The 57,671-nt window shown below is 71.2% G+C and carries 47 protein-coding genes and 1 riboswitch (1 of these 48 only partly in view); of the genes, 23 read left to right on the plus strand and 24 right to left on the minus strand.

Annotation, left to right across the window (positions count from 1 at the left end; all coding sequences use genetic code 11):
- Positions 1–23: 23 nt before the first annotated feature.
- Complete coding sequence (locus tag ABD259_RS15555) at positions 24–632, plus strand: hypothetical protein (RefSeq protein WP_344104668.1); 609 nt, start codon at positions 24–26, stop codon at positions 630–632.
- Between the two features lie 122 nt (positions 633–754).
- On the plus strand, positions 755–2,737 hold the full coding sequence (locus tag ABD259_RS15560) for an acyl-CoA dehydrogenase family protein (RefSeq protein WP_344163272.1): 1,983 nt from the start codon (positions 755–757) through the stop codon (positions 2,735–2,737).
- A gap of 42 nt (positions 2,738–2,779) precedes the next feature.
- Here the strand turns inward: ABD259_RS15560 and ABD259_RS15565 are convergent, their stop codons facing one another.
- The 7 genes from ABD259_RS15565 to ABD259_RS15595 all read right to left on the minus strand — a co-directional run bounded on the left by ABD259_RS15565 (position 2,780) and on the right by ABD259_RS15595 (position 13,837).
- Positions 2,780–5,158, minus strand: coding sequence for a phosphoketolase family protein (locus ABD259_RS15565; RefSeq protein WP_344104672.1), 2,379 nt, complete (start codon positions 5,156–5,158; stop codon positions 2,780–2,782).
- Between the two features lie 199 nt (positions 5,159–5,357).
- Entirely contained in the window at positions 5,358–6,008 is a 651-nt protein-coding gene (locus tag ABD259_RS15570; RefSeq protein WP_344163496.1) for a TetR/AcrR family transcriptional regulator, read from the minus strand.
- A 163-nt stretch (positions 6,009–6,171) separates the two neighbouring features.
- The gene (locus tag ABD259_RS15575) at positions 6,172–7,329 is read right to left on the minus strand and encodes an acyl-CoA dehydrogenase family protein (protein WP_344163275.1); all 1,158 of its coding nucleotides are present in this window, start codon (positions 7,327–7,329) and stop codon (positions 6,172–6,174) included.
- 76 nt (positions 7,330–7,405) lie between these two features.
- Positions 7,406–9,415 (minus strand): acetyl/propionyl/methylcrotonyl-CoA carboxylase subunit alpha, encoded by a 2,010-nt coding sequence (locus tag ABD259_RS15580; protein WP_344163278.1) that lies wholly within the window; start codon positions 9,413–9,415, stop codon positions 7,406–7,408.
- Between the two features lie 26 nt (positions 9,416–9,441).
- The gene (locus ABD259_RS15585; protein ID WP_344163281.1) at positions 9,442–11,037 is read right to left on the minus strand and encodes an acyl-CoA carboxylase subunit beta; all 1,596 of its coding nucleotides are present in this window, start codon (positions 11,035–11,037) and stop codon (positions 9,442–9,444) included.
- Positions 11,034–12,806 (minus strand): acyclic terpene utilization AtuA family protein, encoded by a 1,773-nt coding sequence (locus tag ABD259_RS15590; RefSeq protein WP_344163284.1) that lies wholly within the window; start codon positions 12,804–12,806, stop codon positions 11,034–11,036. Before ABD259_RS15590 ends, ABD259_RS15585 begins: the two co-directional genes overlap by 4 nt.
- Before the next feature lie 530 nt (positions 12,807–13,336).
- Entirely contained in the window at positions 13,337–13,837 is a 501-nt protein-coding gene (locus ABD259_RS15595; RefSeq protein ID WP_344104683.1) for an Lrp/AsnC family transcriptional regulator, read from the minus strand.
- Between the two features lie 244 nt (positions 13,838–14,081).
- Here ABD259_RS15595 and ABD259_RS15600 point away from each other — a divergent pair, with 244 nt between their 5' ends.
- The 11 genes from ABD259_RS15600 to ABD259_RS15650 all read left to right on the plus strand — a co-directional run bounded on the left by ABD259_RS15600 (position 14,082) and on the right by ABD259_RS15650 (position 25,799).
- The gene (locus ABD259_RS15600; protein WP_344163287.1) at positions 14,082–14,441 is read left to right on the plus strand and encodes a hypothetical protein; all 360 of its coding nucleotides are present in this window, start codon (positions 14,082–14,084) and stop codon (positions 14,439–14,441) included.
- Positions 14,442–14,673: 232 nt separating this feature from the next.
- Positions 14,674–15,720, plus strand: a complete 1,047-nt coding sequence (locus ABD259_RS15605) for a thiamine pyrophosphate-dependent dehydrogenase E1 component subunit alpha (protein ID WP_344163290.1) — start codon at positions 14,674–14,676, stop codon at positions 15,718–15,720.
- A gap of 59 nt (positions 15,721–15,779) precedes the next feature.
- Positions 15,780–16,775 (plus strand): alpha-ketoacid dehydrogenase subunit beta, encoded by a 996-nt coding sequence (locus ABD259_RS15610; protein ID WP_344163498.1) that lies wholly within the window; start codon positions 15,780–15,782, stop codon positions 16,773–16,775.
- A gap of 5 nt (positions 16,776–16,780) precedes the next feature.
- Positions 16,781–17,101, plus strand: a complete 321-nt coding sequence (locus ABD259_RS15615; RefSeq protein ID WP_344163293.1) for a biotin/lipoyl-containing protein — start codon at positions 16,781–16,783, stop codon at positions 17,099–17,101.
- 301 nt (positions 17,102–17,402) lie between these two features.
- Complete coding sequence (locus tag ABD259_RS15620; protein ID WP_344163296.1) at positions 17,403–18,161, plus strand: alpha/beta fold hydrolase; 759 nt, start codon at positions 17,403–17,405, stop codon at positions 18,159–18,161.
- A 324-nt stretch (positions 18,162–18,485) separates the two neighbouring features.
- Positions 18,486–19,541: a BMP family lipoprotein gene (locus ABD259_RS15625; protein ID WP_344163299.1), complete on the plus strand. Its 1,056-nt coding sequence runs from the start codon at positions 18,486–18,488 to the stop codon at positions 19,539–19,541.
- 181 nt (positions 19,542–19,722) lie between these two features.
- Positions 19,723–21,378 carry an ABC transporter ATP-binding protein gene (locus ABD259_RS15630; protein WP_344163302.1) on the plus strand — a complete coding sequence of 552 codons (1,656 nt, stop codon included), beginning with the start codon at positions 19,723–19,725 and terminating at the stop codon, positions 21,376–21,378.
- A complete protein-coding gene (locus ABD259_RS15635) occupies positions 21,375–22,802 on the plus strand; it encodes an ABC transporter permease (protein ID WP_344163305.1) in 1,428 nt (475 codons plus the stop codon). The genes ABD259_RS15630 and ABD259_RS15635 overlap by 4 nt, the downstream gene beginning before the upstream one ends.
- The gene (locus ABD259_RS15640) at positions 22,799–24,058 is read left to right on the plus strand and encodes an ABC transporter permease (RefSeq protein ID WP_344163309.1); all 1,260 of its coding nucleotides are present in this window, start codon (positions 22,799–22,801) and stop codon (positions 24,056–24,058) included. The genes ABD259_RS15635 and ABD259_RS15640 overlap by 4 nt, the downstream gene beginning before the upstream one ends.
- Entirely contained in the window at positions 24,055–24,507 is a 453-nt protein-coding gene (locus ABD259_RS15645; protein ID WP_344163312.1) for a cytidine deaminase, read from the plus strand. The genes ABD259_RS15640 and ABD259_RS15645 overlap by 4 nt, the downstream gene beginning before the upstream one ends.
- A gap of 20 nt (positions 24,508–24,527) precedes the next feature.
- Positions 24,528–25,799 (plus strand): thymidine phosphorylase, encoded by a 1,272-nt coding sequence (locus tag ABD259_RS15650; RefSeq protein WP_344163315.1) that lies wholly within the window; start codon positions 24,528–24,530, stop codon positions 25,797–25,799.
- 687 nt (positions 25,800–26,486) lie between these two features.
- Here ABD259_RS15650 and ABD259_RS15655 read toward each other — a convergent pair.
- The 6 genes from ABD259_RS15655 to deoC all read right to left on the minus strand — a co-directional run bounded on the left by ABD259_RS15655 (position 26,487) and on the right by deoC (position 33,137).
- Complete coding sequence (locus ABD259_RS15655; RefSeq protein ID WP_344163318.1) at positions 26,487–28,160, minus strand: phospho-sugar mutase; 1,674 nt, start codon at positions 28,158–28,160, stop codon at positions 26,487–26,489.
- A gap of 121 nt (positions 28,161–28,281) precedes the next feature.
- Positions 28,282–29,079, minus strand: a complete 798-nt coding sequence (locus ABD259_RS15660; RefSeq protein WP_344104716.1) for a purine-nucleoside phosphorylase — start codon at positions 29,077–29,079, stop codon at positions 28,282–28,284.
- 134 nt (positions 29,080–29,213) lie between these two features.
- Complete coding sequence (locus ABD259_RS15665) at positions 29,214–29,744, minus strand: GNAT family N-acetyltransferase (protein ID WP_344163321.1); 531 nt, start codon at positions 29,742–29,744, stop codon at positions 29,214–29,216.
- A gap of 81 nt (positions 29,745–29,825) precedes the next feature.
- Positions 29,826–30,737 carry an aldehyde dehydrogenase family protein gene (locus ABD259_RS15670; RefSeq protein ID WP_344163324.1) on the minus strand — a complete coding sequence of 304 codons (912 nt, stop codon included), beginning with the start codon at positions 30,735–30,737 and terminating at the stop codon, positions 29,826–29,828.
- Positions 30,730–32,157, minus strand: a complete 1,428-nt coding sequence (locus tag ABD259_RS15675; protein ID WP_344163501.1) for an aldehyde dehydrogenase family protein — start codon at positions 32,155–32,157, stop codon at positions 30,730–30,732. The genes ABD259_RS15670 and ABD259_RS15675 overlap by 8 nt, the downstream gene beginning before the upstream one ends.
- Positions 32,158–32,180: 23 nt before the next feature.
- A complete protein-coding gene (gene deoC / locus ABD259_RS15680; RefSeq protein WP_344163327.1) occupies positions 32,181–33,137 on the minus strand; it encodes a deoxyribose-phosphate aldolase in 957 nt (318 codons plus the stop codon).
- A gap of 418 nt (positions 33,138–33,555) precedes the next feature.
- On the opposite strand from deoC, the gene ABD259_RS15685 reads away from it, so the two are divergent.
- Positions 33,556–34,272, plus strand: coding sequence for a hypothetical protein (locus ABD259_RS15685; protein ID WP_344163330.1), 717 nt, complete (start codon positions 33,556–33,558; stop codon positions 34,270–34,272).
- On the opposite strand, the gene ABD259_RS15690 is transcribed toward ABD259_RS15685, so the two are convergent.
- The gene (locus tag ABD259_RS15690) at positions 34,269–34,958 is read right to left on the minus strand and encodes an HAD family hydrolase (RefSeq protein WP_344163332.1); all 690 of its coding nucleotides are present in this window, start codon (positions 34,956–34,958) and stop codon (positions 34,269–34,271) included. The two genes, ABD259_RS15685 and ABD259_RS15690, sit on opposite strands and share 4 nt — an antisense overlap.
- A gap of 232 nt (positions 34,959–35,190) precedes the next feature.
- On the opposite strand from ABD259_RS15690, the gene ABD259_RS15695 reads away from it, so the two are divergent.
- Together ABD259_RS15695 and ABD259_RS15700 are read left to right on the plus strand one after the other, a co-directional pair.
- On the plus strand, positions 35,191–35,664 hold the full coding sequence (locus ABD259_RS15695; protein WP_344104729.1) for a PTS sugar transporter subunit IIA: 474 nt from the start codon (positions 35,191–35,193) through the stop codon (positions 35,662–35,664).
- The gene (locus tag ABD259_RS15700) at positions 35,661–35,936 is read left to right on the plus strand and encodes a PTS sugar transporter subunit IIB (protein WP_344163335.1); all 276 of its coding nucleotides are present in this window, start codon (positions 35,661–35,663) and stop codon (positions 35,934–35,936) included. The genes ABD259_RS15695 and ABD259_RS15700 overlap by 4 nt, the downstream gene beginning before the upstream one ends.
- A gap of 21 nt (positions 35,937–35,957) precedes the next feature.
- Here the strand turns inward: ABD259_RS15700 and ABD259_RS15705 are convergent, their stop codons facing one another.
- Positions 35,958–37,157: a DUF418 domain-containing protein gene (locus ABD259_RS15705; protein WP_344163338.1), complete on the minus strand. Its 1,200-nt coding sequence runs from the start codon at positions 37,155–37,157 to the stop codon at positions 35,958–35,960.
- A 346-nt stretch (positions 37,158–37,503) separates the two neighbouring features.
- Between ABD259_RS15705 and ABD259_RS15710 the strand changes: the two genes are divergently transcribed.
- Positions 37,504–38,190 carry a LuxR C-terminal-related transcriptional regulator gene (locus ABD259_RS15710; RefSeq protein ID WP_344163341.1) on the plus strand — a complete coding sequence of 229 codons (687 nt, stop codon included), beginning with the start codon at positions 37,504–37,506 and terminating at the stop codon, positions 38,188–38,190.
- 315 nt (positions 38,191–38,505) lie between these two features.
- Here the strand turns inward: ABD259_RS15710 and ABD259_RS15715 are convergent, their stop codons facing one another.
- Positions 38,506–40,110 carry an MFS transporter gene (locus tag ABD259_RS15715; protein WP_344163343.1) on the minus strand — a complete coding sequence of 535 codons (1,605 nt, stop codon included), beginning with the start codon at positions 40,108–40,110 and terminating at the stop codon, positions 38,506–38,508.
- 164 nt (positions 40,111–40,274) lie between these two features.
- Here ABD259_RS15715 and ABD259_RS15720 point away from each other — a divergent pair, with 164 nt between their 5' ends.
- Both ABD259_RS15720 and ABD259_RS15725 read left to right on the plus strand, forming a co-directional pair.
- Entirely contained in the window at positions 40,275–40,979 is a 705-nt protein-coding gene (locus tag ABD259_RS15720) for a TetR/AcrR family transcriptional regulator (RefSeq protein ID WP_344163346.1), read from the plus strand.
- Between the two features lie 115 nt (positions 40,980–41,094).
- On the plus strand, positions 41,095–41,874 hold the full coding sequence (locus ABD259_RS15725) for an enoyl-CoA hydratase-related protein (protein WP_344163350.1): 780 nt from the start codon (positions 41,095–41,097) through the stop codon (positions 41,872–41,874).
- A gap of 54 nt (positions 41,875–41,928) precedes the next feature.
- Here the strand turns inward: ABD259_RS15725 and ABD259_RS15730 are convergent, their stop codons facing one another.
- The 5 genes from ABD259_RS15730 to ABD259_RS15750 all read right to left on the minus strand — a co-directional run bounded on the left by ABD259_RS15730 (position 41,929) and on the right by ABD259_RS15750 (position 48,849).
- Complete coding sequence (locus ABD259_RS15730) at positions 41,929–43,155, minus strand: heparan-alpha-glucosaminide N-acetyltransferase domain-containing protein (RefSeq protein ID WP_344163353.1); 1,227 nt, start codon at positions 43,153–43,155, stop codon at positions 41,929–41,931.
- 117 nt (positions 43,156–43,272) lie between these two features.
- Positions 43,273–45,258: an acetoacetate--CoA ligase gene (locus ABD259_RS15735; protein WP_344163356.1), complete on the minus strand. Its 1,986-nt coding sequence runs from the start codon at positions 45,256–45,258 to the stop codon at positions 43,273–43,275.
- Positions 45,259–45,384: 126 nt separating this feature from the next.
- Entirely contained in the window at positions 45,385–45,762 is a 378-nt protein-coding gene (locus tag ABD259_RS15740; RefSeq protein WP_344163359.1) for a GNAT family N-acetyltransferase, read from the minus strand.
- A gap of 985 nt (positions 45,763–46,747) precedes the next feature.
- Positions 46,748–47,488, minus strand: coding sequence for a dethiobiotin synthase (bioD, locus tag ABD259_RS15745; protein WP_344163362.1), 741 nt, complete (start codon positions 47,486–47,488; stop codon positions 46,748–46,750).
- A complete protein-coding gene (locus ABD259_RS15750) occupies positions 47,485–48,849 on the minus strand; it encodes an adenosylmethionine--8-amino-7-oxononanoate transaminase (RefSeq protein WP_344163365.1) in 1,365 nt (454 codons plus the stop codon). Before ABD259_RS15750 ends, bioD begins: the two co-directional genes overlap by 4 nt.
- Before the next feature lie 549 nt (positions 48,850–49,398).
- On the opposite strand from ABD259_RS15750, the gene ABD259_RS15755 reads away from it, so the two are divergent.
- Both ABD259_RS15755 and ABD259_RS15760 read left to right on the plus strand, forming a co-directional pair.
- A complete protein-coding gene (locus tag ABD259_RS15755) occupies positions 49,399–50,610 on the plus strand; it encodes an 8-amino-7-oxononanoate synthase (RefSeq protein ID WP_344163368.1) in 1,212 nt (403 codons plus the stop codon).
- 195 nt (positions 50,611–50,805) lie between these two features.
- On the plus strand, positions 50,806–51,918 hold the full coding sequence (locus tag ABD259_RS15760) for an SGNH/GDSL hydrolase family protein (RefSeq protein ID WP_344163371.1): 1,113 nt from the start codon (positions 50,806–50,808) through the stop codon (positions 51,916–51,918).
- A 116-nt stretch (positions 51,919–52,034) separates the two neighbouring features.
- On the opposite strand, the gene rocD is transcribed toward ABD259_RS15760, so the two are convergent.
- Entirely contained in the window at positions 52,035–53,312 is a 1,278-nt protein-coding gene (gene rocD, locus ABD259_RS15765; protein ID WP_344163374.1) for an ornithine--oxo-acid transaminase, read from the minus strand.
- A gap of 492 nt (positions 53,313–53,804) precedes the next feature.
- Between rocD and ABD259_RS15770 the strand changes: the two genes are divergently transcribed.
- Both ABD259_RS15770 and thiD read left to right on the plus strand, forming a co-directional pair.
- A complete protein-coding gene (locus tag ABD259_RS15770; RefSeq protein ID WP_344163377.1) occupies positions 53,805–54,779 on the plus strand; it encodes a DUF368 domain-containing protein in 975 nt (324 codons plus the stop codon).
- Positions 54,780–54,825: 46 nt separating this feature from the next.
- A riboswitch (TPP riboswitch) is annotated at positions 54,826–54,945 on the plus strand.
- Positions 54,934–55,767, plus strand: coding sequence for a bifunctional hydroxymethylpyrimidine kinase/phosphomethylpyrimidine kinase (gene thiD / locus ABD259_RS15775; protein WP_344163380.1), 834 nt, complete (start codon positions 54,934–54,936; stop codon positions 55,765–55,767). Its footprint overlaps the riboswitch before it by 12 nt.
- A 144-nt stretch (positions 55,768–55,911) precedes the next feature.
- Here the strand turns inward: thiD and ABD259_RS15780 are convergent, their stop codons facing one another.
- Positions 55,912–57,330, minus strand: coding sequence for an alanine/glycine:cation symporter family protein (locus tag ABD259_RS15780; protein WP_344163383.1), 1,419 nt, complete (start codon positions 57,328–57,330; stop codon positions 55,912–55,914).
- A 224-nt stretch (positions 57,331–57,554) separates the two neighbouring features.
- Positions 57,555–57,671 carry the 3' portion of a DUF6457 domain-containing protein gene (locus ABD259_RS15785; protein WP_344104768.1) on the minus strand. Its footprint extends 135 nt past the window's final position, so the window shows 117 of its 252 coding nt (coding positions 136–252); the start codon falls outside the window, past its right edge — the gene reads right to left on this strand; the stop codon is at positions 57,555–57,557.

The following is a 57,671-nucleotide window of genomic DNA, read 5'->3' on the forward strand; positions in this document are numbered from 1 at the left end:
GGAGGCCGATAGGTTGTCCCGCGATGACTACGAAGCCGAATTCCCCAGATGACACGCCCCGCGAGCCGCAGGGGCACGACGACGCCACGCCCTCCGCGGAAGAGACCGCCGCCACCGACACAACAGGCGACGGCCCTGACAAGGGCAGCGGCACCGAAGCTGAGACGTCCGGCTCCGAAGCGAACGCCGCGGGCGAGACCGCGGACGCCCCGGCCGACGACACCGGCCGCGACGCGGCAGGCGCCGCGGCCCACGGAGACAACGAGCCGGACGACGAGGACGTGCTCCTCGCGCCGCCGACCGCCGGACTGTTCTCCGCCGAGACGTTCGCCATCGCCTCCCTCCTGGCCATCGGCGCCGCACTCATCGGGACCCGCCTGACCGAGATGCTCATGAACGTCTCCGCGGCCACCCAGCCCTCCGCGGTGACGGCCATGGTCCTCGGCGACGGCGGGACCGCCCTGATCGGCGTCTTCTTCGGACTGCTCAGCCTGGGCCTGACCACCGAGTACAGCCGTCCCTGGGCGCGCTGGGCCGCCATGGCCGCCGTCCTGGTCGGCATCCTCTTCATCGCCGCCTCGGCCTACGTCTTCACCCAGGTTCCGGCCCCCGCCCCCGTCCCGGGGTTCTGATCGGCCGCGTGCGGCCGCGGCCCGCGCTCGTCCACGCGGTCGTCGGGGCATCCCGCGTGTTCGCCCACCTCCGCGCACCGGGAGAGTGGTACCACGGTGCAGACGACAATTAGGGGGATGCCATGACCGACCGGAACGCACGCGTCGACGACGCGGTCCTGCGCGAACTGCTGGACGGACGCTGGGCTCGGGTCCGGCAGCACGCCCGCGACATGGTGCGCGGCGACCGGTTCGCCCCTGTCACGGGGCTGAGCATGGCCGACCACCGCGAGCGGGTCATGGACCAGCTCACGGCGATCGCCGAGACGGAGGTCCCCGGCTACGGCTTCCCCTCGGCCTGCGGGGGCGCCGACGACGTCGGCGCCTCGGTCGTGGCCTTCGAGATGCTGGTGTGCGACCTGTCGCTGATGGTGAAGGTCGGCGTGCAGTGGGGCCTGTTCGGCGGCGCCATCCACGCCCTGGGCACCGAGCGCCACCACACCGAGTACCTGCCGCAGGTCATCTCCCTCGAACTGCCCGGCTGCTTCGCGATGACCGAGACCGGGCACGGCTCGGACGTGCAGCGGCTGCGCACCACCGCCACCTACGACGCGGACACCGAGGAGTTCGTGATCCACACGCCCGACGAGGCGGCGCGCAAGGACTACATCGGCAACGCGGCCCGCGACGGGCGGATGGCCGTGGTCTTCGCCCAGCTCGTCACCCAGGGCGAGAACCACGGGGTGCACGCGCTGCTGGTGCCCATCCGCTACGCCTCGGGCTCACCCCGGCCCGGCGTCCGCATCGAGGACTGCGGGCCCAAGGCCGGCCTCAACGGCGTGGACAACGGCCGACTCTGGTTCGACCAGGTGCGCGTGCCCCGCACCGCCCTGCTCGACCGCTACGGTGCCGTCGCACGCGACGGCACCTACACCAGCCCGATCGACAACCCCAACCGCCGCTTCTTCACCATGCTCGGCACGCTGGTACGCGGCCGCATCAGCGTCGCGGGCGGGTCGGGAACCGCGACCAAGGCCGCGCTGTCCATCGCGCTGCGCTACGCCGACACCCGCCGCCAGTTCGAGCGCTCCGGGACCGGCGAGGAGGTCGTCCTCCTCGACTACCTCGCCCACCAGCGCCGCCTCCTGCCCGCGCTCGCCCGCACCTTCGCCCTGCACTTCGCCCAGGAAGAGCTGGTCAGCGCGCTACACGACAGCCAGACCGGGCGGGTGCCGCTCGACGAGCGCGGCCAGCGCGAGCTGGAGTCGCGCGCCGCCGGGCTGAAGGCCGTGGCCACCTGGCACGCCACCCGCACCATCCAGACCTGCCGCGAGGCGTGCGGCGGCGCCGGGTACCTGGCGGAGAACCGGCTGCCCCAGCTCAAGGCCGACACCGACGTCTTCACCACGTTCGAGGGGGACAACACGGTCCTGCTCCAGCTGGTCGCCAAGGGGCTCCTCACCGACTACCGGGAGGCGTTCGGCGACCTCGACCCGCTGCCCATGGCGCGGCTGGTGGCCAAGCAGTTCCTCGGCGCGGTCATCGAGCGCACCGCCGCGCGCTCGGTGATCGAGCGCCTGGTCAGCGCCGCGCCCGGGCGGGGCGAGGAGGCCGACCTGTATGACCGGGGCTGGCAGCTCGCCCTGCTGGAGGACCGCGAGAAGCACATCATCGAGGGACTGGCCCGGCGGCTGCGCCGCGCGGGGGCGGAGGACACCGACGCGTTCGAGGTGTTCAACAGCGCCCAGGACCACGTCCTGGCGGCCGGGCGCGCCCACGTCGACCGGGTGGTGCTGGAGGCGTTCGTCGCCGCCATCGACCGCTGTCCGGAGGGCGGCACCCGGGTCCTGCTGGACCGGCTGTGCGACCTGTACGTTCTGTCGATCGTGGACGAGGACCGCGCCTGGTTCCTGGAGCACGAGCGGCTCTCCGCGTCGCGCGCCAAGGCGGTGACGCAGGCGGTGAACACGCTGTGCCAGGGCCTGCGGCCGCACGCCGTCGACCTCGTCGAGGGGTTCGGGCTGCTCGACGAGTGGCTGGCCGCCCCCATCGCGCTGGGCGCGGAGACCGCCCGGCAGGAGACCCAGCGGCGCGCGGTGGGGATGGAGGGTGCGCTCCGGCGCTGACGCGGCCAGGATGGCCGGCCGGTCCGGCGTCCGCCGGACCGGTCAGGACGACCAGGTCCAGTCCCGGATGTCCGGGGCGTCCTCGCCGTGCTCGCGCGCGTAGTCGCGGCAGCGCAGCCGCTCGTCCTGCATGCGCTGGCGCAGGTGTGCCGCGCGCACCGCGAGCCCGGGGATACGGTCGATGACGTCGATGACCAGGTGGAAGCGGTCGAGGTCGTTGCGGAGCACCATGTCGAAGGGCGTGGTGGTGCTGCCCTCCTCCTTGTAGCCGCGGACATGCAGGTTGTCGTGCCCGTTGCGGCGGTAGGTGAGCCGGTGGATCAGCCACGGGTAGCCGTGGAACGCGAAGATGATCGGCTTGTCCGCGGTGAAGAGCGTGTCGAAGTCGCTCTCCGAGAGGCCGTGCGGGTGCTCCTCGGCCGGGACCAGCCGCATCAGATCGACGATGTTGACCACCCGCACCTTGAGCTGGGGCAGGTGCGCGCGGAGCAGGCGCGCCGCACCGAGCGTCTCCAGGGTGGGGACGTCGCCCGCACACGCCAGCACCACGTCGGGCTCTCTGCCGGCGTCCGTGCTGGCCCAGTCCCAGATCCCGGCGCCGCGCGTGCAGTGGGCGATGGCCTCGTCCATGGAGAGGTAGGTGAGCGCGGGCTGCTTGCCGGCGACGACCACGTTGACGGTGTCGCGCATGCGCAGGCAGCGGTCGACGGTGTGCAGCAGCGTGTTGGCGTCCGGTGGCAGGTAGACACGGATGATCTCGGGCTTCTTATTGACCACGTGGTCGAGGAAGCCGGGGTCCTGGTGGCTGAACCCGTTGTGGTCCTGGCGCCACACGTGCGAGCTGAGCAGGTAGTTGAGCGAGGCGATCGGACGGCGCCAGGGCAGGCCGCGGGTGATCTTGAGCCACTTGGCGTGCTGGTTGAACATCGAGTCCACGATGTGCACGAACGCCTCGTAGCTGTTGAACAGGCCGTGCCGCCCGGTCAGCAGGTAGCCCTCCAGCCAGCCCTGGCACAGGTGCTCGCTGAGCACCTCCATGACGCGGCCGTCGGCGGCGAGGTGCTCGTCGTCCGGCTCGGTCTCCAGCGCCCACGTCCGGTCGGTGGCCTCGAACACCGCGCTGAGGCGGTTGGACGCCGTCTCATCGGCGCCCATGATCCGGAAGGTGGTCGGGTTGCTGCGCATGACATCGCGCAGGAAGCCGCCGAGCACCCCGGTGGCGCCGACGCTCCGGACGGCAGGCGCTGGGACGTCGACGGCGTGCCGCCGGTAGTCGGGCAGGAACAGGTCCTTGAGCAGCAGCCCGCCGTTGGCGTGCGGGTTGGCGCTGATCCGGCGCGGGCCCGCGGGGACCGGCGCGGTGGTCGCCGTGTTCGGCGTGCCGTTGAAGTCGAACAGCTCCTCGGGGTCATACGAGCGCAGCCAGTTCTCCAGCAGTCGGAGGTGTTCGGGATTGTCCCGGACCTCGCCGAGGGGGACCTGGTGCGACCGCCACGTGCCCTCGACCTGCTGGCCGTCGACCAGGGACGGGCCGGTCCAGCCCTTGGGGGTGCGCAAGACGACCATCGGCCAGCGGATCGATCCGGTGTCGCCCTCCTCGCGGGCCCGGTGGCGGATGGCGGTGATCTCGCCGAAGACCGTGTCGAGGGTGGCCGCCATCTGCTGGTGCATCGCCTCGGGCTCGTCGCCGGACACGATGTAGGGCCGGTAGCCGTATCCCTCCAGCATCGAGACCAGGTCGCTTTCGGGGATGCGGGCCAGCACCGTCGGGCTGGCGATCTTGTACCCGTTGAGGTGCAGGATCGGCAGGACTGTGCCGTCGTGGACCGGGTCGGCGAAGCGGTTGGCCAGCCAGCTCCCGGCCAGCGGCCCGGTCTCCGCCTCGCCGTCGCCGACGATCGCCGCCACGACCAGGTCGGGGTTGTCCAGGGCCGCGCCGTAGGCGTGCGAGAGCGCGTAGCCCAGCTCGCCTCCCTCGTGGATGGACCCGGGCACCTCGGGCGCCACGTGGCTGGGCACCCCGCCCGGGAAGGAGAACTGCCGGAACAGGCGACGCATGCCCTCGACGTCCTGGGTGACGTCCGGGTAGATCTCGCTGAAGGTGCCGTCCAGCCACGCTGTGGCGACGGCCGCGGGGCCGCCGTGCCCCGGGCCGACGATCCAGATCATGTCGATGTCGCGGAGCTTTACCAGCCGCGACAGGTGGGTGTAGAGGAACGACAGGCCGGGCGTGGTACCCCAGTGTCCGAGCAGGCGGGGCTTGATGTGCTCGGGGCGCAGGGGCTCCCACAGCAGCGGGTTGTCGAGCAGGTAGATCTGCCCGACCGACAGGTAGTTCGCGGCCCGCCAGTAGAGGTCGACCCCGCGCAGTTCGTCCGGTCCCAGTGGTTCCCGGCTCGGCGCCGTACTCGCGTCGGTCATGCTGTCCCCCAGATCGAGTGCGCGTAGGGACGCCTCGAAAGGCCCCTACCCGCCTCCGCACCGGATTAAGGGAGACCGAAAGTCATTTCCCGCCCACCCTTCCGTTGATCTCGGCGATATCGACCGAATTTTCGCCGTTATTCGGTCGATATCGCCGAGATCAACGGAAGGGGCGGGGAGGAAACCGACATCTCGACGTTCAGTGGGTGGTCAGGGCCTGGTGGAGCATCCGGGTCCACTGGCCGACGACGCGGCGCCGCCGCCGTTCGTCGTCGGTGAGGAGGCTGGCCAGCCCCAGGCCGCGTGCCAGGTCGAGCGTCGCCTGCACGGCCTCCCGTACGCCCGGGACGGTTTCGTCGGCGCCGAGCAGCTCGACGGCCGCGCGGTGTGCCTCGCGTCCGACGTGTTCCTCCAGCGGGATGACGTGGGAGCGCAGCCCCGGGTCACTGGCGGCGGCCGCCCACAGTTGCAGGGCGGCGGAGAACTCCGGTCCGGTGTAGGCGTCGATAAGCATCTCGACCACGGCGCCGGTGCGGGCGCCGCCATCGGGCAGATCGGCGGCGCGACGGCGCAGCTCGGCCAACCGGTTCTCGCTCATGTGCAGCAGCGCGGCGGTGAGCAGATCCTCGCGGGTCGGGAAGTGGTGCTGGGCCGCGCCCCGCGACACCCCGGCGCGCCGGGCCACGGCACCGACCGTGGCCCCGGAGAAGCCGACCTCGGACAGGCACTCCACGGCCGCCTCCAGGAGCCGCCGCCGGGTGGCGCGGCTGCGGTCCTGACGTGGTTCCCGGCCCGGCGCCGCCGTTTCGAGCTCGATGCGATCCCCCTCAGATCCCCGTCCGACCCGCAGCAAAATGTACACGGGGGGCGACGGCCGCCGTTCTCGACGCGGCCGTTAATCTCCCCAGTGCTCCCGGGCGATGCGGACACCGCGGGCGTCCGCCGACCCCCGGAGTCGGCCGCGGGACCGCGGACAGCCGTTTCCCCCGGCCCGCCGCTCACCCGCGGTGTCCTCAGTACGACCTGGGCAGCCCGAGGGAGTGCTGTGCCACGTAGTTGAGGATCATCTCCCGGCTCACCGGGGCGATCCGGCCCAGCCGGGACGAAGCGATCGCGGCGCCGAGGCCGTACTCGCTCGCCAGGCCGTTGCCGCCGAGCGTCTGCACGGCCTGGTCGACGGCGCGGGCGCAGACCTCCCCGGCCGCGTACTTGGCCATGTTGGCGCACTCGCCCGCGCCCGCGTCGTCTCCGTTGTCGTAGAGGAACGCGGCCTTCCGCGTCATCAGCCGGGCGAGCTCCAGCTCCACCTTGATCTGCGCCAGGGGGTGCGCCAACCCCTGGTGGGCGCCGATGGGGGTGCCCCAGACCGCGCGCTCGCTGGCGTAGGACACCGCGCGGTCCAGCGCGTTGCGGGCCGATCCGGTCGCGAGCGCGGCGCCCATGATGCGCTCGGGGTTGAGCCCGGCGAACAGCTGCTGCAGCCCCGTATCGGGATCGCCCAGCAGGGCGTCGCCGGGCAGCCGGACGTCGTCGAGGAAGAGCGCGAACTGGTGGTCGGGGCTGAGGAGGTCCATCTCGATCGGGCGGGCCTCGAAGCCGGGGGCGCCGGTGGGGACCAGGAACAGCGCGGGTTTCAGCTTTCCGGTGCGCGCGTCCTCGGTTCGGCCGACGACGAGGACGGCGTCGGCGACGTCGACCCCCGAGATGAAGGTCTTGCGCCCGTTGAGCACCCAGTCGTCGCCGTCGCGCCGCCCGGAGGTGGTGAGGCGGTGCGCGTTGGATCCGGCGTCGGGCTCGGTGATGGCGAAGGCGACGATACTCTCCCCGGAGGCGATGCCGGGCAGCCAGCGCTCCCGCTGGGCGGCGGTGCCGAAGCGGGCCAGGACGGTGCCGCAGATCGCCGGGGAGACGACCATCATCAGCGTGGGGCACCCGGCCGCGCTCAGCTCCTCCAGGACGGCGGCGAGGTCGCTGATGCCGCCGCCTCCGCCACCGTAGGCTTCGGGCACGTTCACACCGAGGTAGCCGCGGCTTCCGGCCTCGGCCCACAGCTCGGTGAGGTAGGCGCCCTCTTTGGCGCGGGTGCGGTAGTACGCGGGGCCGTACTTTCCGGCGAGCCTGGCGACGGCGGCCCGCAGCTCCGTGCGCTCGGCCGGTTCCACGAAGCTCAATCTGCTCCTCCAGATCTCTGCCCTGCCCCTGTCTCCGTGTGGTTTCGGGGAGACCGGCGGCACGGTCGGTACGTCGTCAGTCGCTGTCCTGGCTGTTCGCGTCATCCTCGTGCACCACGGCGAGGGCCGCTCCGGCGTCCACGCGCTGGCCCGGGGCCACCGGAAGTTCGGTGACGACCCCGGCGGCCGGGGCGGTGATGCGGTGCTCCATCTTCATCGCCTCCAGCCACAGCAGCGGCTGATCCGCACGGACCGGCTGCCCGACGGCGACCGCGATCCTGCCGACCGTGCCGGGCATGGGGGCGAGCAGTGTGCCCGGCGCGATGTCGACCCCGGATTCGCAGAAGCGGGAGAGCGGCCGCAGCGTGACCGCGCCCAGGGGAGAGTCCACGCAGGTCATCCGGTCGGGTCCGTAAGCGGTGACGCCGAACGTCCGGCGCACCCCGTCGATCTCCAGCACGACCTCGTCCGGCTCGGCCCGCTCCACGCGCACGCCGTCGAGGTCAGCGGGGTGGAACCGGCCGTCGCGGGTACACCGGTAGGCGATCGCGAGCTCCTCCCCCGTGTCGCCGCGGTACCGCTTGACCTGGGGTTGGGAGGGCAGGTTGCGCCACCCTGCGGGGAGTCCGCCCAGAGCGGGGGCGGCGCGGCGGTTGGCGGCGGCGTCGGCCACAGCGGCGGCCAGGGCCGCGAGGCGCTCGGCCGCGGGGTCGGCCAGCGGGCGGGCCAGCGCTCCCGGCCCCCGCCCATCGGCACCGGCCCCGGTCAGGAACCCCGTGTGCACGTCGCCGGCGCGGAACGCGGTGTCGCGCAGGACGCGGACGAGCAGGTCGCGGTTGGTGCCGACGCCGTGCAGGTGAGCGCGGGCCAGTGCGGCGGCCAGTCTGCGGGCGGCGTCGCCCCGGTGCGCGCCCCAGGCGATCACCTTGGCGAGCAGGGGATCGTAGTCGACACCGACGGTGCTCCCGGGCGCCACTCCGCTGTCAACGCGGATCCCGTGAGCGCTCAGCACGCCGAACTCGGCTGCGGTTCCGGGAACCTCGAACGCCGCGACGGTGCCGCCGGAGGGCCGCCAGTCGTGCGCCGGGTCCTCGGCGTACAGGCGCGCCTCGATGGCGTGGCCGCTCGGGGACGGCGGCCCCTCCGGCGGCAGCGCCTCCCCCTCGGCGATCCGCAGCTGCCACTCAACCAGGTCCAGGCCGGTCACGCACTCGGTGACGGGGTGCTCGACCTGCAGCCGCGTGTTCATCTCCAGAAAGGCGGGCGTGCCGTCGGTGTCCGCGAGGAACTCGGCGGTTCCGGCGCCCGTGTAGCCGATGGCGCCGGCCATCCGCCGGGCGGCCTCGTGCAGCCGCTCACGAAGCTCGTCAGGGATGCCCGGTGCGGGCGTCTCCTCGACGACCTTCTGGTGGCGGCGTTGCAGGGAGCAGTCGCGTTCGCCCACGGCCCACACCGTGCCGTGGGTGTCGGCGAGCAGCTGCACCTCGATGTGGCGCCCGCGTTCCAGGTAGCGCTCGCAGAACACCGCCGCGTCACCGAACGCGGCGGCGGCCTCGGCGCGCGCCGCCTCGGCTTCGGCGGGCAGCGCGTCGAGAGCGCGCACGATCCGCATGCCCCGCCCGCCGCCTCCGGCGGACGCCTTGATGAGCACCGGCAGGTCGGCGGCGGTGACCTCCTCGGGCTCCAGCGCGGCGGCAGCGGGCACCCCGGCCCGCCGGGCGATCTCCTTGGCGCGGATCTTGGAGCCCATGTCGTCGATCGCCTCGGGCGGCGGCCCGACCCACGTCAGTCCCGCCGCGCGCACCTCGCGCGCGAATCCGGCGTTCTCCGAGAGGAAGCCGTAGCCGGGATGGACGGCGTCGGCTCCGGCGCGTTCAGCGGCCGCGACGATCGCCGCGCCGTTGAGGTAGGTGTCGGCGGGGGCGCGCCCGGGCAGCCGCACGGCGGCGTCGGCCTCGCGGGTGTGCGGGGCGTCGGCGTCAGCGTCGGAGTACACCGCGACGGTGCCGATGCCGAGGGTGCGGCAGGTGCGCAGCACCCGCCGGGCGATCTCTCCCCTATTGGCGACGAGCAGGGTGGTGATCACGTGGGCCGTCCCCATTCTCACTTCTGTCACATCCGGAAGACGCCGAAGCCGCCGCGCACGCCGCGCACCGGGGCGTTGTGCGCGGCCGACAGGCACAGGCCGAGCACGGTGCGGGTGTCGCGCGGGTCGATGACGCCGTCGTCGTAGACCCGGCCGGACAGGAACAGCGGCAGGGATTCCGCCTCGATCTGGTTCTCGACCATCTCGCGCATGGCGGCGTCCTGCTCCTCGGTGTAGTCGCGGCCCTTGGCGGCGGCGGACTGCCGCGCCACGATCGACAGCACCCCGGCGAGCTGGCGCGGCCCCATGACGGCGGCCTTCGCGCTGGGCCAGGCGAACAGGAAGCGGGGGTCGTAGGCGCGGCCGCACATGCCGTAGTGCCCGGCGCCGTACGAGGCGCCGATGAGCACGGACAGGTGGGGAACGGTGCTGTTGGAGACGGCGTTGATCATCATCGCGCCGTGTTTGATGATGCCGCCCTGCTCGTAGTCGCGGCCGACCATGTAGCCGGTGGTGTTGTGCAGGAAGATCAGCGGGGTGTCGGCCCGGTTGGCGAGCTGGATGAACTGGGCGGCCTTCTGCGACTCCTCGCTGAACAGCACCCCGTGGGCGTTGGCGAGCACCCCCACCGGATAGCCGTGGAGGCGCGCCCACCCCGTGGCCAGGCCGCCGCCGTAGGCGGGCTTGAACTCGTCGAAGTCGGAGTCGTCGACGACGCGGGCGATCACCTCGCGCGGGTCGAAGGGGATGCGCAGGTCGTCGGGGACGATGCCGAGCAGCTCCTCGGGGTCATGGCGGGGGCCGCGGGCGGCGGGCACGGGACCGGGCTTGGCGCGGTTGAGGCGGGCGACGATGCCGCGTCCGATGCGGATGGCGTCGTGCTCGTCGGCGGCGAGGTGGTCGGCCAACCCGGAGACCCGGGCGTGCATGTCGGCCCCGCCGAGCGACTCGTCGTCGCTCTCCTCCCCCGTCGCCATCTTCACCAGCGGGGGTCCGCCGAGGAAGACCTTGGAGCGCTCGCGGACCATGACCACGTGGTCGCTCATACCGGGCACGTAGGCGCCCCCGGCGGTGGAGTTGCCGAAGACCAGGGCGAGGGTGGGGATTCCGGCGGCGGAGAAGCGCGTGAGGTCGCGGAACAGCCGTCCGCCGGGGATGAAGATCTCCTTCTGGCCGGGAAGGTCGGCGCCGCCGGACTCGACCAGGTTGATCAGCGGCAGCCGGTTCTGCTCGGCGATCTCCATGGCGCGCAGGGTCTTCTTTCCCGTCCACGGGTTGGAGGCGCCGCCGCGCACGGTGGGGTCGTTAGCGATGACTACGCATTCGGTACCTTCGACGACGCCGACGCCGGTGACCACACTGGCGCCGACCGGATAGTCGCTCCCCCAGGCCGCCAGGGGCGACAGCTCCAGGAACGGGGCGTCGGGATCGAGCAGCAGCTCGATGCGCTCACGCGCCAGCAGCTTGCCGCGGGCGCGGTGCCGGTCGACGTAGGTCGGGCCGCCCCCGGCCAGCGCCGCGGCGTGCTCGGCCTCGATCTCGTCGATCTTGGCCAGCATCGACGCGCGGTTGTCGGCGAAGGAGGGGTCCTGGGGGTCGAGCCGCGAGCGGAGCACGGTCATGGCAGGAACGCCTCCGGAATGTCCACGGACCGGCCGCGCAGCCACTCACCCAGCCCCTTGGCCAGCGGATCCGACCGGGGGCCCGATCCGGCCCCGCCGCCCAGCAACCCCTCGGCCACGAAGTTCACGGCCCGCAGCCCCGGCAGGACATGGCGGGTCACCGTCAGCGGAGCGGTCTCGGGCAGCAGCCGCTTCAGCTCGTCGACCGTGAGGGTGTGCACGAGCCACCGCCACTCGTCTTCGCCGCGCACCCAGACGCCGAGGTTGGCGTCGGAGCCCTTGTCACCGCTGCGCGCCCCGGCGACGCGGCCGAGCGGGGCACGGCGGGTGGGCCCGGGCGGCCACGGGTCGGGCGGCGGGGGTTCGGGGACGGGGGTCAGTACCGCGGTGTCGCGCGGTGGGGGCACGTCGACGCGGGTGCCGTCGGGCAGCACGGCGGTGTGCGGGACGGCGGACGCCGGGCGGTAGGCGGCGCTGAACCCGACGCCGTCCGGGCGCGCGTCGCCGGGAGGGGCGGTCGCGTGGAACCCGGGGAAGCTCGCCAGCGCGAGTTCGACGACGGCGGCGCCGAAGGACCGGCCCACCTTGCGCGGGTCGAGGTCAGCGGCCTCGATGCGCAGGTGGATGCTGGCCGCGTCCTGCTCCGGGGCGTCGAGGTCACCCGACGCCGCATCGCGGTCCGCCACGCCTCCGGCGGGCACCTGGTGCGCGCGGGACCGGTGGAACGCCAGCCGCGCGGGCTCCCGCCCCTTGAGCGCGGCCCGCACCTGGCGCTCGGCGAGGTCGGCCTTGGCGTCGAGGTCGAGGCCGGTGAGCACCAGCGTCATGTCGTTGCGGAACCCGGACATGCTGTTGAGGCCGATCTTGAGGTCGGGCGGCGGGGCCTCGCCCCGCACTCCGGCGACCCGGACGCGGTCCGGCCCCTCCTGCGTAAGCCGCACGGTGTCGAGCCGTGCCGTGACATCTGGCCCGGGGTAGCGCGCCCCGGCGACCTCGTAGACGAGCTGTGCGGTGACGGTCCCGGTGGTGACCGCGCCACCCGTGCCGTCGTGCTTGGTGATGACCGCCGAGCCGTCGCCGTGCACCTCCGCGATGGGGAATCCGGGGTGGGTGAGGTCGTGCCCCGCCGCCGCGAGCTCGGTGAAGAAGGCGTAGTTTCCGCCCGTGGCCTGGGTACCGCACTCGATGATGTGCCCGGCCACCACGGCACCGGCCAGTGCGTCGTAGTCGTCGCGCGCCCAGCCGAAGTGCGCGGCGGCGGGTCCCACGGTGAGGGCGGCGTCGGTGACGCGGCCGGTCACGACGATGTCGGCCCCGGCGCGCAGGGCCTCGGCGATGCCCCAGGCCCCGAGGTAGGCGTTGGCAGTCAGCGGGCGCCCGAGGTCAAGCTCGGCGGCGCGGCCAAGCAGGTCGTCGCCTTCGACATGGGCCACGCGCACATCGACGCCGAGCCGCACGGCGAGGTCGCGCAGCCGGTCGGCGAGAGCAGCCGGATTCAGTCCGCCGGCGTTGGTCACGATCGCGACGCCCCGGTCGGCCGCGAGCCCGAGGCACTCCTCCATCTGCCGCGGAAACGTGCGCGCGTACCCGAGATCGGGGTCCCGCAGCCGGTCCCGGCCCAGGATGAGCATGGTGAGCTCGGCGAGGTAGTCGCCGGTCAGCACATCCAGCCGACCGTCCTCAAGCATCTCCCGCATAGCGGAGAAGCGGTCCCCGTAGAACCCGGAGGCGTTGCCGACCCGCAGCGGTGTCGTGGGCGTCACGCTCATGAGGACGAGCGTCGCAGCCGTGGCGCGAAAAAACAAGCACGCGTGATTGTTTTCTGCACCAACGGCGTCCGCCCTCTCCACGGTCCGGGGCCGACGGAAGCCCGACAGGCGAGCCTCGGTTCCACTGCTCCACTGGGCGTGAGAGCACTTTCGCGATGCGGAAACTCTCGGACCACCGCGCAAGTGAGCACGGCAAGTGTTCAGCCAGACGGGACGAACACGACGAGAATCCCCGTGATGGTCGCCGAATGTGGCGGAGTGCGGACCCTGGGTCTGCTGGGCGGCCGTGTCGGTCGGTCGGCTGATCCGGTGTTCGTGGGGAAAGCGGCAGCGACGGCGGAGGGAGCTGCGGGCGCCGGTCTCCTGGCGAGTGCGGCGGGGCCGGGTGGTCCTTCTCGCTTCGTGCCAGCCCCCTCGCACGATGATCATGGGGATGGTCCCGGCAAACCGGACACAATCGGGACCATCCCCATGATCATCGCGGGAAATGTCACGAACACCGGATCAGCCGACCACCGACACGGCCGCCTCTACTTTCTCGGTTCCACCACGGGGCGATGCACCACCTCGTCGATGACCGTGAGGGTCTGCGTCGCGGTGACTCCCGGCAGCGCTTGCAGTCGAGTCAAGATCAGGTCGCGCAACTGGTTCGTGTCGGCTACGCGGACGAGGAGGACGATGTCGGCCGAGCCCACGACGTACCAGCAGTACTCGATCTCCGGGTAGGAGGACAGAATCTCCCGGTTGGCGCGCCAGTCGGGCTGGCTGCCGGAGATCAGGACCAGGGCGGTGACGCCCAGACCCATCTTGGCGTGGTCGGTGACGACCGAGTACCCGCGGATCACGCCGTCGTCGGTGAGGCGCTTGATCCGGTTGTAAGCGGTGGCCCGGGAGACGTTCGCCATCGCGGCGACCTCGGTGATCCCGGTCCGGGCGTCCTGCGCGAGCGCGCTGATGATCGTCTCATCCGTGGCGTCCGGTAGCCGGGCGGCCCTGGTGCGCCGCACGCCGTCACGCTCCTCATTGGCCATAGGCGAGCTCCTACCCCGTTAGTCCGCCAGCGGCGCCGCTGCCACTGACAGCCGATGTGTCCCTTCGCTGATATTGCGCACTCATTATCAAGACATGACCTGTGTTTTGACCAGCCGCGTGGCGCGATCACCGCACTTTGGCGGCCGAACGGGTGGTCCTTTGGCAGCGAATCGGGCAGTCTTGGCAGTGATCGGAGCTCTCGCCCTCCCCGGCCGCGGCCGCACCCCAAGGAGGATGGTGGCGATGCCGGTGCCAACCGCCGTCCGCGATCGCGCGCGGGGTTTCCTGCCCGCCGGCGCCGAGATCCGGTACATCTTCCCGGCCTCCTTAAACGAGTCGGCCTTCTTCATCTTCGTCGTCACCGATTCGGCCATCACGGTGCTGGCCAACCGGTTCTGGAGCCGGTCGCGGCCGAAGAACATCTGGCACGTGTTCCCGCGCGACATCCGCCTCGGCCCGGTGCGCACGCACCTGATACCAACGTTCGACCTGGGCGGGCACACCTTCGAGGTGGACGACGAGTACGTCGCGGTCATCAACGCCTGCGACGCCGAACTGTCCCAGGACACCGCGCTGCCTCCGGACCCACTCCCCGACCTCTGAGCACCCACCACCCGGAAACGACCATCGAGTCATGGTTGCTGCTGTGTTGATGCCGTGTGTCGTTTTTGGGGTCCCACGCAACGCGGATTTAGACGATCGCGGACCAATGCGAGTCAAGTGTTCTTGTTTGTTTCGACTTCACCGCTAAATCTAGCGCATCTGTAGATTCTGTGACGACAATCATGTCAGGACAACCCTGCCTACCACCCAGGTCACAGGAGAGCCGCCTGACATGCAGACCCACGAGTCCCCCACCGCGGACACCCCCGCCGCGGTCGTCGACGACCTCCCACCCGAGGTGTCGCGCTCGCTCTACCGCGACATGCTCACCGCCCGGCTGCTGGACACCGAGGCCATCGCCCTGCAGCGCCAGGGCGTGTTCCCCGCCTACGTGTCGCTGCGCGGCCAGGAGGCCGCCCAGGTGGGCAGTGCCGCCGCCCTCGACCGCGAGCTGGACTTCGCGTTCCCGACCTACCGGGAGATGGCCGTCGCCCTCACCCTGGGCGTCGACATGGTCGGCTACATGGCCAGCCACCGCGCCCTGTGGCACGGCGGCCTGTACGATCCGATCAAGTCCCGGCTCTCCTCCCTCAACGCCGTCGTCGGCGGCCCCGTCCCGCACGCCGTGGGCTGGGCGCTCGGTGAGCGGTTGGGTGAACGTTCCGGCTGCGCGATCGCCTATTTCGGCGACGGCGCCAGTTCCGAGGGCGACATCCACGAGGCGATGAACTTCGCCGGTGTGTTCACGGCACCCGTCGTCTTCTTCTGCCAGAACAACCGCTGGGCGCTCTCGGTCCCCAACGAGCGGCAGGTTTCCGGCGGTTCGGTGGCCGCCCGCGCCGCCGGATACGGGATGCCCGGCGTCACCGTCGACGGCAACGACGCCGAGGCCGTCTACACCGCCACCCGCGAGGCCCTGGAGCGCGCCCGCTCCGGTGCGGGCCCCACACTCATCGAGGCCCTGACCTACCGGGTCGAGCCGCACTCCACGTCCGACGACCCCACGCGCTACCGCGACCGGGACGACGAGCTGGCCTGGCGCGATCTCGACCCGCTGCCCCGTCTGCGCACCCGTCTGGAGGAGGCCGGGCACGCCGACGCCGCCTTCTTCGAGCGGACCGAGGCCGAGGCCCGCGCCGAGGCCGAGCGGATCCGCGACGGGGTGAGCGCCGCCCCGGCTCCGTCGGGGGCGGACCTCTTCACCCACGTGTACCGCGAACCCACCGAGGAGCTCGCCCGGCAGCAGCGCGTATGGCGCGAGGAGGTAGCTGAACTGTGATCGAACTGAGCGTTGAGGAAACCCCGAACGGCGCCAAGACGCCGCCCGTCGAGCTGTCCATGCAGCAGGCGATCAACCGCGCGCTGCGCCGACTCCTCCACGAGGACCCGACCACCCTGGTGTTCGGCGAGGACGTGGGCCGCCTGGGCGGCGTCTTCCGTGTCACCGACGGCCTGCAGCGCGAGTTCGGCGAGAAGCGGGTCTTCGACACCCCGCTCGCCGAATCCGGCATCATCGGTCTCGCCGTCGGCCTGGCCATGAACGGCTACCGTCCCATCCCCGAGGTGCAGTTCGACGGGTTCGCCTACCCCGCCGTCGACCAGATCGTCAACCAGATGGCGCGGATGAACTACCGCTCCCGCGGCGCCGCGCCCATGCCGATCACGCTGCGGCTGCCCAGCTTCGGCGGCATCCAGGCGCCCGAGCACCACGGCGAGAGCCTGGAGGCGCTGTTCGCGCACGTGCCCGGGTTGAAGGTGGTGGCGCCGTCCGACCCCGCCGAGGCCTACCGCACGCTGCTGCAGGCGGTGCGCTCCGACGACCCGGTCATCTACATGGAGCCCAAGGCCCGCTACTGGGACCGCAAGCCCGTCGACCTGCCCGAGCCGCCGACGACGGATCAGGCCGGGGACGGCTCCGAAAGCTTCGATCCCATCGGGACCAGCCGCGTCGTGCGCCCGGGTCGGCACGCCACTCTGATCGCCTGGGGGGCGATGGTGCACCGTTGTCTGCAGGTGGCCGAGCTGGCCGCCGAGGACGGTGTCGAGCTGGAGGTGCTGGACCTGCGCTGGCTCAAGCCCATTGACGCCGACGGCCTGAAGGCTTCGGTCGCGCGCACCAGGCGGGCCGTGGTGGTGCACGAGGCCCCGCTCACCGCCGGCCTGGGCGCGGAGGTGTCCGCGCTGATCACCGAGCGGGCGTTCCGCGACCTGGCGGCGCCGGTGCAGCGGGTCACCGGCTTTGACGTGCCCTATCCGGCGGGCCCGCTGGAACCGCAGTACCTGCCCACGATCGACCGCGTCCTGCTCGCGGTGCAACGGACCCTGGAGTTCTGACGACGATGGCCGAACAGACGTTTACCCTGCCCGACCTCGGCGAAGGGCTGGTCGAAGCCACCGTGCTGGAGTGGCTCGTGGAGCCCGGGCAGCGGGTGGAGCGCAACCAACCGCTCGTGGAGTTGGAGACCACGAAGTCGGCGGTGGAGATCCCCTCGCCGCACAGCGGCGTCATCGCCCGCCTGCACGGCGCGGAGGGCGACGTCATCAAGGTCGGCGATGCCCTGGTGACGTTCGAGGTGGAGCAGGCCGCCGGGATCGTGGGGACGGTCCCGGCCTCCGACGAGAAGCCCGCGCGGCGCGTGCGGCTGCGCCCGCCGTCCTGAGCCGGCGCCGAGGCGCGGGATACGGCGCGGGCAGAGCGCCCAGCGCCGCCCAAGGGGTCGTGCGAATAGCGGCATTTCAGCGGGGCTGACCCTTCGAAGAAACGTCCGGACTGACGGCCGTGACGGCACGGCCCGCTCCGGAAGCTGTACGCAGCGGCGTGCCGTTGGCGTATCGCCCGTTTATCGACAACTACAACGACCTCCCAACCAATCGGCGCGCCATTTCGGAGTAAAATCCGAAGCCGACAGAAGTCGGGGTCTGATAAATGCCGGAACTCCAGGCGGAAAGAAGATTCCCCAGATGTACGCAACCCTCACTGGCGACGTTACTTTGCGTTATGTGGACATGGACCCGGGCACTGGCTCGGCCCGTCCGCCCGTCCTCCTGGTCCACGGCTTCGGGTCGAGCTACGAGATGAACTGGGAGCGCACCGGATGGCCGACGGTGCTCGCCGGTGAGGGGCTCCGGGGCATCGGCATCGACCTGCGCGGACACGGCGGTAGCGACAAGCCGCATGATGACGACGCCTACCTTCCGGAGGTGCTCGCCGCCGATATCGAGCGGCTGCTGGACGCGCTCGACGTGCCGCGGGTCGACATCATCTCCTACTCGATGGGATCCCGCGTGACCTGGGAGTTCGCCCTGACCCGTCCGGAGCGGGCGCGGCGCGTGGTCCTCGGGGGGTTCGGCCCGCGCAACGCGTTCGAGGGCACCGACCTGGACCGCCTGGAGACCGACACCAGCCCCTTCGGCGACCTGTTTCGCATGGTCACGGCCCTCCCCGGGGCCGACACCGCCGCCCTGGCGGCCTGCGTCCGCGGCCAGGCGTCCCGCCCCTTCACGCCCGACCCCGCGCCGACGAGCGTTCCCCTGCTGTTCGTCGCCGGGGAGAAGGACGTCATGGCCGAGGGCGTCGAGGATCTGGCCGCGCGGTCGAGCGCGGTAGGGGTGGTCCGGGTACCGGGACGCGACCACGCGACCGCCGTGTCCGCGCGGGCGTTCAAGACCGCCGCGACGGAGTTCCTCGCCCGTGCGGCCGCGGACACCCCCACCAGCTGATCCATGGTTGCGGAGCGTAGGCGTCGACCTTCGCTCCGCCGCCGCATTCCCTGGCGATCCGCAATGGGCGCATTTGGAGTTTTCTCCAATGGCGCGCTCCGGTTAAAGTCAGCGTTTCACACAGCTCGTTACCAGAGGTCAGGCGTAGCATGGACCGTTGAAAGTATGGTTTTCATAACGTCCGTGTCACTCTGCTCTCGCCTTCGTAACAACCTTTCTCAACCGATTGGTGGCTATTCCTCCAACGGCTATCGTCCAGCTGCAGAACCCGGCGAGTGCGCCTGAGGCAGGGACGCGGTCCGGGCCGATTCGGGAGGAAAACACGTGAGACGAAGAATCGCTGCCAAGGGCGCGGCCGCCGCGACCGCAGCAGTACTCGGCCTGGCCATGGCGGCCTGCGACAACCCGCAGGACAGCAAGGGCGGCGACACCGCGCAGGGCGACGCCGAGCTGCGCATCGGCCTCGCCTATGACGTCGGCGGCAAGGGCGACAAGTCGTTCAACGACTCGGCCTACCGCGGCCTGGAACGCGTCAAGGACGAACTCGGCATCACCGACGTCAAGGACTTCGAGCCCAAGGAGGGCGAGGCCGAATCCGACAAGGAGGAGCGCCTCAAGCTCATGGCCAACGAGGGCTACGACGTCATCATCGGTGTGGGCTTCGCCTACGCGGAGCCGCTCAAGGAGGTCGCGCCCGAGTTCCCGGACGTGAACTTCGCCATCATCGACTCCCGGATCGAGGACCACGACAACGTCACCAGCCTGGTGTTCGCCGAGGAGCAGGCGTCCTTCCTGGCCGGTGCGGCCGCGGCACTGAAATCCGAGGAGGACCACATCGGCTTCGTCGGCGGGGTGAAGACCCCGCTGATCCAGAAGTTCCAGGCCGGGTACGAGGCCGGGGCCAAGGAGATCAACGACGACATCGACATCGAGGTCTCCTACCTGACCCAACCGCCGGACTTCGGGGGCTTCTCCGACCCGGCGCGCGGAGAGTCCACCGCCAAGGGGCAGTTCGACAAGGGGGCCGACGTCGTCTTCCACGCGGCCGGCGCCTCGGGCAACGGTGTCCTGCAGGCCGCCGCCGACCGCGAGCAGCTCTTCATCGGCGTCGACAGCGACCAGTACGCGAACGCCCCCGACGACCAGAAGCAGTACGTCGTCACCTCCGCGCTGAAGAACATCGACACCGCCGTGTTCGAGTACGTCAAGTCGGTCGCCGACGGCAAGACCCAGACCGGTGTCCAGGAGTTCGACCTGTCCGACGGAGGCGTTGACTACGCGACCTCCAACAGCGAGCAGATCTCCGACATCCAGGACCAGCTCGACGAGCTGAAGCAGAAGATCATCGACGGCGAGATCGAGGTTCCGACCAAGCCGTAGCGCCGGTCCCCTCGCCGCAGCGCGGCACCGGGTCACGATCAGCACACCCTTTTCGTTATCCCGGTGCCGCGCCGCATTCACCACCGATCCAGCACCGCCCCGCATCCCCGCGCCCCGTCTCAGAGACAGAACCCTCGGAGACACACCGCACCGCGGCGGCCCACAGCCACGAGGAGACGGATTGAGCAGCACCCCATCGACGGGCGGGGCGGCTCCACCCCCCGCCGTCGAGCTGCGCGGGATAACCAAGAGGTTTCCCGGCGTCGTGGCCAACCACGACATCGACATCACCGTGTCGCCCGGAACCGTCCACGCGATCGTGGGCGAGAACGGCGCCGGCAAGTCCACCCTGATGAAGACCCTCTACGGCATGCACCGGCCCGACGAGGGCACCATCGCGATCAACGGCACCCAGGTCCGCCTGCACTCCCCGTCCGACGCCATCGCGCACGGGATCGGCATGGTGCACCAGCACTTCATGCTGGCGGACAACCTCACCGTGCTGGAGAACGTGGTCCTCGGCGCCGAGGGCCGCAACGGCATCGGCGCCAAGGCGCGCGACGCGATCCGCGAGCTGTCCCAGCAGTACGGACTGGGCATCGAGCCCGACCGGCTGATGGAGGAACTGGGCGTCGGCGAGCGGCAGCGGGTCGAGATCCTCAAGGTGCTCTACCGCGGCGCCCGGATCGTCATCCTGGACGAGCCGACGGCCGTCCTGGTGCCCCAGGAGGTCGACGAACTCTTCGCCAACCTCCGCGAGCTGAAGCGCGAGGGGCTGACGGTCATCTTCATCTCGCACAAGCTGGACGAGGTCCTCTCCGTGGCCGACGAGATCACCGTGATCCGGCGCGGCACCACCGTCGCGACCGTCGACCCCGCCCAGACCACCGCGCGCGAGCTGGCCACCCTCATGGTCGGCGGTGAGCTGCCCGTCCCCGAGCTGCGCGAGTCCACGGTCACCGACCGCACGATGCTGGAGATCGACGGGCTGAGTGTCCTGGCCCCCAGCGGGCGGCCGGTCGTCGACGACATCTCCCTGTCCATCAGGTGCGGCGAGATCGTCGGCATCGCCGGGGTCGAGGGCAACGGCCAGTCGGAGCTCATCGAGGCGGTCATGGGCCTGCGGACCGCCGACCACGGCCGCGTCCGCCTCGACGGTACCGACATCACCGGCGCCAGCACGCTGGCGATCCGCGAGTCCGGGGTCGGCTACATCCCCGAGGACCGGCAGCGCCACGGCATCCTGCTGGAGTCTCCGCTCTGGGAGAACCGGATCCTCGGCCACCAGCGGCAGCGGCCCAACGCCAAGGGCATGCTGATCGACCGGGCGGGCGCCCGCGCCGACACCACGCGCATCGTGGCCGAGTACGACGTCCGCACCCCCGACATCGACGTCAACGCCGACGCGCTGAGCGGCGGCAACCAGCAGAAGCTGATCATCGGACGCGAGATGAGCAACGCCCCCAAGGTGCTCATCGCCGCCCACCCCACGCGCGGCGTGGACGTCGGCGCGCAGTCGGCCATCTGGGCGCAGCTGCGCCGGGCGCGCGCCGAGGGGCTGGCGGTGCTGCTCGTCTCCGCCGACCTGGACGAGCTCATCGGCATGTCCGACACGCTCCACGTGATCCTGCGCGGCCGACTGGTCGCCGAGGCCGACCCGCACGCGGTCACCCCCGAGCAGCTCGGCTCGGCCATGACCGGCGCCGGCCTGAACAGGGGCGCCGAGGACGGGGACGGCCGCACCAGCGGCGGGGTCGCCCCCGAGGACGACGCGGGCGGCGCCCACGGCGGCAGCGGATCTGGCAGCAGCGGTGGGGAAGGCGGCGACAGCGCATGAGAGTCACCCTCCCCCTTCCGGCCGCGGTCGCGGTCGCCGTACTGCTCGGCGTCGGCGTGACGGCACTGGCCGACCTGACCCTGCTGGCCCCAGCGGCCCTGGCGATCGGCGTCGCGCTGGCGTTCGGCGCGGTGGTGCTGCTGATCGGTTCGGGCACCCCCGACGCGACCTCGACGGTGCACCGGACCCTGGTCGCGCCCATCGCCCTGGTCCTGTCCGTAGTCACGGGCCTGCTGGTCGCCGCCGTCCTCGACTGGTGGCTGATCGAGCCGGTCGCCTACGCTTTCGGTGCCCTCGCCGGGGCGCTGGCGGCGTTCGGGCTGTACCGTCGCCTGTCGACGACGCTCGCGCTGGCGTTCGCCGCGGTGGGCGCCGCGGGCGTGCTCGCCCTGGTCGTGACCGCCGTGGTGCTGTGGGGCAGCGGCGTGGACGCCCTGCACGCGTTCTCCCGGATGGTCGAGTTCGGCACCCGGCCCGACAGCCTGGTGACGATCGTCAACAACGGCACCACGTTCTACCTGTCCGCGGTCGCCGTGGCCATCGGCTTCAAGATGAAGCTGTTCAACATCGGCGTCGACGGCCAGTACCGGCTGGCGGCGCTGCTCGCCGCGGCGGTCGGCGGCGCGTTCGTGCTACCCCCGGTGATCCACCAGATCGTGATCATCGTCGTCGCGGTGGCCGTCGGCGGCTTCTGGGCCGGGATCGCCGGGTACCTCAAGGTCACCCGGGGCGTCTCCGAGGTGATCTCGACGATCATGCTCAACGCCATCGCCACCGGGATCACCGCCTACCTGCTCAACACCAACCGGCTCGCCGTCAAGATCAGCGAGAACAACATCGGCACCAAGCCGATCGCCGAGTCCGGCTGGGTGCCCGGCATCCCCGCCGGGTTCATGGGGTCGGGGCGGCCGATTTTCGGCCTGGTGCTGCTGGCCGTCGGCGTCGGCGTCGGCTACTGGTTCATGCTCAACCGCACCCGGTTCGGCTTCGAGCTGAGGGCCACCGGACAGTCGGGGACCGCGGCCCAGGCCAGCGGTATCGACGTCAAGCGCATGGTGTTCATCTCGATGGTCATCTCCGGGATGGTGGCCGGTCTGGTCGGCATGCCGCAGCTGCTCGGCCAGTCGCACTACTACGCGCTGGACTTCCCGGTCGGCCTAGGGTTCACCGGGATCGCGATCGCGCTGCTCGGCCGCAACCACCCCGTCGGCATCGCGTTCGCCGCGATCTTCTGGGCCTTCCTGGACCAGTCGGCGCAGATCCTGGACATCGACGGCATCCCCAAGGAGATCGCCGTCGTCACCCAGGCGACCATCGTGCTCACCGTGGTCGTGGTCTACGAGGTCGTGCACCGCTGGGGCCGCCGCTACCAGCAGCAGCAAGTCGGCAAGGAACTCGCCCGGGCGGAGGTGGCGTCGTCATGAGCCAGGAAATGACAGTGGCGACGCCGGAGGCGGCGCCGCCGCCGGTCCGCTCCTCGGCGCGCGTACGGTGGCGGATCGTCGGGCTGGTCGCGGCGGTGTTCGTGGCCCTGGCCGGGGTCCGGTTCATCACCGGCCAGCCCATGCTGACCAATATCGGCACGATCCAGACGACCCTGGCCTTCGCCGTACCGATCGGCCTGGCGGGCCTGGGCGGCCTGTGGGCGGAGCGCTCCGGAATCATCAACATCGGTCTCGAAGGCATGATGATCCTGGGCACCTGGTGCTCGGCCTACTTCGCGTGGAGCCTCGACAGCCCGTGGGCCGGGCTGGTCGCGGGCGTCGTCGGCGGCATGCTCGGCGGGCTGCTGCACGCCGTGGCGACGGTGACCTTCGCCGTCGACCACATCGTGTCGGGCGTGGCGATCAACATCCTCGCCCTGGGCGCGATGCGGTATCTGTCCATCCTGTCCTACAACGACGTCCCCGGCGCCGGTGCCGCACAGTCGCCGCCGCTGCCGTCCTTCCCGAGGGTCGGGCTGCCGTTCGTGGCCGACCTGCTCGCGCCGGTGCGCGCCACCAAGTGGTTCGTGGTCTCCGATCTGGCCTCCCTGATCGCCGGGCTGACCACCGGAATGTCCATTGTGACGCTGCTGGCGATCCTGCTCGTCCCCACCACCTACTGGGTGCTGTTCAGAACGACGTTCGGGCTGCGGCTGCGCTCCTGCGGGGAGAACCCCGACGCCGCGGAGTCGCTGGGTGTCCCGGTGTACACCTACAAGTACATCGCGGTCACCGTGTCCGGCGGGTTCGCCGGCCTGGGCGGGGTGTTCCTCGCGATGGTCGCGTCCTCGATCTACCAGGAGGGGCAGACCGGTGGCCGCGGGTACATCGGACTGGCCGCGATGATCTTCGGCAACTGGCGACCGGGCGGCCTGGCGATGGGCGCCTCGCTCTTCGGTTACACCGACGCCCTCCAGGTGCGCGGCGGTGGCGCCGCGGTCCACGCCCTGCTCCTCCTCATCGCGGCCGCGCTGGTCGCGGTGGCCGTGTGGCAGTGGCGGCGCGGTGCACGGCGGACGGCGATCGTCGCCGCCGTCGGCGCGGTCGTGCTGCTGGCCTGGTACCTGCTGACCGACACGCTCCCCGGTGAGCTGGTCACCTACAGCCCGCACATCGCGACGCTGCTGGTGCTGGCCCTGGCCGCCCAGCGGCTCCGGGCGCCCGCGGCGATCGGCCGCCAGTGGCGGAAATCGTGACCGGCTCCGAGTCCAGCCCTGAGTCCACCCCCGCGTCCGGCGCCCTCGGTCCGGCGGCGGACACTGTCGACTGGCCGCGGCTGCGCGCCGCGGCCGGCCGGGCCATGCGCACCGCCTATGCCCCCTACTCCCGGTTCCCGGTGGGGGCGGCCGCGCTGGCCGAGGACGGGCGGACGGTGACCGGCTGCAACGTGGAGAACGCTTCCTACGGGCTGACGCTGTGCGCCGAGTGCGGACTGGTGTCGGCCCTGCACGCCTCGGGCGGCGGCCGGCTCACGGCGTTCACCTGCGTGGATGGTGAGGGGCGGCTGCTGATGCCGTGTGGTCGGTGCCGCCAGCTGCTCTACGAGCACGGCGGCCCCGGCCTGCTGATCGATACGCCGGAGGGCGTCCTCCGCATGGCCGACGTGCTGCCGCAGGCGTTCGGACCCCACGACCTCGAACGCTGACCCCAGAGAAGAGGACGCACGTGGACGTCATCGACATCATCGTGACCAAGCGCGACGGCGGTGAACTGACCCCGGGCCAGATCGACTGGGTGATCGACGCCTACACGCACGGCGCCATCGCGGAGGAGCAGATGGCGGCGCTGAACATGGCGATCGTGTGGCGCGGTATGACCCGGGCCGAGGTCAGCCGGTGGACGGAGGCGATGCTGTGCTCCGGCGAGCGGCTGGACTTCACCGACCTGCCCCGTCCGACCACCGACAAGCACTCCACCGGCGGGGTCGGCGACAAGGTCACGCTGCCGCTCACCCCGACGGTCGCCGCGTGCGGCGCGGCCGTGCCGCAGCTGTCCGGACGCGGACTGGGGCACACCGGCGGCACCCTGGACAAGCTGGAGTCGATCCCCGGCTGGCGGGCCGAGCTGTCGCCCGCCGAGATGCGCCGCACGCTGACCGAGGTGGGCGGGGTGATCTGCGCGGCCGGTACCGGACTGGCCCCGGCCGACCGGAAGCTGTACGCGCTGCGCGACGTCACCGGCACGGTGGAATCCATCCCGCTGATCGCCAGCTCCATCATGTCCAAGAAGCTCGCGGAGGGCACGGGTGCGCTCGTGCTCGATGTCAAAGTCGGCTCCGGGGCGTTCATGAAGGACATTGCCTCGGCCCGGGATCTGGCCCGGACCATGGTCGACATCGGTAACGACAACGGCGTCCGCACGGTCGCGCTGCTCACGGCCATGGACACGCCGCTGGGGCGGCAGGTCGGCAACGCGCTGGAGGTCGCCGAGGCGCTGGAGGTCCTCTCCGGCGGCGGCCCGGAGGACATCGTGGAGCTTACCGTGCGGCTGGCCCGCGAGATGCTCGCGGCCGCTGACCTGCCGGACGCTAAGGACCCGGCCGAGGCCCTGCGGGACGGCTCGGCCATGGACGCCTGGCGCCGCATGGTCCGCGCCCAGGGCGGCGACCCCGACGCGCCGCTGCCCGTCGCCGCCGAACAGCGCGAGATCCTGTCCCCAGCGTCGGGCACCCTCTCCCGCCTGGACGCCTACGCGGTCGGCATGGCCGCCTGGCGCCTGGGCGCCGGACGCGCCCGCAAGGAGGACCGCGTCTCCGCGGGCGCTGGCGTCACCCTCCACGCCAAACCGGGCGGGCGCGTGCGGGTGGGACAGCCACTGTTTACCCTGCACGCCGACGACCCGACCCGCTTCGACCGCGCCGCTGAAACCCTCGTGAACGCCTTCGACATCGACGGGGAAGCGGACCGGCTCCCGCTGGTCATCGACCGCATCGGGTGATGAGCACTCGGTGGCGGGACATCGGTCCGCCACCAAGTGCGTCGGCGGGGGCTGCTGAGCGGCCTTCTCCGCGGTCGCCTGCGCGGTGTTCTTTGGCGAAGAGCAGCGCCGAGGGCGGTGGGTGTGCCGGGGCCGCCGATCGTCTGACAGGTGGGCGCAGAAGTTGCCCCCGGGGCGATGGGAAAGCGCTCTGTGGTCTTTGGGGGCGTGGAGGCGGGGATCCGGCCGGGCCCGTCGACGCCCCCGGGCCTGGCCGGAGCGCTGCTGTTCCGCTTCACGTGAGAGCACTTCCGCCACGCGGGAGTTCGGCGCCCTTTCGGCGATGATCATGGTCAGGGACCCGGTTCCGTCCGTTATGCCGGGACAATCCCCATGATCATCGCCGACTGGGCCGCGGACAGCGTTTTCCCGCCCCTCGGGGCCACCCGGCCCTACCCGGTGGGCGACAGGGAACCTCCGCCCCCTCCGGCCGCCGCTGCCGCCGTGCCCGCTCCACCGGGACCGTGCGTGGGGACGCTGCCCCCGACGCTGGCCGGGCCCATCCCCGCCCCGGGACAGGACCGGCGGCCCCCACCCCCTTCCGCCCTCGGTGCTGCTCTTCGCCAAAGAACACCGGACCGGCGACCACCAACAAGGCCGCCCAGCAGACCTGGTCCGGAATCGATGCGTCGCCCCTCGCGACAGACGCTACGGGAACATCTCCCGAACAGCCGCCTTCAGTTCCTCGATGTGGGCATCGGCCACCGCACGCGTATCGGCGACCTCTCCGTCGACCGGGAGGATGACCTCAAGGTAGGCCTTGAGCTTGGGTTCCGTTCCCGACGGGCGCAGGGTGACGCGGGCGCGGGCCGGGCCGCCGAGGCGGTAGCGCAGGGCGTCGGTGGCGGGCAGGCCGTCGCGTCCCTCGGCGAAGTCCTCTACGGCTTCGACCTCCAGCGAGCCGAAGGCGCGCGGTGGCTCGGCGCGCAGGCGGTGCATCGTGCTTGCCAGCAGGGACAGGTCCCGCACGCGCACCGCCACCTGGGCGGTGCGGTGCAGGCCATAGCGGCGCGCCTGGTCATCGAGGAGGTCGAGGAGGGTGCGCCCCCCGTCGCGCTTGGCCTCGGCCGCCATCGCGGCCACGGCCAGGGCCGCGCTGATGCCGTCCTTGTCGGCGACCGGCCGTGAGGTGTCACCCCCCAGGCAGTAGCCCAGCGCCTCCTCATAACTGAAGACGTTGCGCTCGCCCGGGCCGCCCGCCCGGGCCAGCCACTTGAAGCCGGTCAGCGTCTCCACGCTGCGGACGCCGTAGTCGGTGGCGATCTTGGGCAGCAGCCCGGCCGAGACGATCGTGGTGGCCACCACCCGGTCGCCGCCCGCGGTGTGCCGCAGGATGTACTCGGCCAGCAGGCCGCCGACCTCGTCGCCGGTCAGCAGGCCGTGACCGGGCACGGCCACGGCGAGCCGGTCGGCGTCGGGGTCGTTGGCCAGCACCAGGTCGCTGCCGTTGCAGCGGCCAGCGGCCAGCGCGAGATCCATGGCGCCTGGTTCCTCCGGATTCGGGAACGCCACGGTCGGGAAGTCCGGATCGGGCTCGGCCTGCTCCGGCACGACACTCGGCGCCGGGAACCCGACCCGCTCGAACGCCGTCCGCAGGGTCGAGCCGCCGACCCCGTGCAGGGGCGTGTAGGTCACGGAGATGGCGCGGTCGGAGCCGAGCGGCAGGGCGGTGATGGCGTCCAGATACCGCTCGACGATCTCCTCGTCGACGACGGTCCAGCCGCTCCCGAGCTTCAGCTCGCTCACCGGGCCGACGGCGTCGATCGCCGCGGAGATCTCGGCGTCGGTCGGCGCGACGATCTGGCTTCCGGCACCCGGCCCCTCGCCGCCCATGTAGACCTTGTACCCGTTGTCCTGCGGCGGGTTGTGGCTGGCGGTCACCATGATGCCCGCGTCCGCCCCCAGGGATCGCACCGCGTAGGCCAGCACCGGCGTGGGCAGCGGCCGCGGCAGCAGCAGGGCGGTGGACCCCGCTCCGGTGAGCACGGCGGCGCTGTCCTCCGCGAAGTCCGCGGAGCGGTGGCGCGCGTCGTAGCCGATCACCACGCACCGCCCCGGGCCCAGCCACCGGCCCACCCCGGCGGCGGCGCGCATGACGGTCACCCGGTTCATCCGGTTGGGCCCGGCGCCCAGCGCCCCGCGCAGCCCGGCCGTACCGAATTCGAGCCGGGCGCCGAACCGCTCGGCCAGGGCCGCGTCGTCCCCGGCGTCGAGGATGGCCCTCAGTTCGTCGCGGGTCCGCGGATCGGGGTCCTGCTCCAACCAGGCCTCGGCCTGCCTGCGCAGCGATGCGGCTGTGTCTCCCACGTCCCTACCACCCATGATCTGCGCGTCCTTCCAGATAATGCCGCCCCTCTCCCCGTTGATCTCGGCGATATCGACCGAATATCCGCTGTAATTCGGTCGATACCGCCGAGATCAACGGGGATTGGGTGGGTCGGGGTCAGAGCTTGTCCACGACGGCCGTGAGCAGCTCGCCGACGTCACCGGCCGCGCTGCGTCCCGCCGCCAGCACCTCCTGGTGGTCGAGGTTGGCGCCCTCCAGCCCCGCGGCGATGTTGGTGACCAGCGAGATCGCCATGACCTCGGCACCGTGCTCGCGCGCCGCGATCGCCTCCAGAACGGTGGACATGCCCACCAGGTCAGCGCCCAGGGAGCGGAGCATCCGGATCTCGGCGGGGGTCTCGAAGTGCGGGCCGGGCATGGCCGCGTAGACGCCCTCACGCAGCGACGGCTCGGCCTCCTTGGCGAGCTCACGGAGTCGAGTGCTGTAGGTCCGGCTGAGGTCCACGAAGTTCGCACCGCTCAGCGGGCTGCGCATGGTGAAGTTCAGGTGGTCGGAGATGAGCACGGGGGTGCCGACGCCGAACTCGGGGTTGAGCGACCCCGCGGCGTTGGTCAGGATCACCGTGGACGCCCCGGCCGCGGCCGCGGTGCGCACGCCGTGCGCCACCGCGTCGGTGCCGTGGCCCTCGTACAGGTGCGTGCGGCCGAGGAAGACCAGCAGCCTCTTGTCGCCGCGGGTGACACTGCGGATGCTGCCGCTGTGCCCCTCCACCGCGGGCGGCAAAAAACCGGCCAGGTCGCTGGCGGGGAACTCGTCATCGGCCGCACCGAGCATGTCAGCGGCCGGCGCCCAGCCCGATCCCATGACGAGCGCGGCGTCGTAGGAGTCCACCCCCGTACGGGAGCGCAGTTCCTCAGCCGCTTTCTGGGCCATCTGCTTGGGGTCGGTTCTCACTGCTGGTTCTCCTCACGGTCACAGTGCCGGGCGGAAGGGCCCGCGGGGCGATCTTGTCCCGTCCGCGCCTGTCGGGGCAATGCCGAACCGCCCACTCGGGCGGAACCTTTGGTCAACTCTGATCTGCGGATACGTCAGCCGACGGAGCGGCGCAGCACCAGCTGGGGCCCCGCCTCGCCGTCCTGGTAGCGCCGCCCGGTCCTCTCGAAGCCTCCGGAGAGGTAGGAGCGGATGGCGACGGGGTTATGCTCATTCACGGTCAACAGGATCTCGCCCGCTTCGGGCGCGATGGCGCGCACGAGCGGGTCGAGGGCGGCACAGGCGGCGCGGCCGACGCCGCGCCCCTGCCACTCGGGCGCGATGTAGAACGCCCGCAGCAGCACCGCCCGCTGCGGAGCGTCGGTGAGCTCGGGGAGGATGCCGAGGCGGTCGAGGATGCCGAACCCCACCGTCTCGTCGGCGCGCAGGACGGCGAACGGGGTGCGGTTGGGATCGGCGTCGGCCCGCGGCAGCGTCTCCACGGCCTCGCCCGCGAAGCGGCGCTGCCCCGGTGCGAGCCGGATCCTGAGCACGGCCGCGCGCGCTCGCGCGACTTCCGGTGTCTCCTCGTCGAGGCGGAGCACCGCCACCTCGGCGCCGCTCACCGTGGGTGCCGGTTCCGCCATTCGTCGCTCCACCACCGCTCTCCCGCGTCGTCGTCGGTTGCCTTTTCTCTATCTCTCCCCTGGTCCCGTCGAGATCCCGGTTCAGACCCCGATGGGGTGCCAGACCGTCTTGATCTCCAGGAACGGCTTCATCCGGCCGATGCCGGGGTCGGCCAGCCAGTCGGTTGTGCCCGTCGGCCGTACCACCCGCTTGAGCGTGCTCGCGGCACTCTCCTCCAGCTCGGTCGCCAGGTCGCCCGCGCCGGTCAGGTCCAGACCGTTGACGTCGGCGTGCGCGGCCAGGTGCGGCGCGAGCTCAGGGGCGCGGCCGGTAAGGATGTTGACCACGCCGCCCGGCAGGTCGGAGGTGGCCAGCGCCTCGGCCAGGGAGACGGCGGGCAGCGGGGCCCGCTCGCTGGCGACGACCACGGCGGTGTTCCCGGTGGTGATGACCGGGGCGATCACCGACACCAGACCCAGCAGCGGGGCCTCCGGCGGCGCGACGACCGCCACGACGCCGGTGGGCTCGGGCGCCGACTGGTTGAAGTACGGCCCAGAGACGGGGTTGGACCCGCCGATGACCTGTGGGAACTTGTCGGCCCACCCGGCGTAGTAGACCCACCGGTCGATGGCGGCCGACACGAGCGTCTCGGCCTTGGCCCGGCTCACCCCGTCGGCCGCCACGACGTCGGCGACGAACTGGGCGCGGCGGCTCTCCATCATCTCCGCGACGCGGTAGAGGATCTGTCCCCTGTTGTAGGCGGTCCGCCCGGACCAGCCGCCGAACGCGGTGCGTGCGGCCACCACGGCGTCGCGGGCGTCCTTGCGGGAAGCCTGACTCGCGTTGCCGAGGTGATCACCCTTTGCCGAGGTCACCGGATAGCTCCTGCCCGATTCCGAACGGGGGAACGCCCCGCCGACGTAGAGCTTGTAGGTTTTGCGGACGGCGAGGCGCTGGTGGGTGTTCCCGTTCTTCCCCGCGTCCTTGACCACGCCCGTCTCCTGGTCAGACAAGGTAACCCTCCAGTCCGTGGCGTCCGCCCTCCCGGCCGTAGCCGGATTCCTTGTAGCCGCCGAAGGGGCTGGTCGGGTCGAACTTGTTGAACGTGTTGGACCACACGACACCGGCCCGCAGCCGCTCGGCGGTCCACAGCATGCGCGACCCCTTCTCCGTCCACACGCCGGCGGACAGGCCGTAGGGGGTGTTGTTGGCCTTGGTGACGGCCTCGTCCGGGGTGCGGAAGGTCAGCACCGACAGCACCGGGCCGAAGATCTCCTCGCGCGCCACGCGATGCGCCTGGGTGACGCCGGTGAAGACGGTGGGCCGGAACCAGTAGCCGCGCTCGGGCAGCTCGCAGGCCGGGGACCAGGACTCGGCGCCCTCGTCCACCCCGGCCTGGGCCAGTTCGGTGATCCGGCCGAGCTGGGCGGCGGAGTTGATGGCGCCGATGTCGGTGTTCTTGTCCAGCGGATCGCCGAGGCGCAGCCGCTCGACGCGCGCCTTGAGCCGCTCCAGCAGCTCGTCGGCGATCGACTCTTGCACCAGCAGCCGCGAGCCCGCGCAGCACACGTGCCCCTGGTTGAAGAAGATGCCCGAGACGATGCCCTCCACCGCCTGGTCCAGGGCCGCGTCGTCGTAGACGATGTTGGCGCCCTTGCCGCCGAGCTCCAGGCCGAGTTTCTTGCCGGTCCCGGCGACGGCGCGGGCGATCTCCCGGCCGACGGCGGTGGAGCCGGTGAAGGCGACCTTGTCGGCGCCGGGGTGGGAGACCAGCTGGCAGCCGGTCTCCCCGGCGCCGGTCACGATGTTGACGACGCCGGGCGGAAGCTCCGCCTCCTGGCAGATCTCCGCGAACACCAAGGCGGACAGCGGCGTGGTCTCGGCGGGTTTGAGCACCACCGTGTTGCCGGTCGCCAGTGCGGGCGCGATCTTCCAGGCAAGCATCAGCAGCGGAAAGTTCCACGGGATGACCTGCGCGGCCACGCCCAGGGGACGCGGGTCGGGGCCGACCCCGGCGTAGCGGAGCTTGTCGGCCCACCCCGCGTGGTAGAAGAAGTGCGCGGCGACCAGGGGCAGGTCGACGTCGCGCGTCTCCTTGATCGGCTTGCCGTTGTCCAGCGTCTCCAGAACCGCCAGCTCGCGGGAGCGCTCCTGCAGGATGCGGGCGATGCGGAAGAGGTACTTGCCGCGTTCGGCCCCGGGCATCGGGCCCCACACCGTGTCGAAGGCGCGCCGGGCCGCCGCCATGGCGCGGTCGATGTCGGCCTCGCCGCACACGGCGACCTCGGCCAGGGTCTCCTCGTCGGCCGGGTTGACCGTGGTGAGGTACTCGCCGGTCTTGGCGGGGACGAACTCGCCGTCGATGTAGGGCTCGTAGGTCGGCCGCACGGAGACAACCGCGCGCGACTCGGGAGCCGGCGCGTAATCGAACATCTGCTCTGCCACTGCTCGGCCTCTCAGTCCAGCGTGTAGTAGTCGGGGCCGGGGTAGCTGCCGGTGCTCAGCTTGGTCCGCTGCATGAGCAGGTCGTTGAGCAGGCTGGAGGCCCCGAGGCGGAAGTACTCCGGGTCCAGCCAGGCGGGGCCGGCGACCTCGTTGACCAGGACGAGGTTCTTGATGGCGTCCTTGGTGGTGCGGATGCCTCCGGCCGGCTTGACGCCGACGCGCCGCCCGGTGGCGGCGTAGTGGTCGCGGACCGCCTCCAGCATGATCAGGGTGACCGGCAGCGTGGCGGCGGGCGTGATCTTGCCGGTGGACGTCTTGATGAAGTCGGCGCCGGCGTGGATGGCCAGCCAGGAGGCGCGGCGCACGTTGTCGTAGGTGGCCAGTTCGCCGGTCTCCAGGATGACCTTGAGGTGGGCCGTCCCGCAGGCCTCCCTGACGGCGACGATCTCGTCGTAGACCTTGCGGTAGTCACCGGCCAGGAACGCGCCGCGGTCGATCACCATGTCGATCTCGGCGGCGCCGTCGGCGACCGCCCGCCGGGTGTCGGCGAGCTTGGCCTCCAGGGGCGCCCGCCCGGCGGGGAAGCCCGTGGCGACGGAGGCGACCCCCACGCCCGTTCCGGCGAGCGCCTCGACGGCGACCCCGACCAGGTCGGAGTAGACGCACACGGCCGCGACGTGCGGCGCGCTCGGATCGGCGGGGTCGGGGTGCGCCGCCTTCGCGCTCAGGGCCCGCACCTTGCCGGGGGTGTCGGCGCCCTCCAGAGTCGTCAGGTCGACCATGCGGATCGCCATATCGATCGCGGTGGCCTTGGCGGTGGTCTTGATGGAGCGCGTGGAGAGGTCCGCGGCGCGGGCCTGCACGCCCACCGCGTCCACGCCGGGGAGTCCGTGCAGGTAGGCGCGGAGTGACGCGTTGGACGCCGCTACCTCGGGCGCGAAGGCGAAGGCGAATACGGTATCGGGCACAGGGCACCTTCGTGGGTCGGTCGGGGTCGCCAGGGGGCCAACCTTAACGCGCACTCTCGCGCCCGCCGCCGCGCGCGGGTGCGTTTGCGGTGCGTGCGCGGGGTGGGTCGGGCTTATCACCCCGCGGGGAAGGATCAGTGTCCCTATTTGGCTCACCCTGTGTCGGTTTTCGACGGTGATCCAGGTCATGCGATGTCGATCGGACGTCATCGTACCCATCTGACACACGAATCACCGATATCCGGCGCATCAGGCGACACACCACCAAGACTTCGTAGGCGACCACGAATCACGCATAGCGTTCCTGGATATACCTACAAGCCCTCACGTGCGACAGGGGCGCCGCCCGCGGCGACTAGCCTGGAAGATCGGGGCTCCCGACCACGGGGCGACGATGTGCGGCAGAGCGAGGGGACCGATGGCCGAGTTCCGGATCACGTGCGACGACGACGGTTTCGACCTGCGCAAACTCGCCGCTGCCCTGACCGAGTCCCAGGGCTGGCCGCGTGACCAGGTGAGCATCTGGGAGAACCGCGGAGGCGGCGGTGTGGTCGTGACCGTGGACGACGCACTGCTGACCCACCGCGAGCCCGACCCGCTCACGCGGCCCATGCACACCCTGAGCGACGTGCACAAGGCGTGCGAGCTGCTGCGCCGCCGCGACCCGTCGCTGCGCGGGGTGGACTTCCTCGCCCTGCGCGCCGAAGCCGCCCGGTTCTTCTCCGCGGGCTGGTCGATCGCCGACCTGCTGCACGCGCTCAGCCACCGGCACGACGGCGCGCCGTGGCCGCGTGGCGAGGGCTACCAGGGCATCGAGTGGTTAGAGCACCGGTTGCGCAGCTGGAAGACGCCGAACGGTGACATCCGGCCGTCGGTGTCCCAGGAGTCCGCGCAGCTGCGGATCGTCGGCCGCTCCGGGCTCCCCGACGACATCGGAATGCCCGATGACGAGCCCGTGGCCCCCCGCCGCACCGCCACACCGGAGACGGCGCGGGCGGCGGCCGACGACGCGCGCCGCCTGATGCGCGCGGGGACGCGCACCACCAGCGACGCTCTGGGGCACCGCGAGCGGACGGCCGCGCACATTACGCGCCCGACCGGACGGCGCGCGCCCGGCTCGGACGACCAGCGCTAGAAGATCTCGGTGAGCTTCCCGATGGGGCTCACCGTGTGGAAGCGGTCGTGGTTCTCGGGCACTTCGTCCTGCTCCAGCACCCACGTCATCGGGTTAGGCACGAGGACCGCTCCCATCCCCGCTTTCAGGGCCGGCCAGATGTCGGACTTCGGGGAGTTGCCGATCATCCAGGTCGCCGCGGGGTCCAGCCCTTCGGCCGCGGCGAAGGAGTGGTAGGCCCGCGGGTCCTTCTCGGACACGATTCCGATCCCGGCGAACAGGTGGGCCAGACCCGACGCCTCGATCTTCCGGCGCTGCACGTCCTCGTACCCCTTGGTCAGCAGGAACAGCCGGTGTCGCGCGCCCAGGTCGTGCAGGGTCTCCTCAACGCCGGCGATGAGCTCCAGCTCGCGCTCGGTGATGATCTCCCGGAACGACCGCAGGACCGCGCGGTCGACGTCGTTCACCGGGGCATCGGGCCGGAGCCGCTCCAGGCACTCGGTGAGGCTGCGCTCGAACACGGCGGCCCCGTAGCCGTAGACGGCGGCGTTAGCGCGTTCGATGTCGTCCAGGACCGCCCGGACCTCCGCCGGGGAGAGCGCGGGATGGTCCAGGTAGTCGAGGAACGCCTCCGTCGCTCGCTCGAAGAAGAGCGTCTCCTCCCACAGCGTGTCATCCGCGTCGAAGATCAGGTCGTACCGGCCCATCCGCCGCCCTCCGTGTCTTCCGTGTCACACAACGGCAGCGCCGCCTCCAGGGGCGGGGCGGCGCCGAATGGCACGACGCTACCGGTAGCGTCACGGAGAATTCGGACGAACCCGACCACGACATCGGAGAGTGGCTTACGTTACATTCGGGCGTCCACGGCATAGCGTTAAACGGTGGCTTTCCCAGCCGGGCACACGCGCCGTGTCGGGACTCGTCATCAGGAGGTGCCCAATGACGGAACCGCCGCTCTCCCGGTTGCTGCCGGTTGACGCCATCTTGACCACGGTCCACGTGTCCGACTGGCGCTCCGCCATCCGCACGTCGGGAGAGCTGCTGGTGGCCACGGGCGTCAGCACGGACGACTACGTCCACCAGATGCTGAAGGCGGTCGACGAGTACGGGCCCTATATCGTCATCACGCCCGGGCTGGCGCTGGCCCATGCCCGCCCCTCCCCCGCTGTCCTGCGCACCGGGCTGTCCTGGGCGGGGCTCGCCGCGCCGGTGACGTTCGGCCACCCCCAGAACGACCCCGTCCACCTGGTGATCGGGCTCGCGGCCGTCGACCACGACGCGCACTCCTCAGCCCTGTCCCGCCTGGCCAGAATGCTCGCCGACCGCGGCCGGCAGGAGAAACTGAGAAGCGCCGCCACACCCGAGCAGGTGCACACCCTCATCACCGAGTACGAAGAGTCGGAGAGAACATGAAGATCCTCGCCGTGTGCGGCATGGGGATCGGGACCAGCGTGATCCTCACGACCAACATCTCCAAGGCAGTGCACGATCTGGGCCTGGACGCCGAGATCGAGGTCGCCGACATCTGGACGGCGGACGGTGCGGCGGCCGACGCCGACGTGGTGATGACCTCGGGCGAACTCGCCGCCGAACTGGGGAACATGGGCGTCCCCGTCACCGTGATCGACGACTTCCTCGACCCGGAGGAGGTCCGGGCCCGGCTCGCGGCCGTGACCGGCCGCTGAGCCCGGTGCGGCGACGCGCCCTCAGCGGTACACGCGCCCGCGCAGCAGTGCCTCGGCCGGCCCCTTCTGGCCGGAGCGCTCCAGGGAGACCGCGATCCCGACCGTGAGCAGCCAGGTGCCGACGGCGAACATAGCCATTTCGGCGCTGTGCAGGCGCCCGCCGAGTCCGAACCCCCACGCCGACAGCACCGGGGCGAAGACCAGGGACTGCGCCAGGTAGCAGGTGAGCGAGCGCTTGCCGACGGCGGCCAGCGCGAAGGTGACAAGGCCGCGGCGGTTCCTCAGCCGGTATCCGAGGATCCCGAACAGCGCCGCGAACGCCAGCCCACCGCCGATGCCGGTCACCCGGTGCAGGGTGAGCATCCACATCTCCACGCCCGGCGACGCGTCCACGACCCCTGCGGCGGCCAGGGCCGCGGGGAGTCCGCCCAGCAGGGAGACGGTGAGGCCGACACCGACGATGCCGCGCAGGGTCTCCAGGTGGCGGGCGGCATCCTCCAGAAGCCGGTGCCGGGCCGCGACCATACCGAGGAGGATCGCGGGCAGGACGGTGACCAGGACCCCCTCCAGCACCCCGGCCGGCCACTCCGCCAACCGCAGCAGGAACGCGGCCGGCGGGTTGGTGGTGGTCGCCGAGGCGAGGGGGGCCGCCGCGTCGAGCTCCCCTCTCTCGGCACCGGCCGCCTCCAGCAGGCCGAACAGCACCGCGACGAGGGAGAAGAACAGCGCGCTCACCGCGAGGAACACCACTGACCACCGGTAGAGGGTGCGGTCGTCCCGGAACAGGAACAGTGCTCCGATGATCAGCCCGGCCGCGCCGTAGGTTCCGAGGATGTCGCCGCTGAACAGCAGCCCACCGTGGAGGGCCCCGAACAGCAGCAGCCACGCGTGGCGGCGGCGCAGGAGCAGCTGCACGCGGGCGCGGCCGACGCCGTGGTCCTCCTGGCGGCGGAGGATCTGCACAATCCCGTAGCCGAAGAGGAAGGCGAACAGCGGATAGGAGCGGCCGTCGACGGCGATCGTCAGAACGAAGTTCACCGCACGGTCGGCGGCCGTGCCGTCGAGCGGGTGCCCCATGGGGGCGCGGCCGTGGCCGACCATGTAGGCGCTGGTATTGGCCAGTGCGATGAGCAGCAGCATAAAGCCGCGTGCGAGATCGGGGGCGAGCACACGGGCACCCGAGCGGACCGGGCCCTGATTCGAGGCGTCGAGGAGGGTCATAGTGGAAAGCTTTACCGCCTATTACTTATGCTTTGCTTTCACGGAACGCACTGGGGGCGTGATTCCATCGTTCGTTTACGAGGTCGAACCTCATTCGACCGCGCCACCCCGACACCGAATATCTGCGCAAACACACCGAAGAATACCGACCTCTCCAGAGGGTACGCACCTCGGGACAGTCGCGTCATCCCTCGGAAGTCGCGGCCACTGACACCCGAACGCCAACTTTCGAACACTTGAATAAACGAGAGTTTAGGCCGATCGGCGGGGGTGTTCAGGGGATGTTTCCCAAGGTCATACGCTGCTACTCTCCCGATGTCGCCTGAAGTACCGGGGGAGTTGGATAATGCGGGTGCTCGTCGTCGAACCGCAGACCATCGTGCGAGCCAGCATCAGCGCGCTTCTGTTGGAGCTTCCAGGAATCGATGTGGCCGACGCGACCGGTTCCGGGAGGGACGTCGTCTCCCTTGCTCTCCATTCGCGCGCCGATGTCGTGCTGATGAACGCCGATGTGGAGGATGTGGAGGGTACCGACGGATATGCGCTCGCCCGGACCCTGCGTGAGGAGGGCAACAGGCGGATCGATATCATTCTGCGGCTATCGACCACGCGCGTCCAGGACGTGCAACACGCCCTCGACGCCGGTGCCACCGGCATTTTGACCCGCGACAGCTCGCCTGATGTCATGGCCGACGCCCTCGACTGCGTCGCGAAGGGCCGCATTTTCCTCGAACCCGCCACCATACGCCGCCTGGTGACGGCGGCCATGTCGGTTCCTCCCCACGCCCGGACGGGCGAGCACCCCTGCCTGTCCGAGTTGACCGACCGCGAGCTGCAGATTCTGCGCCTGGTCGCCCGCGCTCTGAACAACCGGCAGATCGCCGCCCACCTGATGATCAGCGAGGGGACGGTCAAGGCCCATCTGAGCCGGGTCCTCGGAAAGCTGCGCCTGGCCTCGCGCACCCAGGCCGTGGTCTTCGCTTACGACTGCGGCCTGGTCACGCCCCACCCGCACGAGCGGAAGTCCGCCTGACAGCCGACGCGATTTTCTGGTTGGAGAAATTCCGCGACGGGCAATTCACCGCGCACGGCAATCGCCCACGGCATCGGCTGGCACCAAAAAGGACAGGCCAGGTGGCATTGGCCAAATGTGGCCAGGGGTGGAATCGATCTTGCGAGAGCCACAGCGTGCCCTGATAGGTTCATCGTCGCATTCACCGCAGGTGAATTCGATGCCGAGAATGCGCGGGTCCGACCTGTGACCGTCCCGGAACCGTACGGCCGGGACAGCGAATCCCCGGGGGAGGACCGTCCCCTCCCCCGGGGTCCGCCGGGTGTCCGTCGCGCGCTACACGTGCAGAACAGGCTCGGCCGTGCTGTCGTCCGGCCCCTCGTTCTCCTGCTCCCGCCGCTTGGGCCCCATGAACCACGCCAGGCCGGCCGCTGCCGCCATGACGACGGCGGCGATGCCGAACGAGACGTGCATACCGTCCAGGAACGCCATGTGGCTGGCGGAGGTCAGCGCGTCAGCGACAGCGGCGGACGCCCCGTCCGGGACGACCGCGCCGCCCTGGGACACGGTGCTCTGCATCCCGGCGACCTCGTCCGGCCCCGGATTCGGCAGCCCTTCGGAGGCGAAGTGTCCGGGCAGCGTCCGGGAGACCGTCATCGCCAGCGCCGCCCCCAGGACGGCGGTGCCCAGCGAACCGCCGAGCTGCATCGCGGCCTGCTGCATACCGGAGGCCACGCCCGCCAGGGAGACCGGCGCACTCGACATGATCGCGGCCGTCGCCCCGGTCATGACGAAGCTCAGCCCGACACCGAGCAGGATGAAGGCGATCGACGTGTACACCCAGCCGATCTCCGGGGTCAGCCGGGCCAGCATCGCCATGCCGACCGTCGAGGAGACCAGGCCGCCGATGGTCGGCAGTCGCGTGCCCACGCGATCCACCAGCCGCCCGGCCGGTGTCCCCCAGATCGCCATCATCGCGGTCAGCGGGAGCAGCTGCAGCCCCGTCTGCAGGGGGCTCAGACCACTCACGCCCTGCAGGTAGAAGGTGATGAAGAACAGCGAGCCCATCAGCGCGAGGGCCATGAGGACCATCAGCACGGTGCCGATGGAGATCGGCAGCGAGCGGAAGATGGCCATCGGCAGCAGCGGTTCTTCGGCGCGCAGTTCCCACAGCACGAAGGCGACGCCGACGACCAGCGCAACGCCGAGGGCCGTCAGCGTCAGCGGGTGGCCCCACCCCTCGGCCGGCGCCTCGACCAGCGCCCAGACCAGAGCGAAGATCGCGATGCTGAGCAGCACGATGCCCGAAAGGTCGAACCGGGAGCCGGTGTCGGTGGGCCGGTTCGGGCCGACCAGCCACGCGGTCATGCCGATGGCGGCGAGCGCGATGGGCACGTTGATCAGGAAGACCGAGTGCCAGCCGAAGGCCGAGACGAGTACGCCGCCCAGGATCGGACCGGCGGCGGTGGCGCCGCCGAGGAGGCTGGCGAACACGCCGAACGCCCGGCCGAGCATGTGCGGGGGGAAGCCGGAGCGCATCAGTCCCATGGCGGCCGGGCCGATCGTCGCGCCGAAGACGCCCTGCAGGATGCGGAAAGCGATGAGCACCGCGGCGCCCGAGGACATCGCGATGGCGACCGAGGTAAGGGCGAAGCCGACGACGCCGGCCAGATACATCCTCCGGTGGCCGAAACGGTCGCCCAACTTTCCGGCGGTGATCAGGAAGACCGCCAGGCCGAGGAGGTAGCCGTGGGTGACCCACTGCAGCTCGGCGAGGGAAGCCCCCAGGTCACGGGCGATGGCCGGGTTGGCGACGGCGACGATCGTGCCGTCGAGCGCCACCATCATCACACCGAACGCCGAGGCCAGCAGGGTCCCCCAAGGCCCCCGCAAGCCCCGCGCGGGAGGTGACGGCGGCGCGTCCGTTGCGGTCGTGGTCATGTGTTCCTGTCCCCCTGTCTCGACGCTCCTCGCGCCTTTGTGTCCCCCGGCCATCACCGGCTCAGATTATGTCAGCGACTGACAAGTGGCAATCGCTGACTTATTTTGACAACCGCCGGGTATCCTCTCTCACGCAGGGCGAACAGCACCCGCCGCGAAGAGAGGTGGTCACAATCACCACGGTCGACGACGCTCCCGGCCTCGGACTGCGCGAGCGCAAGAAGGCGCGCACCCGCGAGGCACTGGTCGAGGCGGCGCTGCGGCTCTACAGCCGAAAGGGCTTCGCCGCGACCACGACCGAGGAGATCGCGGCCGCCGCCGACGTGTCCCAGCGCACGCTGTTCCGCTACTTCCCCAGCAAGGAGGAGGTCCTCCTCTCCCTCCAGGACGACATCGAGGAGACCTTCCAGGCCAAGCTGGCCGCCCGACCCGAACCGGAGTCCCCCTACGACGCCCTGGTCAACGCGCTCACCGACACGTGGCGCGAGCTCGACGAGCACGCCGTCGTCGCCCACCAGACCCTCATCCAGCTCTGCGGCGACTCACCCCAACTGCTCGCCGCCTACCTGCGGCGCTCCAGCGAGCACCAAGAGCGCGCCGTCTCCCTGCTCGCCCGGCGCTCCGGCCTCGACCCCGACACGGACCTGCGTCCGCGGCTGTGCATGGCGGCCTTCAGCGCCGCCGTGCACACCGGCATCATGCGCTGGCGGGACAACGAGAAGACGCCGAGCGCCGACGACCTCTTCGAGGGGCTGCGGGAGTGCCTGGCGGGCATGGTGCCCGCCCTCACCGAGGACTGGCACACCGCGCCCGCGCGGGACGCGGAACCGGAACCACGGCCGACGTCGGAGCGGGAACACAGCGGCTGAACCGCGTGCTCCCGCCCCCGACATGGACACAGATCCTGTCACCCCACCCCCGACGGGCGCCACTGATTTTCTCGCCCCGTGGCTCCCCCGGCGCGATCGGCGTAGCGTCGGTTTTATGGACACTGCCGACTACGAGTGCATCCTCGTCGAGCGAGACGACGGCTACGTCACCGTCACGATGAACCGGCCCCAGCGCCGCAACGCGCTCTCCTCCGCGCACATGCGGGAACTGATCGCGGCGTTCGCAGAGATCGGCGCGAGCGACGCCCTCGGAATCACGCTGGCCGCTAACGGTCCCGTCTTCAGCGCCGGACACGACTTCGCCGAGGTCGCCGCTGCCGACCACGCCCAAGCGCGGGAACTGCTGCGCACCTGCACCCACCTCATGCGCACCCTCCAGTCCGTGCCGCAGGTTGTCATCGCGCGCGTGCACGGGCTGGCCACGGCCGCCGGATGCCAGCTGGTGGCCAGCTGTGACCTCGCTGTCGCGGCGCACAGCGCCGGATTCGCCGCGCCCGGCGGCAAGGGCGGCTGGTTCTGCCACACGCCAATGGTGGCGATCTCGCGCAATATCGGCCGCAAACGCGCCATGGAAATGGCCCTGACCGGCGATGTCGTGGACGCCGCGACCGCCGCTGACTGGGGGCTGGTCAACCAGGCGGTGCCCGACGACAAGCTGCACCAGGCCACCCGGGATCTGCTGGAGCGCGCCACCCGCGGCGGGCCGCGCAGCAAGGCGCTGGGCAAACAGGCGATGTACGCCCAACTCGACCGCCCCGAGTCCGACGCCTACACCTACGCCCTGGAGGTGATGGCGGCGAGCAGCCAGACACCCGAGGCACGCGAGGGCGTCGCGGCGTTCCTGGAGAAGCGTTCGCCCTCATGGCCGACCTGAGGTCGCGGCAGCACGAACGCGGCCCACCCCGGGGGCACCGGCCGGGAGCCGCCGTCACCGCCGCGGAAGCCCCTCGGCACGCGGCAGCAGCAGGGGGCCGAGGCCAGCGAGCCACGTCAGGCCCTGTTCCAACGGGCCGCGGCCCACAACCAGCCGCCACAGCGTCGCGAAGGTCAGCGAGGCGACGACGAACAGCTCCAGCCGGAACGGCGCGACGTCCAGGAAGGACATGCCGAACAGCGCCATCGCCACGATGTGGCCGACGTAGAGGGTGAGTGCCATGGCCCCGGCCGCGGCCAGCGGATAGAGGACCGCCCCGGCCACGTCAGTCAGCGCCATGCAGCCGACGAGGACCAGCAGTGCGACACCGAGCGCACCGGCGATCTCGAAGCTGGTCCCGCTGTGCGGCGAGGCCACCAGCAGCCACCACACGCTGTCCGTCGGCACCTGGCCGTGCAGGTCGTAGATCTGCTCGACCATCCACGCGCGGATCGGTCCGAGCAGCGCGGGATCGACACCGGTGAGGCCGGGGCCCGCCTCCGCCACCAGTCGCTGGAGACCGCCCAGCGGGTACACCAGCAGCCACGACGCCCCATAGCCGAGCGCGACCAGCCCCGCGCCAACCCCGGCCAATCCCAGCCGCACGCGCGGCGCGGTGAGTTCGAGGCGGCCGACGGCCAACCCGGCGATCACGAAGGCCATGAACGTGCAGGCCGGGTAGTAGCCGGTCAGCAGGAAGTCGGTGAGTCCCTCGATGGAGGAGGCATGGCCGGACGCGAGGCGCAGCTCGTCGCGCAGGAGGAACGACACCTGCGGGCCGAGCAGCCCCACGGCGGCCGCGGCGGCGGCCAACGCGGGAGCGCGCAGCTTCAGCAGTGGGAGGGCGAGGAGGAAGAACCCCGCGTAGTAGGTCAGGATCACGGCCACGGGGGCGCCGAGCAGGTCCACGGCGCCGCCGAGGAGCGCCAACGCCACCACCCGCACGAGGATGCGCGCGCTCACCCGGTGCAGCGGTGCGCCCGACAGGGGCGCGCCGCGCCCCGTCATGAGGGCCAGCGACACCCCGGCCAGGAACGCGAAGAGCGCCGAGGAGCGCCCCCGCGCCAGGCCGTGGACCACCTCGGCGGCGTCGACGTCCAGCAGGCCGATGGCGCCCACACCGAGGTGGACGGTGAACATACCGAAGATGGCGAGCGCGCGGGCGGCGTCGATCCCGGCGATCCTGCCCGGGAGTACGACGGCCGCCGATTCCGGCGCGGCACCGGATACCTGCTGGGACACGACGCCCAGACTAGGGCGTCTCGGGCATCGGTGTCCTCTTCTCCTATCTCCGCTATCGCCGGCCCGCCCCGTCGCCGCCCGCCATTCCCCCCTCGGCTCCGAGGGGAGGGCAGCACGTCAGGGGGTGGCGCGCCCCCGCTCCTCGGCGAGCCGGGTGAAGAAGTCCAGCGCCTCGGGGTTGGCGAGCGAATCGCGGCTGGCCACCTTTTCCGGCCGCTCCCCCATCAGGATGCGCTTGACTGGAACCTCCAGGACCTTGCCGGACAGGGTGCGCGGGACCTCCGCGATCGCGTGCACGGCGTCGGGAACGTGGCGCGGTGAGCAATCCTCGCGGATCCGCCGCGCGATGGCCCTGGTCAGCGTGTCGTCCAGGGCCACGCCCTCGCGCACCACCACGAACAGCTCGATCCGCGACCCGCCGTCGGGCTGCGGGACGTCCACCACCAGCGCGTCGACGATCTCCTCCAGCGCCAGCACCGCACGGTAGATCTCGCTGGTGCCCATGCGGATCCCGCCGCGGTTGATGGTGGAGTCCGAGCGGCCGTAGATGATGGCGGTGCCGCGCTCGGTGATCTCGATCCAGTCGCCGTGCCGCCAGATGCCCGGATACATGGAGAAGTAGCTGTCGCGCAGCCGCTCGCCGTCGGTGTCGCCCCAGAAGTACAGCGGCATCGACGGTGCGGGCTCGGTCACCACCAGCTCGCCGACCTCGCCCACGACCTCCTTCCCGTCGGGATCCCACGCGGCGACGGCCATGCCCAGCGAGCGCGCCTGGATCTCCCCCTCGTAGACGGGGAGCGTGGGCACGCCGCCGACCAGACAGCTGCAGATGTCGGTGCCGCCGCTGGTGGAGAAGAGCCAGAGGTCGTCGCTGAACTCCCGGTAGCACCAGGCGAACCCCTCGGGGCTCAGCGGGGATCCGGTGGAGCCGATGGCACGCACGGCGGACAAGTCGCGCCCCTCGGTGGGGTGGATGCCCTCCTTCATACAGGCCGACAGGTATCCGGCGCTGGTACCGAAGACGGTGACCCCGGCGCGCTCGGCCAGGTCCCACAGCGTGCCGAGGTCGGGGTGGCCGGGGCTGCCGTCGTACAGCACGATGGACGCCCGGGTCAGCAACACGCTCACCAGCAGGTTCCACATCATCCAGCCGGTGGTGGTGAACCAGAAGACGCGGTCGCCATCCTGGGCGTCCAGGTGCAGCTCGATGTTCTTCAGCTGCTCCAGCAGGATGCCGCCGTGTCCCTGAACGATGGCTTTGGGCAGGCCGGTGGTGCCGGAGGAGTAGAGCACCCACAGCGGGTGGTCGAAGGGCACCGGTTCGAAGGCGAGCTCGGCCCCCTCCCCCGACGCTTCGAGCTCCTCCCAGGTCAGCGTGCCGTCGAGGGGCCGCCCGGCCAGGTAGGACAGCATCACGGTGTGCTCCAGCGAGGGCAGCCGCTCGCGCAGGGCGCTCACCACGTCGGTGCGGTCGAAGTCCTTGCCCCCGTAGCGGTAGCCGTCGACGGCGAGCAGCACCTTGGGCTCGATCTGCGCGAACCGGTCGACGACACTGCGCACGCCGAAGTCGGGCGAGCACGAGGACCACACCGCGCCGATGGACGCGCAGGCGAAGAACGCGGCGGCGGATTCGGGGATGTTCGGCAGGTAGCCGACGACCCGGTCCCCGGGGCCGACACCGAGGCGGCGCAGCCCCGCGGCGATCGCTGCGGTGCGCCGCTTCAGCTCGCCCCAGGTCCACGCGCCCAGCACCCGGAGCTCCGAGGCGTGCCGGATGGCGACGGCGTCGTCGTCGCGGTCGCGGAAGATGTGCCGCGCGTAGTTGAGCTTCGCCCCGGGGAACCACTCGGCACCGGGCATCTCCCGCCGCCCGAACACACGTTCGTAGGGGGTGTCGGCTTGGATGTCGAAGTACTCCCAGATCGCCGACCAGAATCCGTCCAGGTCGGTCACCGACCAGCGCCACAACGCGTCGTAGTCCTCGGCCCGCACCCCCCGGTTCTCCGCCACCCACCGGGCGAATGCGGTGATCTGCGCGCGCTCGCGCTGCTCGGCCCTCGGTTCCCAAAGCACCGGTGGCTGGGGATGTGACCGTTGGGACATGGTTCAGCGCCTCCGTCAGCTTTCGCGGGCTCACATGACTCTGGACCACATCTAACAGCAAAGGGTGCCGCGCGATATGTGCTGGGGTCACGTTGTTTCACACTCCCAGAGTTCGGCTTGCCTGCCTCAGCCTCCGTGGAGCGCGATTCCGTACCTGAGCTCGCCGAAGGTGACGCCGTACCTGGTCTTGGAGCGGGTGGTGCCATCCGGCGCCCAGCCGACGCGACCGTAGAAGGAGCGAGGGCGGTGGTTGTCCTCGGCGGTCCACAGCGTGGCTCGGGCGAAGCCCCTCCTGGTGAGGTCGTTGATGGCCGCGGCCATCAACGTGTCGGCGGTGCCGGTCCCCCATGCCGACGGGTGGACGTAGAACATATGCAGTTCACCCGTTCTCCGTGCCTGCGGGCGGTCACCGGTCGGGCGGGTGAGGGCGAAACCGGTCACCAGCCCTTCGGACACAGCGACCTGCACCGTGACCTCGGGCGCACGAACAGCCCGGGCGAACATGTCGTCCTTGCGAGGCTAGTCCCGCAGGCGTTGCTGGGGCAGGAAGTGCGACCACCCGGCCAGCGCAGCCGCGTGGAACACCTCGCTCAGGTCCCGGACGTCAGCGTGCCGGGCGGGACGTATCGAAGGCATCCCTCCATCTTGGCACCGCCCACGGTGCCCGCCGTGCCGCCCGCGGGACACCAGACCGGCGGCAGGTCCGGCATCCTCCGGGCAACCGGAACCCGGGGGTTCCGCATCACCTGCGGGAGCGCTCTCCCGCCGCACCCCCTCTGGCGATGATCATGGCCATGGTCCCGGCAAACCGGACAGAATGGGGACAAGGGCCATGATCATCGCGGGACGAGGGCAGGGGGCAGGGGTCTGCTGGGCGGCCTTCTCCGCGGTCGCCAGTCCGGTGTCTGGTGGTGAAAAGCGGCACCGAGGGCGGAAGGGGGCGCCGGTCCCGTGGCGGGGGTCGTCGGGGGGCGGTTCGCGGCGTGCGAGGCGCCTCTCGCTTGCCACAAAGGGGCTTCCACGATGCGGGAGCGCCACCCTGCCGTGGCCCCTTCCGTCGATGATCATGGCCAGGGACCCGGTTATGCCCGGTGTGCCGGGAGAATCACCATGATCATCGCGGGGAACTTGTGGCAAACCGGGCATAAGCGGCGCCCGGCGGCCCGAAATCCGACTTTCGGGCCGCCCGCATGGCCCGCCCGGGAGTCGGCAGGGGCCACCCCAACCCCTGCCCTCGCCGCCGTCCCCACCGCTCCACCGGGGAGGTGCCCGGCGAAGCGGGCCGCAGCCGCTCGCCCGGCCCGCCTCCCCCTTAGGAGCCCGGCGCCCCGAACCCCCTCTCGTCCTCGGTGCCGCTTTTCACCCAAGAACGCCGGATGAGCCGACCGCCGACAAGGCCGCCCAGCAGACCCTTACTCCCAGCCCCGTTGCGTCGATGACCAAAGGGCTGTTGGGGGCATAACGGACAGAATTGAGACTCCTGCCGTGATCACCGGAACGCGGGAGAAGCGGGGCCGGGGGCGTGCAGGCGGGCGAATTCGGCGGCGTCCCAGGTGCCGTCGAGTTCGGGGGCGAGCGAGGCGCGGGCGGTGGTGGCGAAGTCGGGCGGGGGAAGCCGGGTGATGTCCGCCGGGAGCGCGCCGAGCAGGGGGGCGTCGGCCATCGTGCTCAGTTCCGCCACGTTGCAGCGCATGGCGAGGTCAGGGTCGTTCGGCCAGGAGCCGATGACGACGCCGGTGCAGGAGGCGCCGCGTGCGCGGATCGCCTCCGCGGTGAGGGCCGTGTGGTTCAGGGTGCCGAGGTCGGGCCGAGCCACCAGGAGGAGGGGCGCGCCCAGGTCTGTCGCGACGTCGGCGATGGTCGTCCCCTCGGCGTTGAGGCGGACCAGCAGCCCGCCAGCGCCCTCGACGATGACGAGGCCGTGGTCGGCCTCCAGTTCGGCGACCGCGTCGGCGGTCTCCTTCGGAGGTACGCCCCACTCTCCGACGCGGCGCGCGGCCGTCGCCGGGGCCAGCGGCTCGGGGTAGCGGGCGAGTTCGCGGGACGTCGTGCCCGGGGCGAGGCGGGCCACCTCGGCGGCGTCTCCCGGCTCGTCGGGGCCCACCCCCGTCTGGGCCGGTTTGAGCACCGCTACCCGTTCTCCCCACGCCAGGGCGGTGGCGGCGACGGCGGCGGCGACGGCGGTCTTGCCGACCTCGGTTCCGGTCCCGGTGATGACGAGGATGCTCATCGCACCCCCACCGAGGCGCGTGCGGCGGCCAGCATCCCGCCGGTGATCCGCTCGATGTCGGCGTCGTCGCAGATATAGGGGGGCATCGCGTAGATCATGTCGCGGAACGGGCGCAGCCACGCTCCGGCGTTCAGTGCGGCCTCGGTGGCGGCTCCCATATCGACGGGGCGGTCGAGCTGGATCACGCCGATCGCGCCAAGGACGCGCACGTCGCGCACGCCGGGAAGGTCGCGTGCGGGGGCCAGGCCCGCGCGCAGGCCGGACGCGACGCGCGCGACGTCGCCCCGCCAGTCGCCGCTCCGCAGCAGGTCGATAGAGGCGACGGCGACCGCGCAGGCCAGCGGGTTGCCCATGAACGTGGGGCCGTGCGCGAGGACCGGGACCTCGCCCTCGGCGATGCCCTGGGCCACCTCCGCGGTGCACAGCGCCGCCGCCAAGGTCATGTAGCCGCCGGTGAGGGCCTTGCCCACACACATCACGTCGGGGGCGACCCCGGCGTGCTCGGCCGCGAACATTTCTCCGGTGCGGCCGAAGCCGGTGGCGATCTCGTCGAACACCAGCAGTACACCGTGCCGTTCGGTGATCTCGCGCAGCGCCCTCAGGTAGGCGGGGCTGTGGAAGCGCATGCCTCCGGCGCCCTGCACCACGGGTTCGACGATGACGGCGGCGAGTTCGTCGGCGTGCTCGGCGACGAGCGCGTCGAGGTGGCCGATGTAGGCGGGGTCGGGTGCGGCGTCGTACCCGGCGGGCGGGGCGTCGGCGAACACCTGGCGGGGCAGGACGTCGCCCCACAGCGCGTGCATGCCGCCCTCGGGGTCGCAGACCGACATCGCCTGGAAGGTGTCGCCGTGGTAGCCGCCGCGCCAGGTGAGCAGCCGCTGCTTGGCCGGGCGGCCCTGCGAGCGCCAGTACTGCAGGCACATCTTCACGGCCACCTCCACCGACACCGATCCGGAGTCGGCCAGGAACACGTGCCGCAGGGGGGCGGGCGTGATGTCGACGAGGGCGGCGGCCAGCCGCGCGGCCGGTTCGTGGGTGAGTCCGCCGAACATGACGTGCCCGAACCGGTCGAGCTGCGCGCGCACGGCCGCGTCGAGCGCCGGGTGGGCATAGCCGTGGATCATCGACCACCAGGAGGACATGCCGTCCACGACCTCGCGCTCGACACCGTCCTCGCCGGTCAGGCGGATCCGGGTTCCCGCCGCACCGCGCACGACACCCGGGGCGGGGCCCGAGCCTATGGAGGAGTAGGGGTGCCAGAGGTGGGCCCGGTCGACCTCACGCACCCACGCGGGGTCGGCCCCTGTGTCGGGAGCCGGCCCCGGTCGTGTCTCCGGTTGACTGGTCACGCGTGGCGTCATGGTCGCCCATCCTCCCAACCCGCCCCCGACCGGCCGCATGCGGACTCCTCCACAAAATCGGCCCCGATCTTTGTCCCGTTCCGCCGATGACAATCGGTCGCGGGCGTGTGAGAGTCGTGTCCGCCTCCTAGCACCGTGTGCCTCTGCCCTACCGGCGCGAACACGAAGGAGCGAGCGGAAGCGCCCCCACCTGGCCGGCCCGGCGCCGGACGGTGATGGCGGTGATGCCCGCGAGGAGGGCGGGCGCGGCAGGTCCCGACCACCGCGACCACGATCTTCAGTGGGCGCGCATTTGGCCCGGTAGGGCAGGGGTAACGGCACCACCCGTGCGGGCACCGCCCCGTGCGGAGGGACGCCAGGGCGGATATGGACTGCGCGGCGGCGAACCGCGCCCGGCCCGGGCTCCGCAGTACCCTCGGCCACGGCTCTCCCGCAGGCCCCGTCTACCATCGTCCCGATGCGCCGGCGGTGCATCGGTCGTCTCCGCCCTGACCGGCGGAAACCGGCCCCTCCCGACCCGCAGGCCACAGCATTGCCCGGAGAATCGACGTGACGACAGAACCACCCGTCCGCGCATCGGGCGCCCAGGACGCGGCCGCATCCGGCCTAACCGACCCGTTCGGCTGGCTGGCGGCGGCGGCGCGCGAACGGGCGCACGCAGGGCTGACCCGCAGGACGCGGCCCCGCGCGCACGACGACGGGCTGCTCGACATGGCCGGCAACGACTACCTCGGCCTGACCCGGCATCCCGACGTCACCCGGGCGGCTGCGGCGGCCGCTCGGCGCTGGGGGGCGGGGTCCACGGGGTCGCGGCTGGTCACCGGCGACACTACCCTTCACGGTGAGTTGGAGACCGAGCTCGCCGCGTTCTACGGGACCGAGGCTGCGCTGGTGTTCTCCTCGGGCTACGCGGCCAACATCGGACTGGTCACGTCGCTGTCCGGCCCCGGCGCGCACCTCGTCTGCGACCGGTACAACCACGCCTCCCTCATCGACGCCGCCCGGCTGGCCAAGGCCGCGGGCGCGCGGGTCTCGCTGTTCGACCACGCCGACGCCGCGGCCGCGCGCCGCGCGCTGGCGGCACACCCGGCCGAGCGGAGCCTGGTGGTCAGCGACACCGTCTTCTCCGTGGACGGCGACCTCACCGACGTCTCCGGCCTCGCCCGCGCCTGCTCCGACGCGGGGGCGGCGCTCCTCCTGGACGACGCCCACGGCCTGGGCGTCATCGGCGACGACGGCCGCGGGGCACTGAGTGCCGCCGGGATCGCCCCGGACGACCGCGGCGGCATCGTCGCCACGGCCACGCTGTCCAAGGCGCTCGGTGCCCAGGGAGGTGCCGTGCTCGGCCCGCACCGGGTCATCCGGCACCTGGTGGAGACGGCCCGCACCTTCATCTTCGACACCGGCCTGGCTCCGGCCGCGGCCGCCGGGGCCTTGGCAGCACTGCGGGTGCTGCGCGCCGAGCCGCGGCGGCCCGAAAGGCTGCGCTCGATCGCCCACCGACTGGCCGCGGGTTTCCGGGAGCTGGGACTCGACGCGAGCACGCCCGACGCCGCGGTCGTCTCGGTCCGCGCACCGTCGCCCGACGAGGCCGTGGCCTGGGCCCGGCGCTGCCGCGACGCCGGTGTCCGCGTTGGCTGCTTCCGCCCGCCGTCGGTGCCCGACGGCCGTTCACGCCTCCGCCTCACCGCACGCGCCGACCTGGACGACATCGAGGTCAAGCGCGTCCTCGACGTCGTCGGCATGACACGGCCGACCTAGGAACCGCCCGCCCGGCGCCCCGCCCTGACGCGACCGGGTGGCCCGGTCGGGTGGTCCGCGGACCACCCGCGCCGCGGCCGCTCCCGGTCACGCGTGCCCCCGCCGAAGCAGGAGGCGGGGCCGGTACCCTGCCTCCAGGGTCGCGCCGCCGGACCCGAGCATGAGGCGGCGCAGAACGAGAGGCAGAACGGGATAGTGCGCATACCGGAACTCACGCGGCGAACCTGGGTCCTGGGCTTCCTCGCCGTCTCCCTCGTGCTCGCCTGTGTCCTCGTCATCGTCGTGCCGGTCACCCGCAACGGCGTGCTGGAGCTGTGGTGCGATGCCACTGGCCGCGCGTGTGCCGACCAGCCGACACCGCCCGGTGATGACCCCGACGTCCCCGACTGGCGGGTGGAGATGTCCCCGGTCGAGGCCGCCACCTGGGGGCACTACGTCGCGCTGGGCGACTCCTACTCCTCGGGCGACGGCGCGGGCGACTACCTCCCCGGAACCGCGAAGTCCGGCGGCTGCTGGCGGTCGGCCAACGCCTACCCGCAGCGCCTTCTGGGCGCCTACGACTTCGCTGGTGAGCTCGGTTTCGTCGCCTGCAGCTCACAGAGGGGCCACGCCATGCTGAAGGAGGCCGGGTCGGCCGACTCCCAGCTCGACCGGATCACCCCGCACACGTCCCTGATCACCCTGGGCATCGGCGGCAACGACCTGGGGTTCACGCCGGTGCTGCGCACGTGCATGGTGCGGCTGCCGCTGGTGGAGACCGACGCCTGCACCGGGCAGGTGAAGGACATCGAGAAGCGGATGGAGAAGTTCAAGGCGACCTTCGACGATCTGCTCGCCGAGATCCGCGACCGGGCGCCGGACGCGCGCGTCGTCGTGGTCGGGTATCCGCGGCTCTTCGCCGCGAAACCCCAGGGGATGTACTACACGCTCACCGTCAGCGACCAGAAGTGGCTCAACGATACGGTCAAGCGGTTCAACCTCCAGCTGGAGAACGCCGTCAACCAGGCCGACGCCGCGATCGTCGACGAGGACCAGGTCGGCAGCGTGGAGTTCGTCGACACCTACACCGTGTTCAAGGGCCACGAGGTGCACGCCGAAGAGCCGTGGCTCAACGGGGTAATGATCCGCGACCTGAGCTCCGGCATCAAGGTCGACCGGAGCTCCTTCCACCCCAACGCCGCGGGGCAGGCAGCCTTCACCGACCGGGTGGCCGAACGGATCGCCTCCGGCCCCGGCCGCGCGCTTTACGTCGCGCGCGACACACTCGACAACGCCAGCCCCGACGTACTGGCCGCCGAGGCCGAGTAGAGCGCACCGGCCCCCGGCCCGCCGCGGGGCGCGGATGGGCGGGACGGAGGCCGGGCACGACCGCTGTCCCGGGCCGGTCGCGGCCGCGGGGCACCGCCGTACCAAGGAGGCGGGCGCTATCCCTTCTCCGCGCGTAGTTCGGCCAGGACCTCGCCGAACCGGTCCAGTGCCCAGTTCAGGTCGTCCTCGCTGATGACGAGGGACGGCGAGAGCCGGACCGTAGAGCCGTGCGTGTCCTTGACCAGGACGCCCTTGCTCGCGAGCCGCTCGCACAGCTCACGCCCGCTGGCCAGGGACTCGTCGACGTCGACGCCGGCCCACAGCCCGATGCTGCGCGCGGCCACCGCGCCGTTGCCGACGAACTCCTTGATCCGGGTACCGAGCACCTCGCCGAGCCGCTGGGCGTTCTCCAGGTAGGGCCCCTCCCGCAGCATCCGCACAACGGTGCGGCCCATCGCCGCGGCCATCGGGTTTCCGCCGAAGGTGCTGCCGTGCTGGCCCGGCTTGATCACACCCAGGACGTCCTCGTCGGCGACCATGGCCGAGACGGGGAGGACGCCGCCGCCCAGGGCCTTCCCGAACAGGTAGGCGTCGGGGATGACACCGGTGTGCTCGCAGGCCCGCACGGTGCCGGTGCGGCCGAGGCCGGACTGCACCTCGTCGGCGATGAACAGCATCCGGTTCTCGTCGCAGATCTCGCGGACGCGCGGAAGGTAGTCCGGGGGTGGCACGATGACTCCGGCCTCGCCCTGCACGGGCTCGACGATGACCGCGGCCGTGGTCGCGTCGACGGCCGACGCGATCGCGTCGGCGTCGCCGTAGGGGACCACGCGGAAGCCGGGGGTGTAGGGACCGAAGCCGCCGTAGGCGTCGGGGTCCTCGGAGAAGGAGATGATGGTGGTGGTGCGGCCGTGGAAGTTGCCGCCCGCGACGATGATCGCGGCCTGCCCGTCGGGCACGCCCTTGATGTCATAGGCCCACCGGCGGGCCACCTTGACCGCGGTCTCCACCGCCTCGGCGCCGGTGTTCATGGGCAGCACCTTTTCCTTGCCGACGAGGTCGGCGAGGGCGGCGACCCAGGGGCCGAACTGGTCGTGGTAGAAGGCGCGGCTGGTGAGCGTCACCCGGTCGAGCTGGTGGTGCGCGGCGGCCAGCAGGTCGGGGTTGCTGTGGCCGAAGTTGGTCGCCGAGTATCCGGCGAGGCAGTCGAGGTAGCGGCGGCCCTCGACGTCGGTGACCCATGCGCCCTCGCCTTCGGCGATGACAACGGGCAGGGGGTTGTAGTTGTGCGCCGAGTGTGCCTCGGCCAGTCCGATGTGGTCGCTACTCGAAATGACGGGACCGGTGTGATCCCCACCGGCCGTGTATTCGCCCAGACTGCGGGTGTCGCTCATCCAGGTTTTCCCTTCGATCGCCGTTGATCGGAACAGCAGTGATCGTTATTCGATTTTGAAATACCCGTTCGGTTAACGCACGATGCACCGCCTCAGGCGGACTCCAGCAGGAGAACAGATGGTGCCCCCGATGCACAAGAGGCGGCACGGGCCGCTCCCCACCAGCCCCAGCCGGGGCTCTGAGCATCACGGAATTGTTCCCTCATCACATTCCTCCCCCGTCTCCCCGGCGCCGGGCGCCGCGGACGTCGTGCCGTACCGGGGCGCCCCCTCCGCCTCCCGGGTTCCCGACGCGTTGACGCCACTACTACCCATACGATGCCGGTACACACGGGACACGGTTCGAACGGCATGTCCGAAACCTCGGCGCACAGCGCCGGACCCGCGCGTCGGTCGCCCCTAGACTGGGGGCGCGCCGGCCGTGGTGGCGGCCGCACGCAGCTCACGTGCTCCCGTACTTCCTCCCGCACCCATTCAGACGAAACGCGAGACATGGCGAAGTCAGTCGGTACTCACCTCTTCAACGCGTTCCGCGGCGCCCTCATCGGGACCGCGGAGGTGGTCCCCGGCGTCAGTGGCGGCACCGTCGCACTGATCGTGGGCATCTACGAAACCCTCATCACGTCCGCCGGCCACGCGGTGAACGGAATCCGGCTGGCAGCCAGCGACCTGCCGCGGGGCCGCGGCGGTGCCCGCGCCGCCGAGGAGTTCCGCAAGGCCGACTGGGGCGCCATCATCGCGGTGCTGATCGGCATGGCCTTGGCGGCGATCGTCGCCGCCAAGTTCCTGGCTCCGCTGGTGGAGCACGAGCAGCAGTTCGCCTACGCACTCTTCTTCGGCCTGATCCTGGCCTCGCTGTGGGTGCCCTACAGCGGCTCGGGACGCACGTGGAAGCCGGGACACTACCTGCTGGCACTGGCCGTCGCGGCGGTGACCTTCTTCGCCACCGGCCTTCCCCCGGCCCACATCGACCCCAGCTTCCCCATCGTCGTCGGCGCGGCCGCCATCGCCGTCTGCGCCCTGGTCCTGCCCGGTGTCTCCGGCTCGTTCATCCTGCTGACGTTCGGCCTGTACACGGCCACGATGGACGCGCTGAACGGCCGCGACTTCGGCTACATCGGAACGTTCGCGCTGGGCGCGGTCATCGGCCTGGCGTTCTTCGTGAAGCTGCTGCAGTGGCTCATGGAGAACTACCACCACATCACGCTGGTGGTCCTGACCGGCCTGATGGCCGGTTCGCTGCGCGCGCTGTGGCCGTGGCAGGACGAGAACCGCACCCTGCACGCGCCGGAGGGCGATATCCCGGTCACCGTCGCGCTCGCCGTCCTGGGCTTCGTGATCGTCGTCGCGGTCCTGCTGTTCGAACGGAGTGTCCAGGCCCGGCGGCAGGCCACCGGGGACGGGACCGCGGAGCCCCGCGGCCGCCACCGCTCAGCCGCCCCGGTCGACTCGACCGACCGCGGCTGACGGGCACCCCACAACTCCATCACGACGTCCAGCACGCCATCACGTCCATCACGGCGCGGGGTGCCGGGCGGAGGTCACCCGCTGGTGGCCCGCCGTCCCGGCTGAGAGCACACCCGTCGAACCTGATCTAGCTCGTACTAGCGAAGGAACGCCAATGCGCGGCTACAACCTCTTGTCCATCGCCGGCAGCGACCCCAGCGGGGGCGCCGGTATCCAGGCCGACCTGAAGACCTTCTCCGCGCTCGGCGGCTATGGGATGACGGTCATCACCGCCCTGACCGCCCAGTCGACGAGCGGCGTCACCGGTGTGCGCGCCGTCCCCGCGGAGTTCGTCTCGGCCCAGCTCGACACGCTGCTCACCGACGCTCGGGTGGACGCGGTGAAGATCGGGATGCTGTCCGACACGGCCGTCATCGGTGCGGTCGCCGCGGCCATCGACCACTACGCTCTGCGCAACGTGGTGCTCGACCCGGTGATGGTCGCCAAGAGCGGCGACCGGCTGCTAGCGCCCGAGGCCGTGGCGGCGGTTCGCGGCGAGCTGCTCCCGCGCGCCGACCTCATCACGCCCAACCTGCCCGAGGCCGCCGAGCTCCTCGGTGAGGACGAGGCCGACAGCCTCGACGCGATGGGCGCCCAAGCCGAGCGCCTCCTCCGGCGCGGCGCCCGCCGCGTCCTGCTCAAGGGCGGCCACCTGGGCGGCGCGGAGCGCGACCGCAGCACCGACCTCCTGGTCGAACCGGACCGGCCGCCGCGGACCTTCACCGCCGAACGCGTCCACACGCGCAACACCCACGGCACGGGCTGCACTCTCTCCTCGGCCATCGCCGCCCTGCTCCCCCAGCGCGACGATGTCCCCGCGGCCGTGCGGGACGCCAAGGAGTACCTCACCGAGGCCCTGCGCCGCGCCGACGACCTCGACGCGGGCCGCGGCAAGGGCCCGGTCCACCACTTCCACGCGTGGTGGGGGGCTGTCGCGGCCGACCACTGAGGCTTTCCCCACCTGCACCGCTCTCGCCCGTTTCCCCGTTGATCTCGGCGATATCGACCGAATATCGGCGATTATTCGGTCGATATCGCCGAGATCAACGAAGGCCCCGCCCCGCGTGGTCTGCGGGACGGGGCCTGGACAGGATCACTGCTGGCGCACGTCGGGGACCTTGATGTCCGGGTTCTTCCAGTCGGGGTTGCTGAAGTACTTCTGCGTCTCCTGGACGATGACCGGGGAGAGCAGCAGCAGGCCGATCAGGTTGGGCAGCGCCATCAGACCGTTGGCGATGTCGCTGGCCACCCAGATGAGGTCCAGGGAGGCGACGGCGCCGACGTAGATCATGGCGACGAACACCACGCGGTAGACGGGCACGCCCTTGTGGCCGACGAGGAAGTCGATGCAGCGCTCGCCGTAGTAGGACCAGCCGAGGATGGTGGTGAAGGCGAACACCGCGACGGCGATGGCCACGATGTAGCCGCCCATGGTGCCCAGGGCTGGCGTGATGGCCGACAGGCCGCTCTGCAGCGCCTCCGAGGTCATCTGGGCGCCGTCGCCGGTTCCGTCCTCCTCCCAGACGCCGGTGACGATGATGACCAGGCAGGTCATCGTGACGACGATGAGGGTGTCGATGAACGTCTGGGTCATCGACACCATCGCCTGGCGCACCGGCTGGTCGGTCTTGGCCGCGGCGGCCGCGATGGCGCCCGTGCCCAGACCCGACTCGTTGGAGAAGATGCCGCGCGCCACACCGGCCTGGATCACGACGAACACGGAGGCCGCGCCGCCGCCGGCGGCGGCCTGCCCGGTGAAGGCGTCGGTCACGACGAGCGCCAGCGCCGCGGGGATGTCGCCGACGTGCACGACCAGCACGGTCAGGGCGATGCCGATGTAGAGCACGATCATGATCGGCACGATCCCGGCGGCCACGCGGCCGATGCTCTTGATACCGCCGAGGATGACCGCGCCCGCGATGATCACCATCGCGATACCGGCCACCCAGGTCGGGACGCCCCACACGTTGTTGAGCTGCTGCGAGACGGTGTTGGCCTGGGTGCCGTTGCCGATGCCGAAGGCCGCGATGGCGCCGAACACGGCGAACAGGACGCCCAGCGTCAGGCCCAGCCCGCCGGGAAGACCGCGGCGGAGGTAGAACATGGGGCCGCCGCTCTGCTTGCCCACGCTGTCCTCCTGCCGGTACTTCACGCCCAGCAGCGCCTCGCTGTACTTGGTCGCCATGCCGACGAGGCCGGTCATCCACATCCAGAACAGGGCGCCGGGGCCGCCCATGCCGATCGCCAGCGCGGCGCCCGCGATGTTGCCGACACCCACCGTGGCGGCCAGCGCCGTGCTCAGCGCCTGGTAGTGCGAGATGTCGCCCTGGACGCCCTCGGCCTCCTTGCGGCGGACCAGCGCTAGCCAGAGGGCGTGGAAGAGCTTGTGGAACTGCAGCAGCCGCAGTCGGATCGTCAGGAACAACCCAGTGAGCAGCAGCAACGGAATGAGGACGTACTCACTCCAGATAATGCCGGAGAGGGTGCCCAGCATGTCCGTGAGTTGATCCATGGACGAACTCCCTATGTGTTCGAGCGAGGGGGTAAGGATCCGCCGCCCTCCGCCCCGGTGGGGACGGGGTGGCGACGACGGCACGACGCACCGCCGCGATCAACGTGATGCAGCGCACTGCCACATTTACATGGTTTTTTGACCGGTTTCGTCACGTATGCGTCACGTTTCTTCCACGGAGTGATCGCTTGTGCGTTCGGTGACAGGCACATGACCAGCGGAAATCACGGCGATTCGGGCGATTCCGGAGCGTGGGAGAGCGCGAGGCGGCTGAGCGCGGCCGCCGCCTCCACGGGGTCGGCTCCTCGGCCGACGGCGACACCGAGCAGGTAGGTGGTCAG

Origin of the sequence: Nocardiopsis rhodophaea (genome assembly GCF_039530945.1) — a bacterium.
Lineage (GTDB): Bacteria > Actinomycetota > Actinomycetes > Streptosporangiales > Streptosporangiaceae > Nocardiopsis_C > Nocardiopsis_C rhodophaea.

Excerpts from the sequence above, each read along its gene's own strand:
- ABD259_RS15555 (WP_344104668.1), top strand. The coding sequence starts at position 24 with ATGACTACGAAGCCGAATTCCCCAGATGACACGCCCCGCGAGCCGCAG.
- ABD259_RS15560 (WP_344163272.1), top strand. The coding sequence starts at position 755 with ATGACCGACCGGAACGCACGCGTCGACGACGCGGTCCTGCGCGAACTG.
- ABD259_RS15565 (WP_344104672.1), bottom strand. The coding sequence starts at position 5,158 with ATGACCGACGCGAGTACGGCGCCGAGCCGGGAACCACTGGGACCGGAC.
- ABD259_RS15585 (WP_344163281.1), bottom strand. The coding sequence starts at position 11,037 with ATGACCGTGCTCCGCTCGCGGCTCGACCCCCAGGACCCCTCCTTCGCC.
- ABD259_RS15590 (WP_344163284.1), bottom strand. The coding sequence starts at position 12,806 with ATGAGCGTGACGCCCACGACACCGCTGCGGGTCGGCAACGCCTCCGGG.
- ABD259_RS15595 (WP_344104683.1), bottom strand. The coding sequence starts at position 13,837 with ATGGCCAATGAGGAGCGTGACGGCGTGCGGCGCACCAGGGCCGCCCGG.
- ABD259_RS15600 (WP_344163287.1), top strand. The coding sequence starts at position 14,082 with ATGCCGGTGCCAACCGCCGTCCGCGATCGCGCGCGGGGTTTCCTGCCC.
- ABD259_RS15605 (WP_344163290.1), top strand. The coding sequence starts at position 14,674 with ATGCAGACCCACGAGTCCCCCACCGCGGACACCCCCGCCGCGGTCGTC.
- ABD259_RS15610 (WP_344163498.1), top strand. The coding sequence starts at position 15,780 with ATGCAGCAGGCGATCAACCGCGCGCTGCGCCGACTCCTCCACGAGGAC.
- ABD259_RS15615 (WP_344163293.1), top strand. The coding sequence starts at position 16,781 with ATGGCCGAACAGACGTTTACCCTGCCCGACCTCGGCGAAGGGCTGGTC.
- ABD259_RS15620 (WP_344163296.1), top strand. The coding sequence starts at position 17,403 with ATGTACGCAACCCTCACTGGCGACGTTACTTTGCGTTATGTGGACATG.
- ABD259_RS15635 (WP_344163305.1), top strand. The coding sequence starts at position 21,375 with ATGAGAGTCACCCTCCCCCTTCCGGCCGCGGTCGCGGTCGCCGTACTG.
- ABD259_RS15640 (WP_344163309.1), top strand. The coding sequence starts at position 22,799 with ATGAGCCAGGAAATGACAGTGGCGACGCCGGAGGCGGCGCCGCCGCCG.
- ABD259_RS15655 (WP_344163318.1), bottom strand. The coding sequence starts at position 28,160 with ATGGGTGGTAGGGACGTGGGAGACACAGCCGCATCGCTGCGCAGGCAG.
- ABD259_RS15665 (WP_344163321.1), bottom strand. The coding sequence starts at position 29,744 with ATGGCGGAACCGGCACCCACGGTGAGCGGCGCCGAGGTGGCGGTGCTC.
- ABD259_RS15675 (WP_344163501.1), bottom strand. The coding sequence starts at position 32,157 with ATGTTCGATTACGCGCCGGCTCCCGAGTCGCGCGCGGTTGTCTCCGTG.
- ABD259_RS15685 (WP_344163330.1), top strand. The coding sequence starts at position 33,556 with ATGGCCGAGTTCCGGATCACGTGCGACGACGACGGTTTCGACCTGCGC.
- ABD259_RS15690 (WP_344163332.1), bottom strand. The coding sequence starts at position 34,958 with ATGGGCCGGTACGACCTGATCTTCGACGCGGATGACACGCTGTGGGAG.
- ABD259_RS15695 (WP_344104729.1), top strand. The coding sequence starts at position 35,191 with ATGACGGAACCGCCGCTCTCCCGGTTGCTGCCGGTTGACGCCATCTTG.
- ABD259_RS15700 (WP_344163335.1), top strand. The coding sequence starts at position 35,661 with ATGAAGATCCTCGCCGTGTGCGGCATGGGGATCGGGACCAGCGTGATC.
- ABD259_RS15705 (WP_344163338.1), bottom strand. The coding sequence starts at position 37,157 with ATGACCCTCCTCGACGCCTCGAATCAGGGCCCGGTCCGCTCGGGTGCC.
- ABD259_RS15710 (WP_344163341.1), top strand. The coding sequence starts at position 37,504 with ATGCGGGTGCTCGTCGTCGAACCGCAGACCATCGTGCGAGCCAGCATC.
- ABD259_RS15715 (WP_344163343.1), bottom strand. The coding sequence starts at position 40,110 with ATGACCACGACCGCAACGGACGCGCCGCCGTCACCTCCCGCGCGGGGC.
- ABD259_RS15725 (WP_344163350.1), top strand. The coding sequence starts at position 41,095 with ATGGACACTGCCGACTACGAGTGCATCCTCGTCGAGCGAGACGACGGC.
- ABD259_RS15735 (WP_344163356.1), bottom strand. The coding sequence starts at position 45,258 with ATGTCCCAACGGTCACATCCCCAGCCACCGGTGCTTTGGGAACCGAGG.
- ABD259_RS15740 (WP_344163359.1), bottom strand. The coding sequence starts at position 45,762 with ATGTTCGCCCGGGCTGTTCGTGCGCCCGAGGTCACGGTGCAGGTCGCT.
- bioD (WP_344163362.1), bottom strand. The coding sequence starts at position 47,488 with ATGAGCATCCTCGTCATCACCGGGACCGGAACCGAGGTCGGCAAGACC.
- ABD259_RS15750 (WP_344163365.1), bottom strand. The coding sequence starts at position 48,849 with ATGACGCCACGCGTGACCAGTCAACCGGAGACACGACCGGGGCCGGCT.
- rocD (WP_344163374.1), bottom strand. The coding sequence starts at position 53,312 with ATGAGCGACACCCGCAGTCTGGGCGAATACACGGCCGGTGGGGATCAC.
- ABD259_RS15770 (WP_344163377.1), top strand. The coding sequence starts at position 53,805 with ATGGCGAAGTCAGTCGGTACTCACCTCTTCAACGCGTTCCGCGGCGCC.
- thiD (WP_344163380.1), top strand. The coding sequence starts at position 54,934 with ATGCGCGGCTACAACCTCTTGTCCATCGCCGGCAGCGACCCCAGCGGG.
- ABD259_RS15780 (WP_344163383.1), bottom strand. The coding sequence starts at position 57,330 with ATGGATCAACTCACGGACATGCTGGGCACCCTCTCCGGCATTATCTGG.